Origin of the sequence: Micrococcus lylae (genome assembly GCF_900163825.1) — a bacterium.
GTDB classification, from domain to species: Bacteria; Actinomycetota; Actinomycetes; order Actinomycetales; family Micrococcaceae; genus Micrococcus; species Micrococcus lylae.
On record NZ_FUKP01000018.1, the window covers coordinates 1 to 55,900 of the forward strand.

Here is a 55,900-nt window from a genome sequence, read left to right on the forward strand (position 1 = left end):
TTCATGCGCTGGAACCCGCTGCGGCTGTTCCTCATGGCCGGCGGCGGCGTGGTCCTGGCTCATGCTCACTCCTGGGGTGCGTCGGGGCGTCCGGCCCCGGGGCTGCGGTCTGCGGGGGTCTGGTCTGCGGGGGTCGCCGCGTCGAGGCCGTGGTAGGCGGCGTAGGCGCGGCGGGCCTCCTCCTTGGCCCGGGCCGCCTCGGAACGGCGTCGCTCGAGCTCCTCGGCGCGCCAGGTCCGTTCCCACTCGGCGTCGAGCTCGGCCTCGCGCAGTTCGCGGGCGTGGTCGTCACGGACGAAGCGCCACCACAGGTACAGGGCGAAGCCGGCGAAGATGATCCACTCGACGGCGTAGAAGACGTTGAGCCACACGATGGTGGTCTCGTCCGGCTGCGGCGCGACCCACACCGGCTCCAGGCCGCCCTCGGCGGCGCCGACGCCCACGTCCGCGCCGGCGGCGTCCACGACCTCGAAGGCCGCGACGAACGCGGCGTAGGAGGGCACGTCCCAGAAGTTCGTCAGCTGGGCCGCCGAGAGGCTGTCCACGAGGATGCGGCCGCCGGTGTCCGGCCCGTCCTTCACCCGCGGCAGCGGCCCCTCGGGCGGCAGCAGGCGGCCGGTGACGGTCACCTCGCCCTCCGGGGCGGGGTCGGCCGCGGTGGGGTCCGCGGACCAGCCGCGCACGACCGGCATGACGATGCCCTCGGGGGCGCCCTCCGGCGCCTCGTCCGGGCGGAAGGCGGAGACCACCCAGTAGCCGTCCTCTCCCCGCAGGAGGCGGTTGTCCACCACGACGTCCGTGTCCGGCAGGAAGGTGCCGGAGAACTCGAGCACCTGGTCCGCCTGGGAGGCCAGCAGCGGCTCGGCGGGGCTGATGTGGCCCACGAGCGGGACCGCGTTCTCCGTCTGCTCGCGCGGCGGCGGCGCAGCGGTCTCGGCGCTCTCGAACTGCCACTTGGACAGGTAGACGAACACGCCGGACACCACGATCGTCAGCACGAGCATCAGCAGCCAGAACGGCTTCAGGGCGGTGCGCAGCACGCGGTTCAGCTCCGAAAGGGGGTCGGGGACGGTGGCGGGTGCCGGAGGGGCGGCTCCGGAGGCCCCTGCCGGGCAGGGGCCGGTGCGGGGCTCAGGCGCCGACGGCCGGGTTCACGATGACCTCGACCTTCTGGAAATCCTTGAGCTCGGTGTAGCCGGAGGTCGCCATGGCCGCCTTGAGGGCGCCCATGAGGTTCGTGGTGCCGTCGGTCTGGCGCCCCGGGCCCCAGAGCAGCTCCTCGAGCGGAGCCGCCTGGCCGACGCGGGTGCGGTGGCCGCGCGGAAGCACCGGGTGGGCTGCCTCGCCGCCCCAGTGCCATCCGCCGCCCGGGGCGTCCGTGGCGCGGGCCAGGGTGGCGCCGAGCATGACGGCGTCGGCGCCCATGGCGATCGCCTTGACGATGTCGCCGGAGGTGCCCAGACCGCCGTCGGCGATCACGTGTACGTAGCGGCCGCCGGACTCGTCCATGTAGTCGCGGCGGGCCTCGGCGATGTCCGAGACGGCGGTGGCCATCGGCACGCGGATGCCCAGTGCGCGGCGGGTCGTGGAGGACGCGCCGCCGCCGAAGCCGACGAGCACGCCGGCCGCGCCGGTGCGCATCAGGTGCAGCGCCGGTGTGTAGCCGGCCGCGCCGCCGACGATCACCGGGACGTCGAGCTCGTAGATGAACTTCTTCAGATCCAGCGGCTCCTTGGCGGTCGAGACGTGCTCGGCCGAGACGGTGGTGCCGCGAATGACGAACAGGTCGACGCCGGCCTCGACGACCGTGCGGTAGAACTCCTGCGTGCGCTGCGGGGTGAGCGAGCCGGCTACGACGACGCCGGACTCGCGGATCCGGTTCAGACGCTCGGTGATCAGCTCGGCACGGATCGGCGCGGAGTAGATCTCCTGGAGGCGGCGGGTGACCTCCGGGCTGCCCGGCTCGTCCGGCAGGGAGGCGATCTCCTCCAGCAGGGAGGTCGGGTCCTCGTGACGGGTCCACAGCCCCTCGAGGTTGAGGACGCCGAGGCCGCCGAGCCGGCCCAGGGCGATGGCCGTGTCCGGGGACATCACGGAGTCCATCGGGGCGCCGATCACCGGCATGTCGAACGTGAAGGCGTCGATCTGCCAGGACAGGTTCACGTCCTCGGGGTCACGCGTGCGACGCGCCGGGACCACCGACACGTCGTCCAGGGAGAAGGCCCGACGGCCACGCTTGCCACGTCCGATCTCGATCTCGTTGCTCACCCCTCCAGGGTAGTCGAGAGCCGCGCCGGTGCAGACATGCGACGAGGGGCGGGACCGGTGCGGTCCCACCCCTCGCGGCGGCGCTTTCGGCCGGTGCGGCCGGCCGGTGTCAGTGGCCTCGGTAGTTCGGCGCCTCGACGGTCATCATGATGTCGTGCGGGTGGGACTCCTTCAGCCCCGCGGCGGTGATGCGCACGAAGCGGCCCTGCTCCTTGAGCTGGGGCACGGTCTCCGAGCCGGTGTAGAACATGGTCTGGCGCAGGCCGCCCACCAGCTGGTGGACCACGGCGCCCACCGGGCCGCGGTAGGGAACCTGGCCCTCGATGCCCTCGGGGATCAGCTTGTCCTCGCTCGGCACGTCGGCCTGGAAGTAGCGGTCCTTGGAGAAGGAGCGCTGGCCGTTGCGGGTCTGCATGGCGCCCAGGGAGCCCATGCCGCGGTAGGCCTTGAACTGCTTGCCCTGGTAGAAGACCAGGTCGCCCGGGGACTCTGCGGTGCCGGCGAGCAGGGAGCCGAGCATCACGGAGTCGGCGCCGGCCACGAGGGCCTTGCCGATGTCCCCGGAGTGCTGCAGGCCGCCGTCGGCGATCAGCGGCACGCCGGCCGGGATCGCGGCCTTGGCGGCCTCGTAGATGGCGGTGATCTGCGGGACGCCGACGCCGGCGACCACGCGGGTGGTGCAGATGGAGCCCGGGCCCACGCCGACCTTCACGGCGTCCGCCCCGGCGTCCACGATGGCCTTGGCCCCGGCGTAGGTCGCGGCCTGGCCGCCGATGACGTCCACGTGCCGGGCGGACTTCTCCTTCTTCAGGCGGGCGATCATGTCCAGCACACCGTGGGTGTGGCCGTTCGCGGTGTCCACCACGAGCACGTCCACGCCCGCCTCGACGAGCGCCATGGCCCGCTCCCAGCCGTCGCCGAAGAAGCCGACGGCGCCGCCGACGCGCAAGCGGCCCTCCTCGTCCTTCGCGGCGTCCGGGTACTTCAATGCCTTGTCGAAGTCCTTGATGGTGATCAGGCCGGTGAGGCGGTCCTTGCGGTCCACCAGCGGCAGCTTCTCCACCCGGTTGTGCGAGAAGAGCTCGAGCACCTCCTCGCGGGAGATGCCCTCACGGGCCGTGACCAGCGGCATGCGGGTCATGGCGGTCTCGACCGTGCGGGTCTGCCACTCTTCCTGCGGGATGAAGCGGGTGTCCCGGTTGGTGATGATGCCCAGCAGGGTGCGGTCCTCGGCCACCACAGGCAGGCCGGAGACGCGGTACCGGGCGCACAGCTCGTCCAGCTCGGCGAGAGAGGCGTCCGGGCCGATGGTCACCGGGTCGGTGATCATGCCGGACTCGGAGCGCTTCACGCGGTCCACGTGGGAGGCCTGGTCCTCGATGGACAGGTTGCGGTGGATGATGCCCATGCCGCCCTGGCGGGCCATGGCGATGGCCAGCGGCGCCTCGGTCACGGTGTCCATCGCCGCAGAGATGATGGGGATGTTGAGGCTGATCCGCCGGGTCAGGCGCGTCGAGGTGTCGGCGTCGGCCGGGATGACGTCCGTGGCGTTCGGCAGCAGCAGGACGTCGTCGTAGGTGAGGCCGAAGAACCCGAACGGGTCGGCGGCGGTGGCGACGGGATCCGGCGACGGACCAGAGGACGTGACATTCACGGGCGCAGAACCTTTCGAGCGGGAGACGGCATCAGGCACCGGCGCGCAGCACCGGTGCCTGACAGTCTACGACCGCGCACACACGGGGCGGCCGTGGGGTGGGGAAGCTCACCTGCCGCCGTCGGCCCGCCCGACGGCCCGAGCACGTCGCCTGGTGTCCACGATCACGACTGTTGCCCTGGATGACCCCCCGGCCGCTCCCTGCCCCGCACCCGGCCTATCGTCGCCCGATGACTTCGCAGAACGCCTCCCCCACGCCCCCGCGCTCGGACGCCCCCGAGCAGGCGGCCGCGCGTGCCTCCGACCGCCCCCGACCCTCCGCGTGGTACACGCGCTTCGGCCCGCAGATCCTCATCGCCTTGGTGGTGGGCCTGGCCCTGGGCCTGCTCGCCCGCGCCACCGGCCACACCGAGGACACCCCCACGTGGCTGGGCGAGGGCCTGGCCACCCTGGGCTCGTCCTACATCTCCCTGCTGCGCGCCACCGTGGTGCCGCTCGTGTTCTTCGCGGTGGTCGCCTCGATCGCCAACCTGGCGCAGGTGACCAACGCCGCCCGCCTGGCGGCGAAGACCCTGCTCTGGTTCGCCCTGACCTCGCTGGTCTCCGTGCTGATCGGCGTCGCCGTCGGCGCCGTGGTGCAGCCGGGCGTCGGCACCGGACAGCAGGCCCCCACCGACTACACCGCCCGCGAGGTCGGCTGGCTCGACTTCCTCAAGGGCCTGATCCCGGCGAACTTCCTCGGCCTGGAGGCCTCCGCGTCCGTGGCCGAGTCCGGTGCCGTCTCCGTCTCGCCGAGCTTCAACGTGCTGCAGGTGCTGGTCGTCTCCATCGCCGTCGGCGTGGCCGCCCTCAAGGTCGGCGCGAAGGCCGAGCCGTTCCTGTCCTTCTCCCGCTCCGTGCTGGCCGTGATCCAGAAGGTCCTGTGGTGGATCATCCGCCTGGCCCCGCTGGGCACCGTGGGCCTGCTCGGCAACGCGGTGGCCTCCTACGGCTGGACCACCATGGGCACGCTGGTGAAGTTCGTGGTCGCGATCTACCTCGGCCTCGCCCTGGTGCTCTTCGTGCTCTACCCGGCCCTGGCGAAGCTGCACGGCCTCTCGGTGCGCCAGTACTTCTCCGGCGTGTGGCCCGCGGTGCAGCTCGGGTTCGTGTCCCGCTCCTCCATCGGCACCCTGCCGGTGACCCAGCGCGTGGCCGAGCGGAACTTCGGCGTCCCCACCGGCTACGCCTCCTTCGCCGTGCCGCTGGGCGCCACCACCAAGATGGACGGCTGCGCCTCGATCTACCCGGCGATCGCCGCCCTGTTCGTGGCGCAGTTCTTCGGCATCGACCTCTCGCTGGGCCAGTACGCGCTGATCGTCCTGGTCTCCGTCCTGGGCTCGGCCGCCACCGCGGGCACCACCGGCGCCACCGTGATGCTCACGCTGACCCTGTCCACCGCGGGGCTGCCGCTCGAGGGCATGGCCCTGCTGCTGGCCGTGGACCCGATCGTGGACATGGGCCGCACCGCCACCAACGTGGCCGGCCAGGCGCTCATCCCGGCACTCGTGGCCAAGCAGGAGCACATCCTCGACCTGGACCGCTACAACGCCGAGCGCGCGGACATCATGGAGGACGAGGAGGAGATCGTGGACGCCCGCCGCCACGATGACACTCGCTCCCCCGTCTCCGCTCGCTGAGGCACGGCGGCGGCGACGGCGCCCGCGCGCCGTCGCCGCCGCCTGCGCGGACCGGCCCCGGCACCGCCCTTCCGGCCCGCCCGTCAACCGAACCGTGTTCATAGCGAATTCATAGACCTTTTCGCTACGAGAGTGGGGTACATTGGGGCCGACGGCGTAAGCGTAAGATACATCCCTGATGGCCCGATCCGTCGGTTTCCCTGCTATTCCCGAAGGATTCCCATGACCGAGAACCTTTCCCGTCGTTCCGTCGCACAGGGCATCGCCTGGTCGGTGCCCGCCGTCGCGGTCGCCGCCGCGGCCCCCGCCATGGCCGCCTCCCCCACCTGCACGGCCGAGAGCAAGACGATCATCGATCAGGCCTTCGCGGACGCCACCGCCGCACTGACGTGCAACGGAGCTCCGCTCAAGCTCGAGATCAACTTCTACCAGCCGCTCAACGCTGGCGATGGCTTCGCCACCGATGCCTACGTCAACATCAAGAACCTCTCCCGGTGCACCTACACGTTCACCAAGACGAACCCCCTCAAGGTGGCCATCGACGTGGTCCGCGTGAACGAGCTCTCCGTGACCAACGTGCGTGACATCACCGGGGTCCGCACCTCCTGGGGTTCGCGCACCTGGTCTCAGACCGAACGCGGCTCCTCGCCCGTCCCCGTCGGTGGCCGAGACGCGAAGATCCAGTGGACTTTCTCGGGCAAGCTTCCGGGTGCCGGCCTGGGCGACAACGAGGCGGACATCGCGATCGGCTTCGGTGACGGCGCCACCGGTCGGGGCCGTATCCATGATGCGCTCCTGGTGACCCCGAGCACCGGCTCAGGTGCGCCCACGTTCGAGTCGCTCCTGGAAAAGGGCGTCTCGGCCGACTGCATCGACTACTACAACGAGAAGCTCAGCACGTGGACGAGCCCGGTCGTCTGGTCCTACACCGGCCCCAAGGGCTCCGGTCAGCTCGCCGCCGGTGCGACCCTCGACTCCCGGACGAGCGGAAACACCACTTCCGGAATCCAGTACGCCAACTCCACCAACGGCATCTGGTGATACGGCAAGCCTGAGCACCACGAAGGGTCCCAGCAAGGAATTGCTGGGACCCTTCGTCGTCTGCGTCTGTGGTCGAGCCGGCCGAGCCTCGCTCCAGGAGTAGCGGGGTATTGCGGGCCCGGCAGGATGGTCGCCCCCGCGCCATCGATACGGATGGCACGGGGGCGACGTCGCGAGCGGACGCGGCTGCTGCAGGCCGTGACGGGCGTCAGTGCTGGTGGTCGTCCTCGTCGTCCTCCGGCTTGTCCGCCACGAGGGTCTCGGTGGTGAGCACCAGGGCGGCGATGGAGGCGGCGTTGGCCAGGGCCGAACGGGTCACCTTCACCGGGTCGACCACGCCGTCGGCGATCAGGTCTCCGTACACGCCGGTCTTGGCGTTGAAGCCCTGGTTGGGCTCCATCTCCGCAACCTTGGAGACGACCACGTAGCCGTCCTCACCGGCGTTCTGGGCGATCCAGCGCAGCGGCTGCTTCAGGGCCTTGCGGACGATGTCCACACCCACGAGCGCGTCGTCGGTCAGCCCCTGGACGGCCTCGTCCTCGTCCAGGACGGCCAGGGCGTTGATGAGGGCGGTGCCGCCGCCGGCGACGATGCCCTCCTCCAGGGCCGCACGGGTGGAGGACACGGCGTCCTCGATGCGGTGCTTGCGCTCCTTGAGCTCCACCTCGGTGGCGGCGCCCACGCGGATCACGCCGACGCCGCCGGCGAGCTTGGCCAGGCGCTCCTGGAGCTTCTCCCTGTCCCAGTCAGAGTCGGTGGCGGCGGCCTCGGCCTTGATCTGGGCCACACGGGCCTCCACCTCGTCGGCGGCGCCGCCGCCGTCCACGATGGTGGTGGAGTCCTTGGTGACGGTGACGCGGCGGGCGGTGCCCAGCACGTCCAGGTCGGCCTGCTCCAGCTTCATGCCGAGGTCCGGGGAGACCACCTGGGCGCCGGTGAGGATCGCGATGTCCTGCATCATCGCCTTGCGGCGGTCGCCGAACCCCGGAGCCTTCACGGCCACCACGTTCAGGGTGCCGCGGATCTTGTTGACCACCAGGGTGGAGAGGGCCTCGCCCTCGACGTCCTCGGCGATCACGAACAGCGGCTTGTTGGACTGCAGGACCTTCTCCAGCAGGGGCAGCAGCTCCTGCACGTTGGAGATCTTGCCGGAGTTGATGAGCACGTAGGCGTCCTCGAGGACGGCCTCCTGGCGCTCGGCGTCGGTCACCATGTACGGGGACAGGAAGCCCTTGTCGAACTGCATGCCCTCGGTCACGTCCAGCTCGGTGGAGGTCGTGGAGGACTCCTCGATGGTGATGACGCCGTCGGTGCCGACGGTGTCGAAGGCGCGGGCCAGCAGCTCGCCGACCTCGTCGTTCTGGGCGGAGATGGCGGCCACGTGGGCCACCTCCTTGCCCTCGACCGGGCGGGCGTTCTCGAGCAGGCGGCGCTCGACGGCGGCCACGGCGGTCGCGATGCCCTTCTTGACCTCGTTCGGGGCGGCACCGGCGGCCACCTGGCGCATGCCCTCGTTCACGAGGGCCTGGGCCAGGACGGTGGCGGTGGTGGTGCCGTCGCCGGCGATGTCGTTGGTCTTGGTCGCGACCTCCTTGGCGAGCTGGGCGCCCATGTTCTCGTAGGGGTCGTCCAGCTCCACCTCACGGGCGATGGTCACGCCGTCGTTGGTGATGGTGGGCGCGCCCCATGCCTTGTCCAGGACGACGTTGCGGCCCTTGGGGCCGAGGGTGACCTTGACGGTGTCGGCGAGCTTGTCGATGCCGGCCTGGAGGGCGCGGCGTGCGTCGTCGTTGAAAGCCAGCTGCTTGGCCATGACGGACGCTCCTTTCATTCAGGGAGTCAGAGGGTGCGAAGACGCGAGGGGCCCGGGGCGCGCGCACCGGTGCGGTGCGCGCCGCTCGCCGGGCCCGTCGCGGCGGGTCACTTGGTGACGACAGCCAGCACGTCGCGGGCGGAGAGCACCAGGTACTCCTCGCCGTTCACCTTCACCTCGGTGCCGCCGTACTTGGAGTACAGGACGACGTCGCCCTCGGCGACGTCCACCGGCACGCGGTTGCCGTTCTCGGCGACGCGGCCCGGGCCGACGGCCACGACCTGGCCCTCCTGCGGCTTCTCCTTGGCGGTGTCCGGGATCACGAGGCCGGACGCGGTGGTCTGCTCGGCCTCGAGCGGGCGGACAACGATGCGGTCCTCGAGGGGCTTGATGGAGACAGACATGCTGCACACTCCTTCTTCTTCGACTCGTCACTGCCGAACCGTCGTCGCGGGTGCCGGATGGCAGAGGTGTTCTGGATTCTTGGCACCCGGAGGGCCCGAGTGCCAACACCCATGACTCTAGGAACCCGCCTGGCACTCGGTCAAGGCGAGTGCCAGCTGTCCGCTGAGGGCGCGCACGCGCGCCTGCCGGCGCCCCTCGCCGGGGCACGACGACGCCCCCTCGCCTCCGTCCGTCCCCGCACCGGGGCGAGGAGGACGGGACGGGGAGGGGGGCCGTCGTCGCCGACGCAGTGCTCAGTAGTAGACGGCGAGCGGGCCGGCCGGGCCGTCCACGACCTCGAAGGGGGTGTGGAAGATGCCCTGGAGCACGTCCGGGCGCATGATCTCGGCCGGGGTGCCGACCGTGGAGACCCGGCCGTCGTTCATGGCGACGATCTGGTCCGCATAGGCGGCGGCGAAGTTGATGTCGTGCATGACGATCACCACGGTGCGGCCGAGGACGTCCGCGGTGCGGCGCAGCTGCTTCATCATCTGTACCGAGTGCTGCATGTCCAGGTTGTTCAGCGGCTCGTCCAACAGCACGTAGTCCGTGTCCTGCGCCAACACCATGGCCACGTAGGCCCGCTGGCGCTGACCGCCGGAGAGCTGGTCCAGGTAGCGGTTCTCATACGCGGTGAGATTGAGGAAGTCGATGGCCTCGGAGATGTACTTCTCGTCCTCCACCGTGATGCGGCCCCTGGAGTACGGGTAGCGGCCGAAGCCCACCAGCTGGCGGACCGTGAGGCGGGTGATGAAGTGGTTCTCCTGACGCAGGATCGCCAGGGTCTTCGCCAGCTCCCGGGCCGAGGTGCCGGTGATGTCCCTGCCGTTCACCGTGATGGTGCCGGAGTCCACCTCCTGGAGGCGGCCCATCATGGTGAGCACGGTGGACTTGCCGGCGCCGTTGGGGCCGACCAGGGCGGTCACGCCGCCGGCGGGGATCTCGAAGGACACCGGGCCGATGGTCGTCTCGGCGCCGTAGGTCTTGGAGACGTTCTCGAGGGTGATCACAGGCGGCCCTTCCGCATGATGACGAACAGGAAGACGAGTCCGCCCACGAGCTCGATGATCACCGTCACCGCGCCCTGGGCGTAGAAGACGTGCCGCAGCACGAAGTAGGCGGTGGAGAGGATCGCATAGCCGATGAGGAACGCGACCGGCAGCACCAGCCGATGGTCGTAGGTGTCCGTGGCCGAGTAGGCCAGGGTGGCCACGAGGAACCCGAGGAAGGTCATCGGGCCGATCAGAGAGGTGGTCATGGACATGAGCACGGACACCAGGAAGAGCGAGACCATGACCTCCCGCTTGTGGTTCAGCCCCAGGTTGTTGGTCACGTCTGCACCGAGCGCCACCAGGTTCATGCGGCGGGCCCGCAGCCAGATCACCAGGCCGGTCACCGCGACGATCGGGATGACGTACTTCAGGTTGGCCGTGTCCGCGTTGCCGATGTTGCCGAACAGGCGGGCGGTAAGCAGGTCGAACTCGTTGGGGTCCATGATGCGCTGCATGAAGGAGGACAGCGAGCCGAGGCCGCCGCCGATCACGACGCCCACCAGCAGCATGATGTGGATCGATCCGAGCCGGCCGGAGAGCAGCCACGTGTAGAGCGCCGTGGCGAACAGGACCATGGCGCCGGCCTGGAGGAAGAACTGCGCTCCCCCGGCGAAGAGCGTCAGGCCCGCGGCGCCCAGGAAGAAGACGGTGGCGGTCTGGATGACCGTGTACAGGGCTTCGAAGCCCATGATCGAGGGCGTGATGATCCGGTTGCCCGTGGCGGTCTGGAAGGAGACCGTGGCGAAGGCCTGGCAGAACGCGACGACGGCGATCACCACCAGCGCGTCCATGCGCATGCCGACGATCAGCTCGAAGGCCCGGGTGCCCGGGGCGGCCTTGTTGTCCCAGAGCAGGATGCCGAGGGTGGAGCCGGCCGAGACCAGCACGAGCACCGCGACCAGCAGGATGTACCGGGTGCGGTGGCGGGAGTCGGTGAACGGCCCGGACTGGCGCGGCCTGTCCGCCGTGGAGGCGGGGGCCTGCGCGGAGTCCGGTCCGGCGCTGGAGGTCTTGAGCACGTCAGGCACCGCGGCGCCTCCTCACGAGCAGGAACACGAAAACGCCGGCGCCGACGATGCCCAGGATGACGGACACGGGCACCTCGAACGGGGCGATGACCACACGGGCGAGGATGTCGCAGACGCCCACGATCCACACGCCGACCATGCACACCCACGGCAGGTTCGACCGCAGGTCGTCGCCGCGGACCATGGACACCAGGTTCGGCACCACGAGCCCGAGGAACGGCAGGGACCCGATGACCACGGTGGTCACACCGGTCACCAGTGCCACCATGGTGACGCCGGTGAAGACCACCGCCGTGTAGTTGAGGCCGACGTTCGTGGCGATGTCCTTGCCGAGGCCCGCCACGGTGAAGCGGTCGGCGATCACGAACACGGCCACGAGGACCACGAGGGTGGCCCACATCGGCAGGTAGCGGCTGCCGACGACGGACGTGAAGGAGCCGTTGAACCACTGCCCCACCTGCTGGAGCATGTCCGTCTCCAGGGCCAGGAACGTGGAGGCCGCCCCCACGACGGCGCCGAGCATGATGCCCACGATCGGCACGATCAGCGAGGACTTCAGGGTCACCCGCCGCAGGAAGAGGAAGAACACGAGCGTGCCCACCAGCGCGAACACGATGGCCCCGACCATGCGGACCATCAGCGGGGCGCCCGGGAACAGGATCAGCGTGATCAGCAGGCCCAGGCCCGCCCACTCGGTGGTGCCCGTGGTGGTGGGCTCCACGAACCTGTTCTGCGTCATCAGCTGCATCACCAGGCCGGCCATCGCCATCGCGGATCCGGCGAGCACGAGGGAGACCGTGCGCGGGACGCGGGTGGTCTGGAACATCGCCCAGCCGCCCTCAGCGTTGACCACGTCGTAGACGCCCACGAAGAGGGACGTCACCACCACCGCCAGGGTGATCAGTCCACCGACCAGCAGGGGCCAGGTGCGCTGCCACCGGGTCTTGGGCCGCCGTACCGGCACCGGGGGGACCCAGCAGAAGCGGTCGTCACCGTCCGCGGCGCGGGCCATGGGGTCACGGCGAAGCGCCGGGTCCGCTGCCGGACCCGGCGCCTGCGTGCTCGTGTGAGCGGAGGTCATGCCTTGCTCTCGAACGCGTCTGCGATCTCGTTCATGAGGGTCGTGTAGTTCTGGATGTCCTCAGTGAGGTAGAAGTTGTTCGGCAGGTAGATGATCTGATCCTCCTTCACCGCCGTGACGTCCTTCAGGGCCGGGGACTGCTTGATGAGCTCCTCCGCGGTGGAGTAGTCCGCCTCCTTCGAGGCGCTCGTGGCCGCGTCGCGATCCATCACGATGATCCAGTCAGGGTTCGACTGCGCAATGGCCTCGACCGAGATGTCGTCGCCCATGTGGTTGGTCGAGCCATCCTGATCCAGGGACGGGGTCAGGCCGAGCATGTCGAACACCGGGCCGACCGCACGACCGGTGCTCGGGGCCGCGTAGGCGAGGTTGCCGCCGGAGGCGATCAGGCCCATGACGGTCTGGTCCTTGTCATAGGCGTCCTTGGCGCGCTCGATGGAGGCGTCGAAGTCCTCGATCAGCTTCTTCGCGTCGTCCTGGTGGCCGAAGACGTCGCCGAGCAGGGTGGTGTGCTGCTTCAGGGCCTCGTCCATCCGGAAGTCCTCGGCCTCGGTGTCGATGTTGGTGTCCACGACGGCGGCCTCCGGGGCCAGGCCCTTGATGTCCTCCTTCATGCCGGAGAACCGCTGACCGTTGATGATCAGGTCCGGCTCGGCGGTGACGAAGCCCTCCATGTCCGGCTCACGGTGGGAGCCGAGGTCGTAGACGTCATCGTCCTCCTCGTAGGAGACCCCCGTGCCGTTCATGAGCGCACGAGGCGCGGCGGAGAGCTCGACGCCCCAGTCGTCCAGGGTGCGGAAGGAGCGGTTGTCCGTGGCGATGACGCTCTCCGGGTCCTCGGGCAGCGTGATCTCATCGCCGGCCATGTCCGTGACGGTGGCGGCGGGGGTGCCCTGCTCTGCTTGCGAGGCGGAGGCGGAGGCGCCGCTGCTCGTGGAGGAGGTGTCCCCTCCTGCGCAGGCGGACAGCGCCAGGAGGGCGGCGGCGGAGAGGGCGAGGGCGCCGGTGGGGCGCTGGCGGAAGAAGGCCATGGAAGTGCTCCCTTTGCGTGACGGGCCGGATTCAAGGTCCGGCGGTCGGTGAGTGTGATGGCGAGGCCCTTAGGTCAGGCATGCCTTAGTCGCCCGATTAGCGTACATGACTGTTGCCTAATCACCCAACCACCCGGGGATAGCTCACACGCCGCGCACCTGACCTGGGCCTTCTCCGCCGGATGCGCATTCCGCGTGCGGCCTGCGGGTCAGAGCGGGGTCACCTCGAGAGCCACCTTGGTCTCTCCGACCCGGGCCAGCACAAGGGTTGCGTGGCGCCCCGCCGCGCTTCCCGACGACGGCCCCGTCGCCTTCCGGCCCTTCCTCGCCTTCTTCGCACCCCCGCCGCCGAGCAGCTCCGCGCGCAGCTGCTCCGGGGTGACGGAGACGCCGCGCTTCTTCACGTCCAGGCGCGTCACGCCGGTCTCACGCGCCCAACGCTTGAGGTGCCTGGTCTGCAGGGGGTGGACGGCCTCGATGCGGTAGCCGTCGGCGAGATCGGACTGCAGTGCGTCGTCGGCGACGAGGTACGCGAGGTGGGCGTCGAGCATCCGGGTGCGGTGGCCGCCGTCGTGCCAGCGGGCACCGAGGTCGGAGACGAGCCCGGCGCGGATGACCGCACCGTCCGGTTCGTAGAGGACGGCACCGGGCAGGGCAGCCAGCCCCGCCTCGCCGACCTCGTCGAGCTCCGGCGAGCCGTCCCGGTCCACGGCGCTGACGATCTCCGCCGAGGCGCCGGTACGCTCGCCGCGCGTGCGCAGCACCAGGGCGGCCCGGCGGACGCCGGGGCGCGCCAGGGAGCCGGTGTAGAGGCAGACCTCGGTGACCTCGCCGTCCGCGGAGACCCACTGCGCCTCCGCACCGGCGGGGACGGCTCCGTGCGGCAGGCCGGGGCCGAGCTTCACGGCCAGACGGTGACCGGCCTCCGCGAGCGCGAAGACGTCGGTCAGAGTCGGTGAGAACGCCTCCGGATCGAACACCCGGGCCGCGGATGCGGCGCCGGTGACCTGACGCCGGGCCGGGTCGAGCCAGAGGGCATCGACCTGCCCGGCATGGGCCGCCGCCCAGGCGATGCCGTCAGCGTGGAGGACCTCGGCGCGGGGACTGCCCGCAAGGTTCGCGGCGGCGGCCGCGGCCACCGTGGCGTCCCGCTCCACAGCGGTCACGCGCAGGCCTGCGCGGGCGAAGGCGAGGGCGTCCGCCCCGATGCCGCAGCCCAGGTCCGCCACATGCCGCACCCCTGCTGCGGCCAGGCGGGAGGCATGGTGCTCTGCCACCACCAGGCGTGTGGCCTGCTCGAGCCCGTCACGGGTGAGCAGCAGCTCCCAGGCCTGCGAGCCCAACTTGGCGGCGGCCTTCGCCCGCAGGGACAGCTGAGTGAGCACGGCGGCCACCGTCTCGGCGGAGTGGCCGGCCGCCCGCAGGCGGGAGGAGGTCGCCAGCGGGTCCGCGGCGTCCTCGGCCCGCAGCGAGTCCAGCAGCGCCCGCCCCTCCGGGTCGAGGACGGGGGCGAGCACCGTGGCGTCCGGGACCGAGTCCGCGGCGGCGGGACGGAAGGTCGACACGCACATGGACCCCACTCTACGGACCCGTTCGGCAAGGACCGACGGCGGGCCGAACCCGGCGCACCGACGCCCCGGACGCCGCCCGTGCGGCTGCCCAGCGTGCACCGGTCCCGCCGCCCCTTGGGTCACAGGGGATCCACGTCACAGGCGTCACCAGGGCGGCCGGGCCGACCGTAGGATGTCCGCATGACTCTGGACTTCGCACACTCCGACCAGTCCACCCTCGGCATCGAGTGGGAACTGGCCCTCGTGGACGCGGCCACCGGAGACCTGCGCGCCGAAGCGCCGCAGGTGATCGAGGCCATGGCCCGGGCCGCTGGCCTCGACGACGCGGAGGACAACCCGCATGTCACCGCCGAGCTGCTGGAGAACACGGTGGAGCTCGTGACCGGCGTACACCGCAGCGTGGACTCGGCCGTCACCGAGCTCGGCGCGATCGCCGGAGACGTGCTGTCCGCCGCCGAGCAGCGCGGCCTGCACCTGTACTGCCAGGGCTCCCACCCGTTCGCCGAGCCCTACATGCAGAAGGTGACGGACAAGGAGCGCTACGGCCGCATGGTCGAGCTCACCCAGTACTGGGGCCGGCAGATGCTGATCTTCGGCGTCCACGTGCATGTCGGCCTGGACGACGTGTCCAAAGCCATGCCCGTCGTCAACGGACTGGTGAACCGCTTCCCGCACTTCCTGGCCCTGTCCGCGTCCTCCCCCTTCTGGGCCGGCCTGGACACCGGCTACCAGTCCCAGCGCACGCTGGTGTTCCAGCAGCTGCCCACCGCGGGCCTGCCGTTCCAGTTCGAGGAGTACGACGAGTTCGTCGCGTGTGTGGAGGACATGGTCTCCTCCGGGATGATCGAGGATGCCACGGAGTGCCGCTGGGACGTCCGCGCGGTGCCGCGCCTGGGCACGGTGGAGATGCGGGTGTGCGACGGCATGGCGACGCTCGAGGAGATCGGTGCCGTCGCCGCCCTGACCCAGTGCCTGGTCCACGACCTCGCCGCCTCCCTGGAGCGGGGCGGCACCGTTCCGGTGCTCCCCCCGTGGTACTCGCAGGAGAACAAGTGGCGCGCCGCCCGGTACGGCATGGATGCGAAGGTCATCATCGCCCCGGACGGCACCAAGGCTCCGGTGGGCGAGCACCTGTCCGACGAGTTGGACCGCCTGGCCCCGGTGGCCCGTGAGCTCGGCTGCGAGGAGCAGCTGGCCCACGTGCACACGATGATGGCGGAGAACGCCGCACACCGGCAGCGCCGCATCGAGCAGGAGGCCTCCGCCGTCCCGCCGGCCGAGGGGCAGGACCAGGACGACCACGTCGCCCCGCTGCGCGCTGTGGTGCGCGACGCCGCGACCCGCACCCGCCGGTCCCTGCACGCCGCGCGGGGCCGGGCCGACTGAGTCTCAGACGCTGACGACCTGGACCGGAAGCCCCGGGTCGGCGCCGAGGTCGGCCGGGGACGGTGCCACGCCGTCCATGACGAGGCGCGCGCCGAGCGCCGCGACCATCGCGCCGTTGTCCGTGCAGAGGGTCACCGGCGGGACGGTCAGCTCGATGCCCGCGGAGCGGCAGCGGTCCGCCAGCAGCCCGCGCAGACGGGAGTTCGCGGCCACGCCGCCGCCGAGCAGCAGGTGCCGGATCCCGTGCTCGCGGCAGGCGCGCACGGCCTTCGCGGTGATCACGTCCGCCACGGCCTCCTGGAAGGAGGCGGCGATGTCCGCGGCGGGCACCTGCATGTCCCGGGCCTCGAACTGCTCCACTGCGCGGGAGACGGCGGTCTTCAGTCCGGAGAAGGACCAGTCGTGCCGGTGCTTCCCCGGCTCCTGTGCCGAGCCGACGAACTTGCCGGCGGTGAGTCCGCGCGGGAAGCGGAAGGACGTGGGGTCGCCCTCCTTCGCCATGCGGTCGATCACGGGGCCGCCGGGGTATCCGGCGCCGATGAGCCGGGCGACCTTGTCATAGGCCTCGCCGGCGGCGTCGTCGATGGTGGAGCCCAGCAGGGTAACGTCCGTGCTGAGGGAGTCCACCTTGAGGATCTCGGTGTGGCCGCCGGAGACCAGCAGTGCGCCGAGGTCGTCAGGCAGGGCATCGCCCCACGCCTCGGGTCGGACGCCGTCGATCAGGCCGACGCTCACGTGCGCCACGAGGTGGTTGATGCCGTAGAGCGGCTTGCCGGCGGCGGCCGCCAGGGCCTTGGCACCGGAGACGCCGACCATGAGGGCGCCGGCCAGGCCCGGCCCGGCGGTCACGGCGATCGCGTCCAGCTCGTCCAGGGTGACGTCGGCGGCCTCGAGCGCACGGCGGATGGTCGGGATGAGCGCCTGCAGGTGCGCACGGGCCGCGATCTCCGGGATGACGCCGCCGAAGCGGACGTGCTCCTCCACCGAGGAGGCGACCTCATGGGCCAGCAGCCGCGTGCCGCGCACGATGCCCACGCCGGTCTCGTCGCAGGAGGTCTCGATGCCGAGCACGAGCGGGGAGCAGGAGGTGGTGGGCATGGCTGTCATCCTACGTCCGTCCCCTCGCCCGTCCCCGGCGCGTCCTGCGGCGGTGCGGCGTCGACCGGTCGGTCCGCGGCCGTGAGCTCCCGGCGCATGATCAGCGCGTCCTCGCCGCCGGGGTAGTACCGGCGGCGGGTGTGGATGTGGGCGAACCCGTGCCGCTCGTAGAGGCGGCGGGCCGGCTCGTTGGAGGCGCGGACCTCGAGCATCAGGGCCTCTGCGCCGCGGTGGGCGGCTTCGGCGACCATCCAGGCCAGCTGCGCGGCACCCAGGCCGCGGCCCTGGGCCTCGGGGACGGTGCCGATGGTCTGCACGTCTGCCACGTCCCCGGCGACCATGATGCCGCCGTAGCCGACGATGTCCCCCGGGTGCTGCCCGGCCTCGGTGTCCGCGGTCTCGTCCCGGACGACGACGCGGTAGTCGCGGGTGGTCGGGCGCCCGGCGAGGTCCTCGGCGCCGTGCGGGCCGGACTGGGCGAGCTCGGCCTCGTAGAACTCCGGCGGCCACGCGTCCAGGGGGAAGAGGACCTGCTCGTGCTGCAGCACCTCGGGGACGTCCCAGACGGTCATCGGGCGGATCAGGAAGCCGGGGGGCAGAGCGGCGGCCGGCTGGCTCTGCCCCGTCATACGGTGGCCCGCTTGCGGGGGCCGGGGACCTTCGCATCCGACTCGCGCAGGTAGAGCGGGGTGAGCGGACGCAGGCCGCGGCCGCGGCGCAGGGCCAACGCGGCGACCTCGCCGACGGCGGCCGCCTCGGGGACGGCGTCCTCCCAGCCGGGGACGGCACGCACCTGGTCCGGGTAGAGGCCGGCCCCGGCGCCGTAGACGGGCAGGTCCGTGACCTCGGCGGCGCCGGTGACGAAGGGTCCGTGCAGGGTGGTGGCCTGGCCGCCGACCTGCACGTGGTGGGACCAGTAGACCTCGCGGCGGCGGGCGTCGATGGCCACCACGTACTCCTCCACTCCCACGGAGAAGGCGTGGACGGCCGCGCGGTGCGCCAGGGCGTCCAGGCTGCAGACGCCGTGGACGGGCACGTCCCAGCCGAAGCCGAGGGCCTCGGCCGTGGCCAGGCCGGCGCGCAGTCCGGTGAAGGGGCCGGGCCCCACCCCCACGGCGATGCCGTCCAGGTCCTTGCCGTCCACGCCGGCCTCGGCGAGGACCTGCTGCACGGCCGGCGTCAGGGCCTCGGCGTGGGAGGTGGTGTCCACCGCCGTCCAGCAGGCGCGGGTCTGACCGTCGGCCACGAGGGCGACCGAGGCGGCGGCGGAGGTGTCCAGGGCGAGCAGGGTGGGCATGCCGGCCAGTCTATGCCGGTCCCCTGCCGCCGGCTCCGCCGGCCAGGGCGGCGAGGTCTGCGCCGGCCCAGCGGGGGCCGTAGGCGCGGACCACCACGGTGCGCGTCTCGTCGTCCCCGTCGCCGTCCTCGTCCGAGAAGTCGGTGACGATGCCGCCGGAGGCGAGCGGGCCGTCGTCGTGGTCCTCCTCCAGGTCCGAGCCGGTGGCGCGGAGAAGGTGCAGGTCCAGCCAGGAGGCGTCCGGGTCCGCGGGGAACCCGGCGAGGGACTCGGCCAGGCCGCGGCCCCACTCGACCACGGTGACCGAGTGCGGCACGGATTCCTCCAGGTCCAGGTCCGTCAGCTCGGCGGCCGAGCGCAGGCGGTAGGCGTCCACGTGGACCAGGTCCGGCCCCCCGTGCTCGGCCGGGTGGATGCGGGAGAGCACAAAGGTGGGCGAGATGATCCCCTCGCGCACGCCGAGTCCGCGGCCCAGGCCCTGGGTGAACGTCGTCTTGCCGGCCCCGAGGTCGCCGGTGAGGACGAGGACGTCTCCGGCACGCAGCAGGCCGGCCAGCGCGGCCGCCACGTCCCGGGTGGCCTCCGCACCGGGCAGCGGCAGCTCCACAGTCTGCACGGGCTCCGGGGCACCGCGCAGCAGCGAGTCCACCTCGGCCGAGGGGTGCGCCGGTGCCGGGTGGGAGGCGGCGGTGGGCTTGTGCGGCTGCTCGGTCACGGGCGGCCCTCCGTGACGGCGGGCAGGTCGGCGGCGAGGGCCGGCGTGCCGTGGACGTGGATGCGCGTCAGGCGGGCGCCGAGGCGGGTGACGAGCTCGTAGTTGATGGAGCCGGCGGCCGCGGCCCAGGCGTCGGCGGGGATGCCGGAGGCAGGGCCGAACAGCTCGACCGGGGTCCCGACGCGTTCACCGGTCCGGGAGGCGTCCGCCGCGGGGCCGAGGTCCACGACCATCTGGTCCATGGCCACGCGGCCGACGACCTCGAGGCGCCGTCCGCCCACCTGCACGGGGGCGTGCGTCGCCACGCGGGGGACGCCGTCCGCGTAGCCCAGCGGGATCAGGCCGAGGCGGGTGGGACCGGCGGTGCGGTAGAGGTAGCCGTAGGAGACGCCCTGGTCCGCGGGGACCTCCTTGAGGTTGGCCAGGGACGTGCGCACGGACATGGCCGGACGCAGGCCGAGCTGCTCGGCCGAGGTGCCCTCGAACGGGGAGAGCCCGTAGATCCCGAGGCCGATGCGGACCATGTCCAGGTGGACGTCGTCTCGGGTCAGCGCCGCCGGGGTGTTCGCCAGATGCCGGACCACCGGTCGGTCCCCTCCGAGGCCGGCCGCCTGCAGCCGCTGGAACCCGGCGTGGAAGGCGGCCAGCTGGGCGTCGGTCTCGGCGGCCCGTGCGGGCTCGTCCGCCACGGCCAGGTGGGAGAACATGCCCTCCACGGCCAGCACGCCCTCGGCCTGCAGGGCGGCGGCCCGGTCCACGAGCTGCGGCCACTGCGCAGCGGTGGCGCCGTTGCGGCCCAGGCCGGTGTCCAGCTTCAGGTGCACGCGAGCGGTGCGGCCGACCGCGCGGGCGGCGTCTGCGACGGCCTCCAGGTCCCAGCCGGAGACGCCCAGGGTGACGTCCGCGGCCACGGCGGCGGCGAAGTCCGTGTGGACGGTGTGCAGCCAGGCGAGGATCTCGCCGTCCACCCCGGCGGCGCGCAGGGCCAGGGCCTCGGAGACGTGGGCGACGCCGAGCCGGTCCGCCCCGGCGGCGAGCGCGGCCCGGGCCACCGGGGTGGCTCCGTGTCCGTAGGCGTCGGCCTTCACCACGGCCGTGAGCAGGGCACGGGTGCCGTCCGGGCGGGTGAGGCGCTCGCGCAGGGTGCGCACGTTGTGGGCGATCGCGTCCAGGTCCACCACCGCGGCGCGCTCGGCGGGCGGCCCGGCGGGGCCCTCCGCTGTGGGCGCGGTGACGGCGCCGACGGGGTCGGCGGAGTCGGCGGCGGTGGGGTTCTCGCTCATGGAGGCCTTCCAGGTGGTCACGGGCGCAGCGCCGGCGGACGGCCGGGCCGCTGCGGGGCGGTGTCGCTGCGGGTCGATGTCGATTCAAACAGGCCGGCGGCGGGCGGCCCGGTGCGCCGCGCGGTGAGGGCCGGACGCCACATCCGGCCGAGGAGAGCGGCGACGGCCTCGTGCAGCTGGCTGGCGCGCACCAGGGTCTGCTGCTGCAGGCCGGCGGCGCCGGCGGCGTGCAGCCAGGCACCGGCGGCGGCGAGGGCGGCGGCCCGGTCCCCGTCCACCGGGGCGGTGTCCGGCCCCGAGGCGCCCTGGCGGCTCGGCCCGGACGATGCCTCGGCGGCCCGTTCCGCCCGTGCCACGGCCGCCGCCAGCACGGCGCCGAGGACGCCGGAGAGCACGTCCCCGCTGCCGGCGACGGCCAGCTCCGGCCCGCCCTCGCGCACGCACCACAGCGCACCGGACGGGGAGGCCACCAGCGTCTGCGGACCCTTGAGCAGGATCACCGCGCCGGTGGCCTCGGCGAAGTCCCGCAGGTCCTGCCCCGGACCCCGACGACGGCCGCTCGCCTCCGCCTCGCAGGTCGCCTCGGTCTGCCGGCCCAGCCGGCTGCCCAGACGCGCCCACTCCCCCGCGTGCGGAGTCAGGACGGCCTGCACGCCGGCCGCACGCAGACGGTGCAGGTCCTCGGCGGTGACGAGCTCGAGGGCGGAGGCGTCCAGGACCACGGCGCCCCCGCGGCGCTGCACGGCCGCATCGAGGACCGCGTCGAGGCGCGAACCGGCGGCGGCGTCCGTGTCCAGGCCGGGGCCGACGACCCAGGCATGGGTGCGCTCGGCGGCCGAGGGCTCAGTCCCGCCGACGGCCTCGGGCCAGACGGTGAGGCACGCGGCGCGGACGGCGTCCGGGGCGGCCAGGTGCACCATCCCGGCGCCGGCGGCCAGGGCGCCGCCGGCGCACAGCAGCGCGGCCCCCGGGTAGCGCGGTGAGCCCGCGGCCACGCAGGCCAGGCCACGGCGGTACTTGTGGGCGTCCGCCGCCGGGGCCGGCACCAGGGCGGCGGCCCGCGGGGCGTCCATGAGCTCCAGCCGTTCGCGGGGCTCGGTGGGCAGGTGCGGGCCGAGGCCGATGTCCACGACGTGCACGTCCCCGGAGGCGGCGGCACCGGGCCCGACGAGCAGGCCGTTCTTCAGGGCGCCGAAGGTGACGGTGGAGGAGGCGGCGAGGACCTCGCCGGCCACGTCGCCGGTGTCCGCGTCCACCCCCGTGGGCACGTCGCAGGCGACGACGGCGGCGCCGGCCGGGACGGCGCGGGCCGGAGACGGAAGGACGACCTCGCCGGTGGTGCCGGTGCCGAGGATGCCGTCGACCACCACGTCCGCGTCGGCGGGCAGGGCGTCGGCGAACCGGCCGCCTGCCGCGCGCAGGGCCGCCGCACCGGCCACGTGGAGCCTCGGGGTTCCGTGCTCGTCCCGGCTCGTGGGGACCGCCGTACAGGCCACCCCGCGGCGGCGCAGGAAGGCCAGGGCCCACAGGGCGTCGCCGCCGTTGTTGCCCGAGCCGACCAGGGCGGCGACCACCGTGCCGGCCACCCGCCCCGTACGCTCGCGGAGCACGTCGAGCACATGCCCGGCCAGCGCCCAGGCGGCGCGGCGCATCAGCTCGTCGCCGCGGCCGGCGTCCAGCAGCGGGCGCTCGGCCGCGCGCACGGCGGCGCCGGAGACGGCGAAGGAGTCGAGAGCACTCATGGGCGGGCCTCAGCGATGCAGTAGGCGACGGCCACCGGACCGTCGTGGCTGAGGGTCAGGTGCCAGTCGGTCACGCCGAGCCGGTCCGCGCACTCCTGCACGGTGCCGGACAGGCGCACCTCCGGGCGGCCGTCCCCATGTTTCGGGCGCGGGACCTCACAGTGCTGCCACTGCATCCCGGCGGGGGCGCCGAGGGCCTTGGCGATCGCCTCCTTGGCCGCGAAGCGCGCGGCGAGGGAGGCCGTCGAAAGGTCACGCTCGGCCGGGGTGAACAGGCGCTCGCGCAGGGCCGGAGTGCGCTCCAGCTGGCGCTCGAAGCGGGCCACGTCCACGACGTCCACGCCGATGCCCACGATCATCCGTCAGTCCTTCCGCGTCGCGACGCCCGGGACGGACGTCTGTGCCGCCCAGTCTGCCGGATCGACCGTCCTGGCCGCCGAAGACGACGCACCGACCTGCTTGAGCCGGTCCACCGACCACTGGAGCCAGTCCGAGTGCTGGTCGCAGCCCGGGGTGACCGCCACCTTCAGGAACGCGCCGGTCCCGTAGAGCGTCTGCTGCACCTGCGTGCCCAAGCCCTCCTGCCGGTGGTACTGGTACATGGCCACGGACTCGCCGGGACCGGACCAGCAGCGCTCGGCCAGGATGCGCGAGCGCTCCAGGTGCCGGCCATCGGTGAGCACGCCGAGGCTGTGCAGGCCCAGGGCCTCCATGCGCTCGGTGGCGAAGACGACCTCTCCCTGGGTGGTCACCGGGTCCGGGGAGAAGCACTCCACCGTCACGCCGTCCAGGCGGGGATCCGCCTCGGCGGGCGGGCCGCAGAGCCTCTCGAACCCGTCCGGGCGCAGGTGCCCGGAGACGAACAGGCGGTCCGTGACCCCCTTGCCCGCAAGCTCGAGGGCGGCGTCGTAGACGGCCGGGTCCGTGTAGAGCACCAGCACGGCGTCCACGTGCGCCGGCTCGTCCGGGGCCGGGTTCGTGGTCAGCCAGAACCCCCATCCGAGGACCGTCGCCACCGCCAGGGCGAGGAGCGCCGCCAGGGCGGCCACCGTCCGCCTCAGGATGCGGTGACGGCGGGTGCCGGCGGCGCGCGGCCGTCGTCGGGAGGGGCCGGCCGGGTGCGACCCGGCCCCCGAAGGCCGGGGCCCGGACCCGGGGGCGAGGGTGCCGGGGCGGCGCCGGGTCCGGCGCCCGGCGGCCGCGGCGTGCCGGCGCACCCCGTCCAGGTCCAGCGCGCCCACGAGTCAGACCTGGCGCAGGACCACGGTCGAGCGGGGCGGCAGGTCCAGGACCTGGCCTGCGGTCACCTGCGGGCCGTGCTCCGCGCCGCCGCGCAGGCCCTCCGGGTCGAAGGTGCCGGAGGTGTCTACCACGACTTCCCACCGCCCGGGGAAGAACGGTCCGGGCAGGGTGTACGGCACCGGCTCCCACCACGCGTTCATGAGGATGTAGAAGTCCTTCTCCGCCACGCTCGGCTCCTGGTCCGCCTCCGGCACGGCGTGGCCGTTGAGGTAGAACGCGATCGAGCGGGCGCCCTCCTCCCAGTCCTCCTCGGTCTTGGCGGCGGCATCCGGCTGCAGCCACACGATGTCCGGCAGCGGGGCGTGGACGTCGCGGGCGGCGGGACGGCCGTCGAAGTGGCGGTGGCGGCGGAACACCGTGTGGTCCTTGCGCAGGCGCACCACCGAGGCGGTGAAGTCCACCAGGTCCTCGTCCGCCTCGTCCCAGTGGATCCAGGACAGCTCCGAGTCCTGGCAGTAGACGTTGTTGTTGCCGTGCTGGGTGCGGCCGAGCTCGTCGCCGTGGGAGATCATCGGCACCCCCTGGGACACCATGAGCGTGGCCAGGAAGTTGCGCTGCTGGCGGGCACGCAGGGCGTTGACCTCCGCGTCGTCCGTCTCCCCCTCCACGCCGCAGTTCCAGGACCGGTTGTGGGAGTCGCCGTCGTTGTTGTCCTCACCGTTGGCGTGGTTGTGCTTCTCGTTGTAGGAGACCAGGTCCCGCAGCGTGAAGCCGTCGTGGGCGGTGACGAAGTTGACCGAGGCGCCCGGAGTGCGGCCGTCGCCCTCGTAGAGGTCCGCCGAGCCGGTCAGGCGGGTGGCGAACTCGGAGAGGGTGCCCGGCTCACCGCGCCAGAAGTCGCGCACGGTGTCCCGGTACATGCCGTTCCACTCGGACCAGATGCCCGGGAAGTTGCCGACCTGGTAACCGCCCCAGCCCACGTCCCACGGCTCGGCGATCAGCTTCACCGTGCGCAGCACCGGGTCCTGCCGGACCACGTCGAAGAAGCCGGAGAGCATGTCCGGCCCCTGTTCGCCCTCCACCCGGGTGAGCGTGGTGGCCAGGTCGAAGCGGAAGCCGTCCACGTGCATCTCGGTGACCCAGTGGCGCAGCGAGTCCATGACCAGCTGCAGGGCCTTCGGGGAGGACAGGTCCACCGAGTTCCCGGTGCCCGTGTAGTCCATGTAGTGGCGCTCGTCGCCCTCGACGAGGTGGTAGTAGCCCGGGTTGTCCACGCCGCGGAAGGACAGGGTCGGGCCCAGGTGGTTGCCCTCGGCGGTGTGGTTGTAGACCACGTCCAGGATGACCTCGAGGCCGGCGGCGTGCAGGTCCTTCACCATCTGCTTGAACTCACGGACCTGGCCGCCGAGCTCGTCGGTGGCGGCGTACGCGCGGTGCGGTGCGAAGTAGCCCAGCGTGTTGTAGCCCCAGTAGTTGGACAGGCCCTTGTCCTGGAGCGTGGAGTCGTTGACGAACTGGTGCACCGGCATCAGCTCGACGGCGGTCACGCCGAGGCGGTGGAAGTGCTCGATCACCCTCGGGTGCGCCATGCCGGCATAGGTGCCGCGCAGCTCCTCCGGCAGGTCCGGGTGCAGGGCGGTCATGCCCTTCACATGGGTCTCGTAGACGACCGTGTCCGACAGCTCGGTCTCCGGGCGCGCGTTGTCGCCCCAGTCGAAGTCGTCCTCCACCACCACGCCGAGCATGACGGCGCCCAGGCCGTCCGTGGTGTCCATGGTGTCCTCGTCCCCGAAGACGTAGGCGAACTGCTCCTGGCCCCAGCGGTGCTCGCCGTCCAGCGCCTGGGCATAGGGGTCCACGAGCAGCTTGTGCGGGTTGAACCAGTGGCCCTGCGCCGGCGCCCAGGGGCCGTGGACCCGGTAGCCGTACCGCTGGCCGTGGCCGACGCCGGGGACATAGGCATGCCAGGTCGTGTCGTGGCGGTGGGTGACCTCGAGGCGTTCCTCGGAGCCGTCGTCGTGGACGAGGCACAGCTCGACCCGCTCGGCCTCACGGCCGACGGCGAGCGCGAAGTTGGTGCCCTGCTCGTCCGGGGTGGCGCCGAGGGGGTAGGGGCGGCCGGGCTCGATGGTGCGCATGGGTCTCCGTGGGGACGGTGGGCTGGGGTCTCGCGGACGGTCCGAGATCTGTGACGGACACGACCGGGTCCGGGCGCCTTGGCGCTCGGACGGGACTCATCGTAGTGCCCGCTGCCCGAGGTTCCCTGGACGGCGGGCGGCTGAGTCGCCCGGCGGCGGGCGGCAGGACGGACACACAGAGTTCAGGCGGCGTTGCCCCCTGGTCCACCTCCCATCACCGTCCTCTCATCCGGTGTTCCTAGCGTGGATGCCGTCGCCGGAGATCCCGGCGAGAAGCAGATGGACAGGACACTGCCGCCAGCAGGCAGAGGAAGGCGGAGGCATCGTGCGCATCTCCGTGATCGGCACCGGCTACCTGGGCGCCACGCACGCCGCGTGCATGGCCGAGCTCGGCTTCGAGGTGATCGGCGTGGACATCGATCCTGCCAAGATCGAGCGCCTGGCCCGCGGTGAGCTCCCCTTCCACGAGCCCGGCCTGGCGGAGCTGATCGTCAAGCACGTGGAGTCCGGTCGGCTGCGCTTCACCACGGACTATGCGGAGGTCGGCGGCTGGGCGGACGTGCACTTCATCGGCGTCGGCACCCCGCAGCGCAGCGGCGAGCATGCCGCGGACATGCGCTACGTGGACGCGGCCCTGACCTCCCTGGCCGAGTCAATCTCGAAGGACGCCCTGATTGTGGGCAAGTCCACCGTGCCCGTAGGCACCGCGGACCGCCTCGCCGGGCTGCTGGCACAGCTGCGTGCGGCCAACGGCCTGCCCGGCACCGTGGAGCTGGCCTGGAATCCGGAGTTCCTGCGCGAGGGCTTCGCCGTGAAGGACACCCTGACCCCGGACCGGATCGTGGTGGGCGTGGCCTCCGAGCGCGCCGAGCAGGTGCTGCGCGAGGTCTACGCCGCTCCCCTGGCGGCCGACACCCCGTGGATCGCCACCGACTTCCCCACCGCCGAGCTGGTGAAGGTCGCCGCCAACGCGTTCCTGGCCACGAAGATCAGCTTCATCAACGCCTTCTCCGAGATCACCGAGGCGGTGGGCGGCGACATCCGCACCCTCGCCGACGCCATCGGCCATGACGCCCGCATCGGCCGCCGCTTCCTCAACGCCGGCGTGGGCTTCGGCGGCGGCTGCCTGCCGAAGGACATCCGCGCCCTGCAGGCGCGGGCGGCCGAGCTGGGTCTGACCTCGACCATGCGCTTTCTGTCCGAGATGGACGCCATCAACCTGCGCCGCCGTGAGCGCGTGGTGGACCTCGCCGTGGACGTGCTCGCCGCGGACGCCGGCCACCGCAGGGCCGCCCCGGTCCAGGCGCTGCAGGGTGCCCGCATCGCGATCCTCGGCGTCGCCTTCAAGCCGGACTCGGACGACGTGCGCGACTCCCCCGCCCTGGACGTCGCCAACCGCCTCTACACGCTCGGCGCGGACACCGCTGTCTACGACCCTGAGGCCAATGCCAACGCCGCCGCCCGCTTCCCGCGCCTGGACTACGTGGACTCGGTCGAGGAGGCCCTGCGGGACGCCGACCTGGCGATCCTGCTCACCGAGTGGCGCGAGTTCCGGGAGCTGGCCCCCGCCCGCGTGGCCGAGCTCATGGCCACCCCTCGCCTGATCGACGGCCGCAACGTCCTCGATCGGGACGCCTGGGCGGCAGCCGGCGTCCCGGTCGTGGGCATGGGGCAGAAGGTGGTGCACGGCTCCCCCGCCTGAGCCTGACCGAAGCCGACGGCGAGGGTCCTTCCCGACGACGGCCGCCCTCCGGCCGACCCGCCGGCCGCTGCCGCAGACAGCGCACAACGACGACGCCCCGCCCTGTCACCCGGATAGGGTGCCCTCGCACTGTGCCTGCGGTGCGTTCAGACGAGGCGGGCGCCGCGGGCACCGATCTCGGCCACGGCGCGGCGACCGGCCGCTGCGTTGCCGCGCACCAGGCGGTCGCGGGACGCCGGCGCCCCGGCGGCGTTGACGACGAACGCGGTGCGCATCAGGTCCAACTCCTTGGCGAACACCTGGTCCCAGCCGGCCTGCCAGTACGGGCGGCCGATGTAGGTGAACGCGAAGGCGCGCTCGCCGTCACGCGAACACAGTGCGAGGGAGACGGAGCCGAAGCCTGCGCCGTCGTGACCGACGAGGACCTCGTCGGCGTACTCCGGGGCTGGGTCCGGCACGAGGAACAGCCCGTAGCCGTAGCCGGCCTGGACGGCCGGGCCGACGGGGGTGACCATGAGGTCCACGGTCTGCTGCGAGACCAGCTCGCCCCGCATGAGGGCCTGATAGAAGCGGGTGACGTCCGCGGCGGTGGTGTTCACCGCGGCGGCGGAGGCGAAGATCGACTGATCGATGGTCTCGAGGGCCTTGGCCTCGTGCGGACGCACGGCGGCGTCCTGCATCTCGGCGCCGCGGACGAGGGTGCCGTGCTCGAGGCGGGTGCGGTGCATGCCGGCCGGGCGGAAGACGCGGTCCCGGATGAGCTCAGGCATCCGGCGGCCGGTGACGGCCTCGACCATCATTTCCACCACCACGTAGCCCGTGTTGGAGTAGCCGTAGTCGGCGCCGGGCTCGAACCACCAGTCGGCCTGCTTCGCCAACTCGACGAGCTCACGCTGGCCGTAGTGGCGGGAGACGACCTCAGCGAGCTCGTCGAGATCCAGGTCGAAGAGGGACTGGCCGCGCATGATCACCCAGATGGCGTCCGGCATGCCGGAGGTGTGGTTCAGGAGCATCGAGAGGGTGACCTCATCCTCGTGCTCCGGCCACAGGCCGGGCAGGACCTCGCCGAGCGTGGAGTCCAGGGACAGGGTGCCGCGCTCGACCTCCTGCATGGCGACGGTGGCGACCATCCCCTTGGTGACCGAGGCGATGCGTGCCACCGAGTTCGCCCGCGCCGGGGCGTTGGCGTGCAGGCCGCGGGTGCCGGAGGCGGTGTCGAAGCGGCCCGCCGGACCCACCACGGAGCAGACGGCGCCGACGGCAGGCCACTGCACCACCGCGTCGAGGGCGTCCTGGATCGCCCGTTCATCCAGGCCGCGTCCGGAGTTCGGGTTCGGGCCCTTCGGAACGGCGGAGGCAGAGGAGGAAACGGTGGCAGGCAGCACCAGTCCGGCGAGGCCGGCGGTCATCCCCTGGGCGAACTGACGGCGGGTGGGGCTCATAGATGCATCCTTTCACGACATGTGATTTCGATCACTCTGGCGGGTCCGGTCACACTCTACCCCTGCCCTCCCTTCAGCCCGGGGCTGCGCTGTGCGCGGCCCACGCCGAGGACACCATCTGAGCGAGCGAGTGGCGCATGGCCCAGCCCAGGTCGGCCGCGGCCGCCGAGCCGTCCGCCACGATGCGCGCGGGGTCGCCGGGACGCCGCGGATGGACCTCCGGGAGCACGTCCGCACCGGTCTGGGCCACGATCGCCTCGACGATCTGCCGCACGGAGGTGCCCGTGCCGGAGCCGAGGTTGTAGACGGGCCGCAGCCTTCGGCCCGCGGCCAGCCGACGTGCGGCCGTCACGTGGGCGGCGGCAAGGTCTGCCACGTGCACGTAGTCGCGCACGCACGTGCCGTCCTCGGTCGGGTAGTCGTCGCCGTTGATGCGCGGGACGCGACCCTCGGCGAGCGCGGTGAACACCAGCGGGAAGAGGTTGTGCGGGCTGGTGTCCGGCAGTTCGGGCGCACCGGAGCCCACGACGTTGAAGTAGCGCAGGGACGTGTGCCGGATGCCGCGGGCCCTGCCCTGGTCCGCGAGCAGCCACTCGCCGATGAGCTTGGACTCGCCGTAGGGCGACTCGGGTGCGGTGGGCGTGTCCTCGGTGACCGTGTCCACGTCCGGGGTGCCGTAGACCGCGGCCGAGGAGGAGAAGACGATCGCCTCCACCCCGGCGACCTCCATGGCCTGAAGCACCGCTGCGGTGCCCGCCACGTTGGTGCGGTAGGTCCGCAGCGGCTCGGAGACGGAGACCCCCGCATACTTGAATCCGGCCACATGGACCACGCCGGCCACGGACTGCTCGGCCATGAAGGCGGCGAGCGCCTCGACGTCGTTGACGTCGGCCTCCAGGAAGGGGACGCGCTCCGGGACGAACCTCCGGTGCCCGGTGGAGAGGTCGTCCACCACGGCGACGTCCATCCCCTCCGCCAGGAACGCGCGCACCACGTGCGCGCCGATGTAGCCGGCGCCTCCGGTGACGAGCCAGGTCATGGTTCCCTCCTCCCGTCCCGGCCTCGGTGCGGGAGCGGGCGCTCCCCGGCGGGACGACACCACCCTGCCTGCCGGGGATGAGGCCGCGGTGAGAGCGTCCGCGAGCTCGGCGCTCGGCGCGGCCGCGACGGCGGCGGGGAGCAGCCGACCCGGCGGTCACGAGCCCGTGGCACAGGCCCCGGAACGGCGACGGCGCCCGACCCCACGGAGGGGACGGACGCCGTCGTTCTCAGGCCGGGGGCGTCACTCGACGGTGACGGACTTGGCGAGATTGCGCGGCTGGTCCACGTCGTAGCCCTTGGCGGAGGAGAGCTCCAGCGCGAAGATCTGCAGCGGGACGGTGGTCAGCAGCGGCATGAGCATCGGCTGGGTCTCCGGGACCTCGAACACGTTCTCGGCGTAGGCCTCCACGGCGGTGTCGCCGCGCTCGGCCACCACGAAGGTGCGGGCGCCGCGGGCGCGGACCTCCTGGATGTTGGAGACGACCTTGGCGTGCAGCGAGTGGCGGTCCATCGGGGACGGCATCACCACGAAGACCGGCTGGCCCTCGTCGATCAGGGCGATCGGGCCGTGCTTCAGCTCGCCGGCCGCGAAGCCCTCGGCGTGGATGTAGGCGAGCTCCTTGAGCTTGAGCGCGCCCTCCATGGCCACCGGGTAGCCGACGTTGCGGCCGAGGAACAGCACCGAGGTGTCGTCCTTCATCGAGCGGGCCAGGTCCTTGATCTGCTGCTTGCGCTCGAGGATGTCCTCGATCTTCTTCGGGATCGCGGCCAGGTCCGCCAGGATGTCCTTGATCTGGCCGCTGAACAGCTTCTTGTTCAGCTGGGCCAGGTACAGGCCGAGCAGGTAGGCGGCGGTGATCTGCGCCAGGAACGCCTTGGTGGACGCCACGGCGATCTCCGGGCCGGCGTGCGTGTAGAGCACGGCGTCGGAGTCGCGCGGGATCGTGGAGCCGTTGGTGTTGCAGATGGCGACCGTGCGGGCGCCCTGCTCCTTGGCGTAGCGGACCGCCATGAGCGTGTCCATGGTCTCGCCGGACTGGGAGATGGAGACGACCAGGGTGGTGGGGTCGATGATCGGGTCGCGGTACCGGAACTCGTGGGAGAGCTCGACCTCGACCGGGATGCGGCACCAGTGCTCGATGGCGTACTTGGCGACCATGCCCGCGTAGGCGGAGGTGCCGCACGCCAGGACGATGATCTTGTTGACGGCCATGAGCTCCTCGGGCTCGATGCGCAGCTCGTCCAGGATGAGCTGGCCGGCGGCGTCGGTGCGGCCCAGCAGGGTGTCCGCGACAGCCTGGGGCTGGTCGTGGATCTCCTTCTCCATGAAGGTCTCGAAGCCGCCCTTCTCGGCCGCCGAGGCGTCCCAGTCGACGGTGAACTCCTTGCCCTGCGCCGGGTTGCCCTGGAAGTCGGTGATCTCGACGGCGTCCGCGGTGATGGTGACGACCTGGTCCTGGTCGAGCTCGATCGCCTGCTTGGTGAAGTCGATGAAGCCGGAGACGTCCGAGCCGAGGAAGTTCTCGCCCTCGCCCACACCCACCACGAGCGGGGAGTTGCGGCGGGAGGCGACCACCCGGTCCGGGGAATCCACGTGCACGGCCAGCAGGGTGAAGGCGCCCTCGAAGCGGCGGGAGGCCAGCTGCATGGACGCGGTGAGGTCCCCGGCGCCCTCGTTGCGGTAGATGTCCCCGAGCACGGCGGCGGCCACCTCGGTGTCGGTCTCGGAGAGGAACTCGACGCCCTTGGCGAGCATCTCCTCCTTGAGCTCCGCGTAGTTCTCGATGATCCCGTTGTGGATCAGGGCGAGGCGGCCCTCGTCCGCCAGGTGCGGGTGGGCGTTCTGGTCGCTCGGGCCGCCGTGGGTGGCCCAACGGGTGTGGCCGATGCCCAGGCGGCTGGCCGGCACCGGGTGCTCCTCCAGCTCCTCAGCGAGGTTGGCCAGCTTGCCGGCCTTCTTGCAGTGGTACAGCTCACCGTCGGCGACGAGGGCCACGCCGGCCGAGTCGTAGCCGCGGTATTCCAGGCGACGCAGGCCCTCCATCAGGACGTCGAGAGCCGAGTGCTCACGTTCCGTCGAGGCGCTGCCGATGTATCCGACGATTCCACACATGGTCGGAACTCTACCGTGACTGCACCGTCCGTCACCCCTCCGCCGGGCGCGTCTGCATGCCGGGTGCCCAGGGTCACATGCGGTGCCGCGCACCCCGTCGCGGACGACGGGCCGTGACCGCACCGGCTCCGTGGCAGGATGGACAGGTGGACACCGACAACACCGACGACCATCCGGCGCCGCGCTCGTCGCGCCCGCAGGAGCATCACAGCTCCCCGTTCGTGGAGTTGGAACGTCAGACCTGGGCCCGCCTGGCCTCCGAGATGGCGCAGCCGTTCGACCAGGACGACGTCGAGCGCCTGCGCGGCCTCGGCGACGCCCTCTCCCTGAAGGAGGTCGCAGAGGTCTACCTCCCGCTGTCCCGCCTGCTGAGCATCAAGGTGGAGGCCGCCGCCTCCCTGCGCCGCGCCACGGACGAGTTCCTCGGCGAACACACCCGCCGCACCCCTTTCGTGATCGGTGTGGCCGGCTCGGTGGCCGTCGGCAAGTCCACCACAGCCCGCGTGCTGAAGGAGATGCTGCGCCGGTGGCCGAACACCCCGCGGGTGCAGCTGATCACCACGGACGGCTTCCTCTACCCCAACGCGGTGCTCCAGGAGCGGGGCCTCATGACGCGGAAGGGCTTTCCCGAGTCCTACGACCGCCGGGCACTGCTGCGCTTCGTGTCCGAGGTGAAGTCCGGCACCGAAGAGGTCACCGCGCCGGTGTACTCCCACTTCTCCTATGACATCGTCCCCGATCGCGTGGAGGTCGTCCGTCGGCCGGACGTGCTGATCGTGGAGGGGCTGAACGTGCTGGCGCCGCCGCGGGTGCGCGCCGACGGCACGACCGGCCTGTCCGTGTCCGACTTCTTCGACTTCTCCGTGTACGTGGACGCCCGCTCGGACTGGATCCGTGGCTGGTACCTCTCCCGGTTCCGGGACCTGCGCAAGGGCGCCTTCACGGACCCGCGCAGCTACTTCCACCGCTACGCGCAGATCCCGGAGGAGGAGGCGATGGGCATCGCGGAGAACCTCTGGGACACCATCAACGGCCCGAATCTGCAGCAGAACGTGTTGCCCACGCGCGGCCGCGCCGGGCTGGTGCTGACCAAGAACCGGGACCACCAGGTCTCCCGAGTGCTCCTGAGGAAGGTCTGAGCATGCCGCGGATGAGGACCACGACGGCGGCGCTCGTGCTGGCCGTGCTGCTCGCCGGGTGCTCCGGCCCGGAGGGCGCCCCGGCGCCCTCGTCGCCGCCCTCGTCCCGCCCGGCCTCCCCCAGCGCTGCCGGCGACTCCTCGCCGGCCCCGTCCCCCGAGTCGTCCTCGCCCGCGACGACGGCCCCCTCCGCTGCCGCATCGTCGCGCTCCTCCGGGTCGCCGACGCCTGCCCCGTCCTCGTCTGCAGCGCAGCGGTCGGAGCCCTCGGGGCCCTCGGAGCCGAGCCCCGCGGCACGGGACGTGGACAGCGCGGACTCGCCGACCGTCGTCGTGAACAAGGCCCGACCGCTCGATCCCGTGGACTACGCGCCGGGCTCCCTGGAATCCGTGGACGGGGTGCCGCTGCGCCCCGAGGCCGCAGCGGCGCTCGAGGACCTGCGGGCCGAGGCCGCAGCGGCCGGCCATCACCTCACCGTCCTCAGCGGCTACCGCTCCTACGGCAGGCAGCAGCAGGTCTACGCCGGCTGGGTCAGCCACCACGGCAGCGCCGAGGCCGCGGACCGGATCTCCGCGCGCCCGGGTCACTCCGAGCACCAGACCGGCCTCGCCGTGGACCTCGGCGACGCCGCCACACCCGACTGCGATCTCGACGCCTGCTTCGGCACGACGCCCGCAGGCCGCTGGGTCGCCGTCCACGCCCACGAACACGGCTTCGTCGTCCGCTATCCGGAGGGCGCGGAGCAGGTCACCGGCTTCTCCGCCGAACCCTGGCACCTGCGCTGGCTCGGGGCGGACGCCGCCGCGCAGGTGCACGCCGGCGGCGGCGTCGTGGAGACCGTCTTCGGCCTGCCGGACGCCCCCGGCTACCGCGGCTGACGGCCACGGCCACCGTCCTGATTCATCCCGGCCGGACCCGGGGAGATGCCGAACCCCGAGGCCGGTGTGACGACCGTCAACACCCCCTGGGGCCGACTGTGTCCAGAACCACCTGTTTCCGCCTCCCTGCGAGGTCTGGTGGCGGCCTATGATTCTTCTCATGCTTCAGGGTTTCAAGGACTTCATCATGAAGGGCAACGTCATCGACCTTGCCGTGGCCGTCGTCATGGGCGGTGCCTTCGGCGCCGTCGTGAACGCTCTCGTCGAGGCGGTCCTCATGCCGCTCATCGCCGCGCTCGTCGGCTCCCCGAACTTCGACGACTTCGCCGTTCTCGACATCAACGGCGTGGCCGTCAAGTTCGGTGTGCTGCTCACCGCGATCGTCAACTTCCTGCTCATCGCCGCCGCCATCTACTTCGTCGTCGTCATGCCGATGAACAAGATGATCGAGCGCCGCAACCGCAGGCTGGGCATCGACCCGGAGGTCGAGGAGCTGACCCCGGACCAGGCTCTGCTGACCGAGATCCGCGACCTGCTGTCCACCCAGCGCGGCGGATCCATCAACGGCGAGCCGCGTCCCTGACTCATCCCCTTCCCCCCAGACCGCGGGGCCCGCTCGATCTGCACGGATCGGCCGGGCCCCTTTCTTCTCCGCTGTGACAGTGCGGAGCCTCCGACGCGCCGACGGCCGGTCATCTCCACACGGGAGGTGACCGGCCGTCGTCGGGGTCGTCCGCCCCTCAGGGACCGTCAGGGCGCCGAGTCCGGGTCCTTGCCGCGCGGCTGGTCGCCCCGGTCCAGGCAGGGCGCCCAGGAGATCCGCGGCGTCTCCCCGCACTGGGGCAGCTTCGTCACGGCGAAGGCCGCGACGAGCAGGGCGGCCACCAGCAGGGTGAGGCTGACCAGCAGAGCCCAGCGGTGCGGCGGCCCGTCCGGGACCACCGGCACCTGATCGTCGCGGAGCTGCTCCGAAGCCACGTCAGTGGTGCAGGGCGAGCTCGCGCTTGACGACCTCGGCCAGCTCCTCCGCCTCGCGGCGCGCGACGTCTTCGTCCGGGGCCTCCACCATCACGCGGACGACCGGCTCGGTGCCGGAGGGACGGAGCAGGACGCGGCCCTCGGAGCCGAGGCGCGCCATGGCGGTGGAGACGGCCGCCTGAACCTCCGGGTCCTCGGCCGTGCGGGACTTGTCCACGCCGGAGACGTTGATGAGCACCTGCGGCAGGTGCTCCATGACCGTGGCGAGCTCGGACAGACGCTTGCCGGTGCCCGCCACTCGGGCCGCGATCTGCAGACCGGTCAGGACGCCGTCGCCGGTCGTGGCGTAGTCGGAGAAGATCACGTGGCCGGACTGCTCGCCGCCCAGGGAGTACGCGCCGTGCTTCATGCCCGCCAGCACGTAGCGGTCTCCCACGCGGGTCTCCACGACGCGCACGCCGGCCTCACGCATGGCCAGCTTCAGGCCGAGGTTGGACATGACGGTGACCACCAGGGTGTCGTCCTTGAGCGCACCGCGGTCCTTGAGCGCGAGCGCCATCATGCCCATGATCTGGTCGCCGTCGACGACCTCGCCGTTCTCGTCCACGGCCAGGCAGCGGTCTGCGTCGCCGTCGTGGGCGATGCCGAGGTCCGCGCCGTGCTCCCTCACGGCGGCCTGCAGGGATTCCAGGTGGGTGGAGCCGCAGCCGTCGTTGATGTTCACACCGTCCGGGTCTGCGCCGATCACGATCACCTCCGCACCGGCGCCCTTGAAGGCCTCCGGCGAACAGCCCGAGGCGGCACCGTGGGCGCAGTCGAGGACGACCTTCAGGCCCTCGAGGCGGTTCGGCAGCGACGTGAGCAGGTGGAGGACGTAGCGGTCCTCCGCGTCGGAGAAGCGGCGCACACGGCCGACCTCGGCGCCGGTGGGACGGAGGGGCTCCTCCTGCTCCAGCCGCTGCTGGATGGCGTCCTCCTCCTCGTCCGAGAGCTTCTCGCCGCCACGGGCCAGGAACTTGATGCCGTTGTCCGGGGCGGGGTTGTGGGAGGCGGAGATCATCACGCCGAAGTCCGCGTCCAGGTCCGCCACGAGGAAGGCCGCGGCCGGGGTCGGCAGCACGCCGGCGTCCCAGACGTCCACGCCCGAGGAGGCCAGGCCGGCGACGACGGCGGCGTTGATGAACTCACCGCTGATGCGGGGGTCGCGGGCCACGACGGCGGTGGGGCGCCGCCCGCCCTCGAAGGCGTCGCCGCCGAGCACGGGGGCTGCGGCCTGGGCCAGGCGCATGGACAGTTCCACAGTGAGGGTCTCGTTGGCCAGGCCACGGACGCCGTCGGTTCCGAACAATCTAGTCATGATGCACGTCAGTCTACGTCCCCCGTGCCCGCGCGGAAGGCCTGCGCGGCGCATCAGAACCTCCCGCCGCCCGCCTCCGGACCCGGCACCAGGACGTCGCACACCTCACGGTCCGGGTCCGCCTGGAACCACGGCGCCGCCGGAGCGAACGCGGTACCATGGGCGGTTGAACCATGCCGTCGGCGGCGGTGGGCTTGACCTTCCGTCCGCTTGCGGCCCGTCCCGATCCCCTTTCGGAAGGCACCGACACATGGCGGAGGACCGCGAGAGCACCACCGAGCGCCCCTGGCGACGGAGGACGGTGCTCGGCACCACCGGACTCGCCCTGGCCGGCACACTCGCCGCGTGCACCGACGGCGACACCGGCAGTGAGACCGGTGGCGAGGCACGGCCTGCCGGCGAGTCCGTCATGACGGACCCCACCGAGGAGCGTCGGAAGCTGCCGCAGCCGACCATCATCTCGACGGCGGAGTGGGGCGCCACCCAGCCGCGCTCCCACCTTCAGACCATCAACGAGCACCCCTCGTACCTGGTCATCCACCACACGACCACCCCGAACGTCACCGACGGCTCCCGCGAGGCCGCGATCGACCTCGCCCGCCGCGTGCAGAACGGCCACGTGGGCCAGGGGTGGGGCGACTCCGGCCAGCACTTCACGATGTCCCGCGGCGGCCATATCCTCGAGGCCCGCCACGGCTCGAAGAACGCCCTCGAGACCGGCGAGACCTTCATGCTCGGCATCCACGCCCTGGGCTTCAATGCCTATGCGCTCGGCATCGAGTGCGAGGGCATCTACATGGTGAACCCGCCGCCGCAGAGCCTGTACGAGGGCCTCGTCCACCTGTGCGCGTTCATCTGCCAGCAGTACGACCTGCCCCCGAAGCGCATCATCGGTCACCGCGACCTGGTGAAGACCAGCTGCTGCGGCGATGCCTTCTACGCGAAGCTGCCGATCCTGCGCGATGACGTCCGCCGGTCTCTCGAGGCCGGCGAGTACCACGTGTCCGAGGGCTTCGGCGCGGACAATCTCCTGGACGACACCCACGTCGACCAGGACTACCTCGACAGCCTCTGAGCCTGCCCCGGCAGGACGCACGACGACGCCCCTCCCCCGCCGCCGCGGAAGGAGGGGCGCCGTCGTTGCTGCGCAACGCCTCAGGGACGTTCCGCCGGCGTTCAGCTCAGCGCACGCGCGGGAACGCGCCGTGACCGGTGTCCTCGTTCACCTCGGACAGCTCGGTGGCCGAGGCGCAGATCAGCGGATCCGGAGTCCGCACGATCGACTCGTCCTTGTTCGGGTACGGGAGGGTGTTGAGCACGTGGCGGATGGCCTCGAGGCGGGCCCGCTTCTTGTCGTTCGACTTCACGACCGTCCACGGCGCGTCGGCCGTGTGGGTGTAGAAGAACATGGCCTCCTTCGCCATGGTGTAGTCGTCCCACTTGTCCAGGGAGGCCAGGTCGGTCGGGGACAGCTTCCAGCGGCGGACCGGGTCGGTCTCACGGGTGGCGAAGCGGTTCAACTGCTCGTTGCGGGACACGGAGAACCAGAACTTGATGATGTGGATGCCGGAGTTCACCAGCATCCGCTCCAGCTCCGGGGTCTCCCGCATGAACTCCAGGTACTGCTGAGCGGTGCAGTAGCCCATCACCCGCTCCACTCCGGCGCGGTTGTACCAGGAGCGGTCCATCATGACGATCTCGCCGCCTGAGGGCAGGTGCTGGATGTAGCGCTGGAAGTACCACTGCGAGGCCTCCTCCTCCGTGGGCTTCTCCAGCGCCACCGTGCGCGCACCGCGCGGGTTGAGGTGCTCGTTGAAGCGCTTGATGGCACCGCCCTTGCCGGCGGCGTCGCGGCCCTCGAAGATGATCAGGACCTTCTGGCCGGTCTCCTTGACCCACAGCTGCATCTTCAGCAGCTCGATCTGGAGCTGACGCTTGCGCCTCTCATAGGTCTTGCGGTCGAGCTTCTTGTCATAGGGGTAGCCCTCGCGCCACGCGTTCTTGTCCAGCTGCGGCAGGGCGGCGCTCGGGTCGAGCTTGCGCCCGAGCTCGGCGAGCTCGTCGAGCTCGGCGGCGTAGTCCTCGGTGACGGCGAAGGCCTTCCGGTCCTGCCCGGACTCCATCTGGTGGCCGCCGGCGACGACGTCCTTGTTCTCGGCATCGCCCTTCTCGGACGACTTCGGGGTGGGCGTGCTGTTCTCGGCCACGGGCGGCTCCTCGGTGCTCCGGTCGGCAGGGCTCGCGTCGACTCCACGCACTGGCCTGTGCGGACGGTCCGGACGCGCTCATCCCGTCACGGCGCCTCTGCCGCGACGGCCGTCATTTTACTCTTCCTCGCCTGGACATGTGGGGTTTCTGTGTCCTCCACCACCAACCGGCTAGCATGGCACGACCGTCCTCCCCCGTGCCCACGCGGAGGTCGACGGCCATCGCACCCGACATGAGGAGACCCATGGTCACGCACCGTCAACGTCCATCCCCCCGGCGGCGTCCTGCCGCGCCCCTCGTCCTGCTCGGCGTCCTCCTCGCCCTGTTCCTCTCGGCCTGCACCGCCGGCGGGGACACCGACTCCGGCGGAGCCGCGGACGGCCCCACCTACACGATCGGCACCGACTCCACCTTCGCACCCTTCGAGTTCCGAGGGCCGGACGGCGAGCTGACCGGCATCGACGTCGACCTCATGGAGGCGATCGCCGAGAAGCAGGGCTTCCAGGTCGAATGGGAGTCCATCGGGTTCAACGCCGCGCTGCAGGCCCTGTCCTCCGACCAGGTCGACGGCGTGATTGCCGGCATGGGCATCACCGATGAGCGTGCACAGGTCTACGACTTCTCCGACCCCTACTTCACGTCCGAGCTGCAGCTCGCCGTGCCGGAGGGCAACGACGAGATCACGTCGTGGGAGGACCTCGAGGGCAAGACCGTTGCGGTGAAGACCGGATCCCTCTCCGAGGACGAGGCCAAGAAGAAGCAGGAGGAGATCGACTTCGAGCTCACCTCCCTGGACCAGAGCACCACGATGGTGCAGACCGTGAAGACCGGAAACGCGGACGCCCTCATGGACGACCGTCCCGTGCTGGCGTACGGGGTCACCCAGGGCTCCGGCCTGAAGCTGGTCGCCGAGCCCATCAATACGGGCAACTACGGATTCGCCGTCAACAAGGGGATGAACGAGCAGCTCCTCGCCGACTTCAACGCCGGTCTGGCCGAGCTGAAGGAGTCCGGCGAGTACGACGAGATCGTCGCCGAGTACCTCGGCGACGCGGCCGGCGACGGCACCCCTGAGCCGCCGTCGTTCTTCGAGATGCTCACGCAGATCATGCCTGCCCTGCTCAAGGGCCTCCAAAACACCCTGCTGGTCACGGGCATCGCCTTCCTCTCCGCCATGGCCCTCGGCCTGCTCTTCGGCTTCATGAAGGTCTCCGGCAACGTCCTGCTGCGCGGCATCGCCAACATCTTCATCAACGTCTTCCGAGGCACGCCGCTGCTGGTGTGGGCCTTCTTCTTCTACTTCGGGCTCCCCGGCATCATCGGCGTCCCCGTGAACATCTGGGTCGCCGGCGTGCTGACACTCGCACTCAACGGAGCCGCCTACATCGCCGAGATCGTCCGCGGAGGAATCCAGTCCGTGGACGCGGGCCAGGCCGAGGCGGCACGCTCCCTCGGCCTGGGATACGGCAAGACCATGCGCCGCGTGGTCCTCCCCCAGGCGTTCACCATCATGACGCCGTCCCTGATCAACCAGCTGATCATCATGCTGAAGGACTCCTCGCTGCTGCTGGCCATCGGCTTCGCCGAGCTGCTGTACCAGGCCCAGCAGGTGTACGCGTCCAACTTCCGTGTGACCGAGGTGCTGTTCATCGTGGCCGCGATCTACTTCGTGGCCATCTGGCTCCTCACACAGCTGGCGAACTTCGTGGAGAGGAAGATCAACAAGTGAAGGCTCCCGTGAACGACACCCGACCCCGCCCGGAGGCAGAGTCCGCCGCCCCCAAGATCGTGGTGGAGGACCTGCACAAGCATTTCGGCGACAACGAGGTCCTCAAGGGCATCGACGCGACCGTGGCGGAGGGAGAGGTCGTCTGTGTGATCGGCCCCTCGGGCTCCGGCAAGTCGACGTTCTTGCGCTGCCTGAACCGGCTAGAGGACCTCACCTCCGGGCGCGTGCTGATCGGGGACGACGACCTCTCGGACGCCTCCGTGGACATCGACGAGGTCCGTCGACGCATCGGCATGGTGTTCCAGCACTTCAACCTCTTCCCCCACCTCAGCGTCGAGGAGAACATCACGCTGGCCCCCGTCGAGCTCGGGCTGGCGACGAAGGGGGAGGCTCGCGCCACCGCTCAGCGGCTCCTGGAGCGCGTCGGGCTCGGGGACAAGGCCCAGGCACGCCCCCGATCACTCTCGGGCGGGCAGAAGCAGCGCGTCGCGATCGCCCGCGCACTGGCCATGAGCCCGGAGGTCATGCTCTTCGACGAGGCGACCTCCGCCCTCGACCCGGAGATGGTGGGCGAAGTGCTGCAGGTCATCCGTGACCTGGCCGACGAGGGCATGACGATGGTGCTGGTGACGCACGAGATGGGCTTCGCCCGCGAGGTCGCCGATCGCGTCATGTTCATGGCGGACGGACGGATCATGGAGCAGGACGTGCCCGAGCGCATCTTCGATGCGCCGCAGACCCCACGGCTCCAGGAGTTCCTCTCCAAGGTGCTCTGAAGGCACCCTGCGGCGGACGGCGGCGACCCCCATCGGGGGTCGCCGCCGCAGGCCCCGGACACGGCCGTGGCCGGCCACCCCAGACGGGGTGACCGGCCACGGTCTGCTGTGCCGGCGAAGCGGCCGGTCCGTCGCGGAGAGCCGGACCTGCCCCTCGCGGCGGCGAGGATCAGCGCTTCGAGTACTGCGGGGCCTTGCGGGCCTTCTTCAGGCCGGCCTTCTTGCGCTCGATGATGCGGGCGTCGCGGGTCAGGAAGCCGGCCTTCTTCAGGGCCGGGCGGTTGTGCTCGCGATCGATCTCGTTCAGCGCGCGGGAGATGCCCAGGCGCAGCGCACCGGCCTGGCCGGAGGGGCCGCCGCCGTGGATGCGGGCGATGACGTCGTAGGCGCCCTCGAGCTCCAGCAGGGTGAAGGGGTCGTTGACCTCCTGCTGGTGCAGCTTGTTCGGGAAGTAGCTGTCCAGGGTGCGGCCGTTGATGGTCCACTGGCCGGAGCCCGGGACGACGCGGACGCGGGCCACGGCCTCCTTGCGGCGGCCCACGGCGGAGCCGGCGACGGTGAGGGCCGGGCGCTCGGTGGCGGCCGGGGCGTCGGAGGTCTGAGCGGACTCGGAGGTGTAGCTGGTCAGCTCCGCGCCCTCGTTCTCATTGATGGTCATGGGGTCTCCTTGAAGAGGTCTCGAAGGGCGGGCGCCGATTACTGGGCGACCTGGCCGATCTCGAAGGTCTTGGGCTGCTGGGCGGCGTGCGGATGCTCGGCACCGCGGTACACCTTCAGCTTGGACAGCTGCTGGGCGGCCAGGGAGTTCTTGGGGAGCATGCCCTTGACGGCCTTCTCCACGGCGCGCACCGGGTTCTTCTCCAGGAGCTCCTCGTAGGAGACGGACTTGAGGCCGCCCGGGTAGCCGGAGTGGCGGTAGGCGCGCTTCTTCTCGAGCTTGGCGCCGGTCAGGGCCACCTTCTCGGCGTTGATGATGATGACGTGATCGCCCATGTCCATGTGGGGGGCGAACGTCGGCTTGTGCTTGCCGCGCAGCAGGATCGCGGTCTGGGAGGCCAGGCGGCCGAGCACCACATCGGTGGCGTCGATGACGTGCCACTGACGGTCGGCGTCACCGGGCTTGGGAGTGTACGTACGCACGTTGTCTGCCTTCATGGTCGGTAGTTCGGTCACAGCCGTGCCGGGCCGGGCGTGAGTCAGGCCTGACGCGGCTGTCAGTTCTCCGCGCGCGCCGGGCGCCAGGTGAGGACTGGCGGGCATCCGGGCCCTGAACATCCGATGGGCGCCGGCGAGAACACGGCCATGCAACTGAGCCTCTCGCGGCGCGCCTGAATCCGGATGCGGACATGCGCAACGACATCACATCATATCGGTTCGTCACCCCGATTGCCACCGGGGACGCTGTCGCCCTCCGCACGCGCCCTCAGGCGTCCCTGTCGATCTGCGCGGCGTCACGCCGGGCCCGGGTGCCCTCCGCCCGGGAGGCGAGGGAGCCGTCGTCGGGGTATTCGACGTGGTCCAGGACCAGGGCATGCGGCGGGGCGAGACGGGACAGGGAGTCGCGGACCTGCGCCTGAAGACGCTCGGCCATCCACCCCGGCTCCTGACGCCCCTCCCCCACGGCCACGGCCGCGGCGACGAGGGCGCGCACCATGTGGTGACAGAAGGCGTCCGCGCGCAGGCGGCACTCGAGCACCCCGTCCGAGCCGCGCTCCACGGTGAAGGCCTGCAGCTCGCGGATGGTGGTCCCCTCCGGCCTCGGCCTGCAGTAGCTCAGGAAGTCGTGGAGCCCGACGACGGAACGCGCCTCCGCCTGCATCCTCGCCTCGTCCAGGGGCTCGCGATGCCAGTAGGTGTCCCTGCGGCGGAGGGGGTCACGGGTGTCCGGCCGGTCGCTGATGCGATAGCGATAGGAGCGCCACAGGGCCGAGAAGCGGGCGTCGAAGCCCTCGGGGGCGCGGACGGCCGAGCGGATGACGAGCGCGTCCGATGCTCGGCGGAGCACGCCGTGCAGACGCCGGACGAGGGTCTCCCCCGGCTCCAGGCCTGCGCGGCCGCGGACCAGGCCCTCCCACTCGGTCTCGCTGAGGTCGAGGTGGACGACCTGGTGGGCCGCGTGGACGCCCGCGTCCGTGCGACCGGCCACGACGGTGCGCACCGGTCGGCGCAGGATGGTCTCCAACGCATCCTCGAGGGTGCCCTGCACGGTGCTCAGGCCAGGCTGGGCGGCCCAGCCGCGGAAGTCGGTGCCGTCGTAGGCGAGGTCCAGGCGCACACGGACCAGACGCGGCTCCTCGCCGGTGGCCGACGTTGCGGCGGTGACGGCGGTCATCACACCAGCCCCGAGGTCAGGAGGAAAAGCGCGCCTGCGTGGGCGATGGTCGAGCCGAGCACGCCGTGGCGGATCGCGATCGCAGCGCAGACGAGCCCCTCGACGAGGGTGAAGGCCAAGATCGGCCAGCCGACCTCGGTCACGGTGGAGGCCAGGAAGACGTGGCCGGCGGCGAAGAACGCCGCCGAGGCCAGGGCCGCGCGCGCCACGGTGGTGTGGTGCTCCAGCTCGGACTGCAGCAGACCGCGGAACAGGACCTCCACGAGCAGGCCGGCGCAGAAGACGAACACCAGCAGCGGGACGAGGATGCCGGCCGCCACGGCACCGCCACGGACGTCGAGCGGGACGTCGCCGAGCCCGAGCGCCGCCGAGAGGGCGGGCACCGAGCCGTAGAGGACCGCGAAGGGAAGGACGATCACAGCGGCACCGAGGAGTCCGACCGGGCCGGAGAGCCAGGCGCGGTCCGCCGTCCACCGCATCCCACGGGAGCGCTGCCGGAAGGCCGCCACCAGGCCGGCGACCGCCGCCAGAGCGAGCACGGACAGGCTGATCAGCTGGATCGGGTCCGAAGTGAAGCGCAGCCACAGGACGGGCCGCTCCCCCGCCGTGCCGAACGTGAACAGACCGTGCCCCACCATGGCGTCCCGCAGCAGCACGACGCCGAGGATCGCCACGAGGACACGGGCGGCGACCATGCGCCCGGGCACGAGCGCCAGGGCTGCGACCACCAGCAGCAGGCCCGGGGCCACGTCGATCAGGTAGGCCGCCAGGCTGTCGAGAGAGGGGTCGCCGAACACCCTGGCAGTGTACCGAGCAGAGACGGCGGGACCGGCGACGCACCGAGCGGAGACGGCGGGCACGGCGAAGGGGCCGCCCCCTCCACAGCGGAGGGAACGACCCCTGGCACGGTGCCGGCGTCAGCGCACCGGCGCGAAGATCACTCGGAGACCTTCTGGGCGGCCTCGCCGCCGGCCGGGGCATAGCCCGCGGCCTTGGCGTCCTCGACGGAGGCGAACCAGACCTCGGCGGTGGTCTGGTCGTACCAGCGAGAGCCGGGCACGTGGTACTTCATGGAGCCCGCATTGCCCTTGATGTCGGCACCCTCCGGCGCCGAGCCGTCCTCGTTGGCCGGGATCGGGCCGTTGCCGGTTGCGGCGGCCTCCTCGGCCGGGGCGGTCTCCTCGGCCGGGGCCTCGGCGGCGGCCTGGGCCTCGTCCACCTGCGGCTCCGCCGGGGCGGCATCCGCCGGGGCGGCGGCGGTGGCCTGCTCGGCCTCCTTCACGACGGCCTGCTTGGCGGACACCGGGTCCATGACCAGCTCGATGACGGCCATCGGGGCGTTGTCGCCGTTGCGGTTGCCGATCTTGGTGATGCGGGTGTAGCCGCCGTCGCGCTCGGCCATGACCGGGGCGATCACGGTGAACAGCTCGTGCACCACGGTCTTGTTCGTACGGTTCTTCGCGGCGATGATGCCCTGGACCTTGCGACGGGCCGGCAGGTCACCCTTCTTGGCGAAGGTGATGAGGCGCTCGGCGAACGGGCGCAGACGCTTGGCGCGGGTGAGCGTCGTGGTGATCGACTTGTGCTCGAACAGCTGGGCAGACATGTTGGCCAGCATGATGCGCTCGTGGGCCGGGCTGCCGCCCAGGCGCGGACCCTTGGTGGGGGTAGGCATGGTGTTTCTCCTCAGGTGATCCCCGACCCCTCACGGGATCGGCGGACAGGTTTGGTGGTGCGTCGAGCTCAGTACTCGGAGAACGGATCGTCGTCCATCTGCTCGGCGTGGGCCTGCGGGTCGTAGCCGGCGGGCGAGTCCTTGAGGGACAGGCCGAGCTCGTAGAGCTTCTCCTTGACCTCGTCGATGGACTTCGCGCCGAAGTTCCGGATGTCCATCAGGTCGGCCTCGGAGCGGGCCACGAGCTCACCCACGGAGTGGATGCCCTCGCGCTTGAGGCAGTTGTAGGAGCGCACGGTGAGCTCCAGCTCCTCGATCGGCTGTGCCAGGTCCGCGGAGACGGCGGCGTCGGCCGGGGCCTCGCCCAGGTCGATGCCCTCGGCCTCGACGTTGAGCTCGTGGGCCAGGCCGAACAGCTCGACCAGCGTGGAGCCTGCGGAGGCCACGGCGTCACGCGGAAGCATGGACTCCTTGGTCTCCACGTCCAGGATCAGACGGTCGAAGTCCGTGCGCTGCTCCACACGGGTGGCCTCCACCTTGAAGGTGACCTTCAGCACCGGCGAGTAGATCGAGTCGATCGGCATGCGACCGATCTCGGAGTCGGCCAGCTTGTTCTGGGCCGCGGTCACGTAGCCGCGGCCGCGCTCGATGGTCAGCTCCATCTCGAACTTGCCCTTCGCGTTCAGGGTCGCGATGTGCAGGTCCGGGTTGTGGATCTCCACGCCGGCCGGCGCGGTGATGTCAGCGGCGGTGACGACGCCCGCACCCTGCTTGCGCAGGTAGGCGACGACCGGCTCGTCGTTCTCCGAGGAGACCGAGAGCTTCTTGATGTTGAGGATGACCTCGGTGACATCCTCCTTGGCACCGCTGATGGTGCTGAACTCGTGCAGCACACCGTCCACGCGGATGCTGGTCACGGCAGCACCGGGGATGGAGGACAGCAGAGTGCGGCGCAGGGAGTTGCCGAGGGTGTAGCCGAAGCCGGGCTCCAGCGGCTCGATGACGAACCGGGAACGACGATCGGAGACAACCTCTTCGGTCAGCGTGGGGCGCTGTGCAATGAGCACGGACATTTCCTTTCGGCGGGCGTCCGCCATATGACGCACGCAGGGGGTGGAAACGAGTTCTATGGGTGGGCAGGTCCGAGGACCTGTCCCCGCGCCCCTCAAGCGAGGGCCGCGGGGACTCGACAGGTGTCAGACGCGACGGCGCTTGGCCGGGCGGGCGCCGTTGTGCGCCATCGGGGTGACGTCCTGGATGGAGCCCACCTCGAGGCCTGCGGCCTGCAGGGAGCGGATCGCGGTCTCGCGACCGGAACCCGGTCCCTTCACGAACACATCGACCTTGCGCATGCCGTGCTCCTGCGCACGCTTGGCGGCCTGCTCGGCGGCCATCTGCGCGGCGTAGGGGGTGGACTTGCGGGAGCCCTTGAAGCCGACCTCGCCGGAGGAGGCCCAGGCGATCACGGCGCCGGTGGTGTCGGTGATGGACACGATGGTGTTGTTGAACGTGCTCTTGATGTGGGCCTGGCCCACGGTGATGTTCTTGTTTGCCTTGCGACGCGGCTTGCGAACCGCTGCGCGAGTCTTCGGGGGCATGGATATCTCCTACGGGAAAGCTGGGGTGGATCTACCTGCAGCGCCTCGGCCCGTCCTGTGCGGCGGGGACCGTGGCGCCGGGGATCACTTCTTCTTGCCGGCGACCGTCTTCTTCGGACCCTTGCGGGTACGGGCGTTGGTCTTGGTGCGCTGGCCGCGCACGGGCAGGCCGCGACGGTGACGCAGGCCCTCGTAGGAGCCGATCTCGACCTTGCGGCGGATGTCGGCGGCGACCTCGCGGCGGAGGTCGCCCTCGACCTTGTAGGTGCCCTCGATGTGATCGCGCAGCTTCACCAGCTGCTCGTCCGAGAGGTCCTTCACGCGGATGTTCGGGTCGACGCCCGTTGCCGCCAGGGTCTCCTCGGCGCGGGTCCTGCCCACACCGTAGATGTACGTGAGTGCGATGATCACGCGCTTCTCGCGCGGGATGTCAACGCCTGCAAGACGAGCCATATGGCCGCCCTCCTGTTCCTTCTGCAGCAGGGGTCTGCACCAGTGACGTCCCGCCCACGTGGCCTGGCGGCCTGCGCGGCCCGGTGCACGGCACCGGGGAAGTGTTCCGGTGTGGATCCGTGCCGGCGGCCCCGCCGCGAGCGGTCTCCGGCCCCTGCGACCGGAGGTTGCGTCCGTGCCCCGCCCGCAGGCGGTGGACGCTGTCCTGATGTCTCGGCCCTGATGGCCGATGTGAATATGGGTGATGTGCACTCAGGCGGCGCCGCCCCGGACCGGGGCGGACGCTCAGCCCTGGCGCTGCTTGTGGCGCGGGTTCGAGCAGATCACCAGCACGCGGCCCTTACGGCGCACGACCTGGCAGTTGTCGCAAATCCGCTTCACGCTCGGCTGAACCTTCACGGTTCCTCCTCTTGCGCTCGCTTGTCGGACGGTTTACTTGTAGCGGTACACGATGCGACCCCGGTTGAGGTCGTACGGGCTAAGCTCGACCACGACCCGGTCCTCGGGGAGGATGCGGATGTAGTGCTGACGCATCTTGCCGGAGATCGTCGCGAGCACGATGTGCTCGTTCTGCAGGCGGACCCGGAACATTGCATTCGGCAATGCCTCGGTCACCGTGCCCTCGACCTCGATGACACCTTCCTTCTTAGCCATGTCCTCCACAATCGTTGGGCCCCGCCTCGCCAGGGCACAGGCCCTCGCGCGATGGGACAGGAATGGGTTCGACCCACCTCCACCTGGACAGGCAGAGGCACAGTCAGCGCCCCAGCTTACCCCATCTCCGGATTGATTCCAACCGCCGACGGCGTCGCGGAGCACTGCGCAGGTCGCCTCGTGCGCTCCCCGGTGAACCGGTGACGACGGTCGCTCGCCGGCCGAAGGCGCGGGGCCGTCGTCGGGGCCTGGATCAGGACCTCCCCGCAGGCCGAGCGCCGGCCGCGGGCGCCGGGATCACTCCCCCGGCGGCACCGGGGTGACGCCGAAGCGCGCGAGCTCGGAGGCACCACCGTCCGGCGCGGTGAGCACCCACACTCCTCCGCGATGCCGGCAGACGCTGTGCTCCCACTGGCTGGCCCGCCCGCCGTCCGTGGTGACGACCGTCCAGTCGTCCTCCAGAGTGACGGTCTCGATGCCGCCGCGCACGAGCATCGGCTCGATCGCCAAGGCCATGCCCGCCTGCACCTTGGGGCCGCGGTGCCCGGTGCGGTAGTTGAAGACGTCCGGCGGCATGTGCATCTTCGAGCCGATGCCGTGGCCGACGTAGTCCTCGAGGATGCCCAACGGGGGTCCCGACTGCCGGGTGACGAAGTCGTCGATCGCGTCGCCGACCTCGCCCACGTTGCTCGCCGTCGCCAGGGCGGCGATGCCCACCCACAGGGCCTCACGGGTGATCTCGGACAGCCGCTCGTCCTCCGGATCCGCCGTGCCGGCCTCCGAGGAGCCGAGGATCACCGTGCGCGCGGAGTCGGCGTGCCAGCCGTCCACGATCGCGCCGCCGTCGATCTTCACCACGTCGCCGGACTGCAGCACGCGCTCGCCCGGGATCCCGTGGACGACCTCCTCGTTCACCGACGTGCAGATCGTCGCCGGGAACCCGTGGTAGCCGAGGAAGTTGGACGTGGCGCCGTGCTCGTCCAGCACGGCACGGAACACCTGGTCCAGCTCTGCGGTGGTCACCCCGGGGGCCGCCGCGCCGACGGCGGCGTCGAGGGCGCGCGAGAGGACCACCCCCGCGCGCTGCATGGTCTGCAGCTCGGAGGTGGTCTTCAGCTCGAGGGAACGACGGGCGAACACCCGATCAGGCCTCCTCGGAGCCCTGGTCCACCACCGGCAGGGTGCCGGTGGCCGCACGCACGGAGTAGACGGCCTGCAGCAGGCGCTCGGTGACGTCGTCCACCTGGCCGGTGCCGTCCACGCGGGTGACGATGCCGCGGTCCTGGTAGCTCTCGATGACCGCCGCGGTCTCCTGGTGGTACAGGTCGAGACGGTGGGTGATGACGTCCTCGGTGTCGTCGGCGCGGCCCTCGATCTCAGCGCGCTTGAGCAGGCGAGCGACGAGCTCCTCGTCCGGGACGGTCAGCTCGACCACGACGGAGAGGGCGTGGCCCGAGTCCTTGAGCATGGAGTCCAGCGCCTCCACCTGCCCGGCGGTGCGCGGGTAGCCGTCCAGCAGGAAGCCGGAGGACGCGTCCGGCTGCGCGATGCGGTCGGCGACCATGCGGTTGGTCACCTCGTCCGGGACGAAGTCGCCGTTGTCGATGTACCGCTTGGCCTCCACGCCGAGCGGGGTCATCTCCTTCACGTTGTGGCGGAAGATGTCACCCGTGGAGATCGCCACGATCCCCAGCTTGTCGGCAATCCGGGCGGCCTGGGTGCCCTTGCCGGAGCCGGGAGGGCCCATGATCAGCATGCGAGTCATTTCTTGTTCCTCACTGTCGGGATCGGTGGAGGGGGTCGTGGGTCCGGTTCAGCGCAGCAGGCCCTCGTAGTGACGCTGCTCCATCTGGGCGTTGATCTGCTTCACGGTCTGCAGGCCGACGCCCACCATGATCAGGATCGAGGTGCCGCCGAACGGGAAGTTCTGGTTGGCGTTGATCAGCACGAAGGCGATCAGCGGGATCATCGCGACCACGCCCAGGTACAGGGCGCCCGGGAAAGTGATGCGGCTGATCACGTACTCAAGGTACCGCTCCGTGGGGCGGCCCGCACGGACGCCCGGGATGAAGCCGCCATAGCGCTTCATGTTGTCCGAGATCTCCTTCGGGTTGAAGGTGATGGACACGTAGAAGTACGTGAAGCCCACGATCATCAGCAGGTACAGGGCCATGTAGACCGGGTGGTCGCCACCGGTGAAGTACTCGGCCAGGAACGTGACCCAGGCCGGCGGGTTCGAGCCGTCCTGCGGGGTGTTGAACTGGACCAGGATGCCTGGGAGCGTCAGCACGGAGGACGCGAAGATCACGGGGATCACTCCGGCCATGTTCACCTTGATCGGGATGAACGTCGAGTGGCCGGAGAGGGTGCGGGAGCCGATCTGCCGCTTGGCGTACTGGACCGGGACGCGACGCTGGGACTCCTCCACGAAGACGACCGCGAGCATGGTCAGCAGACCGATGACCATGACGATCAGGAACGTGCGGACGCCCTGGGTCTGCCACACCTGGCCGATGCCGGACGGGAAGCCGGCGGCGATGGAGGCGAAGATCAGCAGGGACATGCCGTTGCCGACGCCGCGCTCCGTGATCTGCTCGCCCATCCACATCACGAGGACAGTGCCCGTGGTGAGGACCAGCACGACCATGAGGACCGTGACGATGGAGTCGTCCACGAGCAGCGGCAGCTGGCAGCTCAGCAGCGCGCCGGTGCGGGCCAGCGACGCCATGGTGGTCGACTGCAACAGGGCCAGCGCCAGGGTCAGGTAACGCGTGTACTGGGTCAGCTTCGCCTGGCCCTGGGGGCCTTCCTGGTGGAGCTGCTCGAAGCGCGGGATCACCACGCGCAGCAGCTGCACGATGATCGACGCGGTGATGTAGGGCATGACGCCCAGCGCGAAGATGGAGACCTGCAGCAGCGCGCCGCCGGAGAACATGTTCACGAACGAGTACAGGCCACCGGAGGCGTTGCCCGCAGCCAGACACATCTGCACGTTCCCGTAGTCCACACCCGGCGACGGGATGAAGGCACCCAGCCGGTAGATGGCGATGATGCCGAGCGTGAACCAGATCTTGCGCTGCAGGTCTGGCGTCCGGAAGATCCGGCCGATGGCCTTGAACACGCGTCCTCCTGTGTGCGGTCGGTGAGGTGGTCCCCGCCTCTCGACGCGACGGGCTGTGGCACCGCCCACGCGGACCACCAGGGCAGTCTACACGGCGATGCAAGAGGCCCCCGGCCCCCAGGCGGACCTGGGGATCGGGGGCCTCTGTGCGACCGCGGGGGTCAGAGGGTCTCGGTGGACCCGCCCGCGGCAGCGATCTTCTCCACGGCCGAGGCGGAGAAGGCGTGGGCCTTCACCTGCACGGCGACGGAGATCTCACCGGAGCCGAGCACCTTGACGGGCTGGTTCTTGCGGACCAGACCCTTCTCGACGAGGGCCTCGACCGAGACCTCGCCGCCCTCCGGGAAGGCGGTGTTCAGCTTGTCCAGGTTCACGACCTGGTACTCGGTGCGGAACGGGTTCTTGAAGCCGCGCAGCTTCGGCAGACGCATCTGCAGCGGAAGCTGGCCGCCCTCGAAGCCCGGACGCACCTGGTAACGGGCCTTGGTGCCCTTGGTGCCACGGCCGGCGGTCTTGCCCTTGGAGGCCTCGCCGCGGCCCACGCGGGTCTTCGCGGTCTTGGCGCCCGGGGCCGGACGCAGGTCGTGGATCCGGATGGCGTCGTTCTCAGCCATTGCTGACCTCCTCCACGGACACCAGGTGCGGCACGGTGTTCACCATGCCGACGGTCGCCGCGTCGGCCTTGCGGGTGACCTGGTGGCCGATCCGCTTCAGGCCCAGCGAGCGCAGGGTGTCGCGCTGGTTCTGCTTCACGCCCGAGACGCCGCGGGTCTGGGTGATGACCAGGGTGGCGTCCGAGGGCTGGATGTTCTTACGAGTGGGCTCAAACATGGCTCAGGCACCTGCCTTCTCGGTGCTCTTCTGGGCGCGGTCGGCCTCCATGGTGCGCAGCATGGCGTGGGGGGCGATCTCGTCCAGGGCCTTGCCGCGGCGGGCGGCCACGGCCTGGGGCTCCTCGAGCTTCTTGAGGGCGTCCACGGTGCCGCGAACGATGTTGATGACGTTCACGGAGCCCATGGACTTGGACAGCACGTCATGGATGCCGGCGCACTCCAGCACGGCGCGCACCGGGCCGCCGGCGATCACGCCGGTACCCGGGGAGGCCGGACGGAGCAGCACGACGCCGGCGGCGTCCTCACCCTGCACGAGGTGCGGGATGGTGGAGCCGACGCGCGGGACACGGAAGAACGACTTCTTGGCCTCCTCCACGCCCTTCTGGATCGCGGCGGGGACCTCCTTCGCCTTGCCGTAGCCCACACCGACCATGCCGTTGCCGTCGCCGACGACGACCAGGGCGGTGAAGCTGAAGCGACGGCCGCCCTTGACGACCTTCGCCACGCGGTTGATGGCGACGACGCGCTCGAGGAACGCGTCCTTGTCCTCGTCCTGGGCGCCACGACGGTTGCGGTCGTCGCGACGGCCGCCGCGGCGATCGTCACGGCCGCCGCGGCCGTTGTCACGACCACCACGACCGCCGGAACGCTCGGTGGACTGGCTGGCCGAGCCGGCAGCGGTCTCGGCGACAGCGGTCTCGGTGTTCTCGGTCACCTGGGTGTCCTTCTGGTTGTTGGTCTCGGTCACAGCTGCAGCCCACCCTCTCGGGCACCGTCGGCGACGGCGGCCACACGGCCGTGGTACTTGTTGCCACCGCGGTCGAACACGACGGTCTCGATCCCCGCAGCCTTCGCACGCTCGGCGACGAGCTCGCCCACGCGCTTGGCCTTGGCGGTCTTGTCGCCCTCGAATGCACGCAGGTCCGCCTCCATGGTGGAGGCCGAGGCCAGAGTGCGGCTCTGGGTGTCGTCGACGACCTGCACGAACATGTGGCGTGCAGAGCGGTTCACGACCAGGCGCGGACGGGCGGTGGTGCCGGAGATCCGCTTGCGGACACGGAGGTGGCGGCGGGTACGGGCGTTGAACTTGCCCTTGCCCTTCACCTTCAGAGTAGACATCACTTACCTGCCTTTCCGGCCTTGCGGCGGATCTGCTCGCCCGCGTAGCGGACGCCCTTGCCCTTGTACGGGTCCGGGCGGCGCAGCTTGCGGATGTTGGCGGCGGTCTCGCCGACCTTCTGCTTGTCGATACCGGAGACGGTGACCTTGTTGCCCTCGACGGCGAAGGAGATGCCCTCCGGGCACTTCACCGGAACCGGGTGGGAGTAGCCCAGGGCGAACTCCAGGTCCTGGCCCTTGGCCAGCACGCGGTAGCCGGTGCCGATGACCTCGAGCTGCTTGGAGAAGCCCTCCGTCACGCCCAGGATCATGTTGTTGATCAGGGTGCGGGACAGGCCGTGCAGGGAACGGGACTCACGCTCGTCGTCCGGACGGGCCACGGTGACCTGTCCGTCCTCGAGGGTGGCCGTGATCGGGGAGGGCAGGGTGTGCTCCAGCTGGCCCTTCGGGCCCTTCACGGTGACGCGGGCGCCGTCGATGGTCACATCGACGCCGCTGGGAACGGTGATCGGCAGACGTCCGATTCGCGACATGTCAATACAGCCTTTCTTCGGTCTCGTCCGTCACCAGACGTAGGCGACGACTTCGCCGCCGACGCCCTTCTTGGCGGCCTGCCGGTCGGTCAGCAGACCGGAGGAGGTGGACAGGATGGCGATGCCCAGACCACCCAGCACGTGCGGGAGGTTGGTGGACTTCGCGTACACGCGCAGACCCGGCTTGGAGATGCGGCGCAGGCCGGCGATGGCACGCTCGCGCTGCGGTCCGAACTTCAGGTCGATGATCAGCTTCTTGCCGACCTCGGCCTCCTCCTCGCGCCAGTCGGCGATGTAGCCCTCGGCCTTGAGGATGTCGGCCACGCGGGTCTTCAGCTTGGACGACGGCATGGACACGGTGTCGTGGTAGGCCGAGTTCGCATTGCGCAGACGCGTCAGCATGTCTGCGACGGGATCGGTCATGGTCATGTGGGCTTCACGCCCTTTCTCGCCGCGGTTTCCCGCTCCGGTTCACCGGCACGGGACCTGTGGCGTAGAGGTCTTACTTTTCGGTCTTGAACGGGAAGCCCAGCGCCTTCAGCAGCGCGCGGCCCTCGTCGTCGTTCTTGGCAGAGGTCACCACGGTGATGTCCATGCCGCGCACGCGGTCGATCTTGTCCTGATCGATCTCGTGGAACACGGTCTGCTCGGACAGGCCGAAGGTGTAGTTGCCGTTGCCGTCGAACTGGCGGTCGGACAGGCCCCGGAAGTCACGGATGCGCGGGAGCGCGAAGGTGACGAGGCGGTCCAGGAACTCCCACATGCGGTCGCCACGGAGGGTGGCGTGCGTGCCGATCGGCATGCCCTCACGCAGCTTGAACTGCGCGATGGACTTGCGGGCCTTGGTGATCATCGGCTTCTGACCGGTGATCAGGGTCAGGTCGGCCACGGCGCCGTCGATGATCTTCGAGTCCTTGGCGGCCTCGCCGACACCCATGTTGACGACGACCTTGACGACGCCCGGCACCTGCATGACGTTGCCGTAGGAGAACTCCTCCTGCAGGGCGGCGCGGATCTGATCGCGGTACTTGGTCTTCAGACGCGGGGTGACCTTGGTGGTCTGCTGAACCTCGGTCATCACAGCTCCTTCCCCGAGGCCTTGGCGAAGCGGACCTTCACGGTCGTGCTCACGCCGTCCTTCTCGACGGTCTCGAAGCGGTAGCCCACGCGGGTCGGCTTCTTGGTCTCCGGGTCCACCACGGCCACGTTCGAGATGTGGATCGGGGCCTCGACGACCTGCAGGCCGCCCTCGGTGGAGCCGTTGTTGTTCTGGCCGGCACGCAGGTGCTTGGTCACGCGGTTGACGCCCTCGACCAGCACGCGGTCGGTGGACGGGAACACGCGCAGGACCTTGCCCTGCATGCCCTTGTCCTTGCCGGCGATGACCTGGACCAGGTCATCCTTCTTGATCTTCGCCATGGGTCAGATCACCTCCGGAGCGAGCGACACGATCTTCATGAAGCGCTTGTCGCGCAGCTCACGGCCCACGGGGCCGAAGATACGAGTGCCGCGCGGCTCGTTCTCGTTCTTGAGGATGACGGCCGCGTTCTCGTCGAAGCGGATGTACGAGCCGTCCGGACGGCGAGACTGCTTGCGAGCCCGCACGACCACAGCCTTGACGACATCGCCCTTCTTGACGTTGCCGCCGGGGATGGCGTCCTTCACGGTGGCGACGATGGTGTCGCCGATGCCTGCGTAGCGGCGTCCCGAGCCACCGAGAACACGGATGGTCAGGATCTCCTTCGCACCGGTGTTGTCGGCGACCTTCAGCCGCGACTCCTGCTGAATCACTTATCTCTCCTAGCGTCGCGCCGGTTCTCACCCCCGGTGGGTGAGCCTTGCGGAACGGTCAAGCGGTGATCCCGGCGTGCTTACCCCTGCCCCTCTCGCGTTCGGGCCCACACCTCTCCCCCACCGCATCTTCAGACAGCGGCGCGGTTCGGGGCAGGCTGCGGAACGCAGGGCAAGGCCGAGGCGGTTCCGGGATCGGCGTGCGACTCCCTCGGCACGCAGGATGGATGGTCCTGCCAACAAAGGGCGCACGAACATAGAAGTCTACAGCAAAGGCCCGCCCCTGCCAACGGCAGCGGACGGGCCTTCGCCTGTCATTCGGCTCACGCCGAACGCGTCACTTGGCGCGCTCGACGATCTCCGCGAGACGGAAATGCTTCGACGCCGACAGCGGTCGGGTCTCGGCGAGGCGAACGCGGTCGCCGACACCGGCGGCGTTCTCCTCATCGTGCGCCTTCACACGCTTGGTGGTGCGCATGACCTTGCCGTACAGCGCGTGCTTCTTGCGGTCCTCGACCTCGACCACGATGGTCTTGTCCATCTTGTCCGAGACGACGATGCCGCGGACGGACTTGCGGTAGCCGCGCTCCTCGGAGGCGGCGGCGGTCTGCTCGCTCACTTGGCAGCCTCCTCGTTCTTCTCGTCAGCCTTGCCCGGCGCGACGACGTCCTCGCGGATGCCGAGCTCGCGCTCACGCAGGATGGTGTAGATGCGGGCGATGTCACGCTTGACGGCCTTCAGTCGGCTGGAGTTGTCCAGCTGACCGGTGGCGGCCTGGAAGCGCAGGTTGAACAGCTCCTCCTTGGAGGACTTCAGGGCCTCCTGGAGACGGCCGTTGTCCATGCCGTCCAGGGACTCGACGTTC

Annotated in this window: 59 protein-coding genes (1 of these 59 cut by a window edge); 10 read left to right on the top strand and 49 right to left on the bottom strand. The window is 70.8% G+C overall.

Annotated features, from left to right (window positions below):
* Positions 1-65 precede the first annotated feature (65 nt).
* The 3 genes from FM125_RS02820 to guaB form a co-directional block, all read right to left on the bottom strand.
* A complete protein-coding gene (locus FM125_RS02820) occupies positions 66-1,040 on the bottom strand; it encodes an SURF1 family protein (protein ID WP_102212855.1) in 975 nt (324 codons plus the stop codon).
* A gap of 91 nt (positions 1,041-1,131) precedes the next feature.
* Positions 1,132-2,268 carry a GuaB3 family IMP dehydrogenase-related protein gene (locus FM125_RS02825; protein ID WP_067191937.1) on the bottom strand — a complete coding sequence of 379 codons (1,137 nt, stop codon included), beginning with the start codon at positions 2,266-2,268 and terminating at the stop codon, positions 1,132-1,134.
* 109 nt (positions 2,269-2,377) lie between these two features.
* Positions 2,378-3,922, bottom strand: a complete 1,545-nt coding sequence (gene guaB / locus FM125_RS02830) for an IMP dehydrogenase (protein ID WP_067191936.1) — start codon at positions 3,920-3,922, stop codon at positions 2,378-2,380.
* Between the two features lie 230 nt (positions 3,923-4,152).
* Here guaB and FM125_RS02835 point away from each other — a divergent pair, with 230 nt between their 5' ends.
* Together FM125_RS02835 and FM125_RS02840 are read left to right on the top strand one after the other, a co-directional pair.
* A complete protein-coding gene (locus FM125_RS02835) occupies positions 4,153-5,601 on the top strand; it encodes a dicarboxylate/amino acid:cation symporter (RefSeq protein ID WP_087133588.1) in 1,449 nt (482 codons plus the stop codon).
* Positions 5,602-5,823: 222 nt separating this feature from the next.
* Positions 5,824-6,642 (top strand): hypothetical protein, encoded by an 819-nt coding sequence (locus FM125_RS02840; protein ID WP_067191686.1) that lies wholly within the window; start codon positions 5,824-5,826, stop codon positions 6,640-6,642.
* A 208-nt stretch (positions 6,643-6,850) separates the two neighbouring features.
* On the opposite strand, the gene groL is transcribed toward FM125_RS02840, so the two are convergent.
* The 7 genes from groL to FM125_RS02875 all read right to left on the bottom strand — a co-directional run bounded on the left by groL (position 6,851) and on the right by FM125_RS02875 (position 14,662).
* Positions 6,851-8,455 (bottom strand): chaperonin GroEL, encoded by a 1,605-nt coding sequence (gene groL, locus FM125_RS02845; protein WP_067191684.1) that lies wholly within the window; start codon positions 8,453-8,455, stop codon positions 6,851-6,853.
* Between the two features lie 107 nt (positions 8,456-8,562).
* On the bottom strand, positions 8,563-8,859 hold the full coding sequence (gene groES, locus FM125_RS02850; protein ID WP_067191682.1) for a co-chaperone GroES: 297 nt from the start codon (positions 8,857-8,859) through the stop codon (positions 8,563-8,565).
* 294 nt (positions 8,860-9,153) lie between these two features.
* A complete protein-coding gene (locus FM125_RS02855) occupies positions 9,154-9,909 on the bottom strand; it encodes an iron ABC transporter ATP-binding protein (RefSeq protein WP_087133589.1) in 756 nt (251 codons plus the stop codon).
* The gene (locus tag FM125_RS02860) at positions 9,906-10,979 is read right to left on the bottom strand and encodes an iron chelate uptake ABC transporter family permease subunit (protein ID WP_067191678.1); all 1,074 of its coding nucleotides are present in this window, start codon (positions 10,977-10,979) and stop codon (positions 9,906-9,908) included. The genes FM125_RS02855 and FM125_RS02860 overlap by 4 nt, the downstream gene beginning before the upstream one ends.
* Positions 10,972-12,060, bottom strand: a complete 1,089-nt coding sequence (locus tag FM125_RS02865) for an ABC transporter permease (protein ID WP_082740103.1) — start codon at positions 12,058-12,060, stop codon at positions 10,972-10,974. Before FM125_RS02865 ends, FM125_RS02860 begins: the two co-directional genes overlap by 8 nt.
* Positions 12,057-13,091, bottom strand: a complete 1,035-nt coding sequence (locus FM125_RS02870) for a siderophore ABC transporter substrate-binding protein (protein ID WP_087133590.1) — start codon at positions 13,089-13,091, stop codon at positions 12,057-12,059. Before FM125_RS02870 ends, FM125_RS02865 begins: the two co-directional genes overlap by 4 nt.
* A 209-nt stretch (positions 13,092-13,300) precedes the next feature.
* Complete coding sequence (locus tag FM125_RS02875) at positions 13,301-14,662, bottom strand: class I SAM-dependent methyltransferase (protein ID WP_087133591.1); 1,362 nt, start codon at positions 14,660-14,662, stop codon at positions 13,301-13,303.
* A gap of 180 nt (positions 14,663-14,842) precedes the next feature.
* Here FM125_RS02875 and FM125_RS02880 point away from each other — a divergent pair, with 180 nt between their 5' ends.
* The gene (locus tag FM125_RS02880; protein ID WP_087133592.1) at positions 14,843-16,048 is read left to right on the top strand and encodes a glutamate--cysteine ligase; all 1,206 of its coding nucleotides are present in this window, start codon (positions 14,843-14,845) and stop codon (positions 16,046-16,048) included.
* A gap of 3 nt (positions 16,049-16,051) precedes the next feature.
* On the opposite strand, the gene tsaD is transcribed toward FM125_RS02880, so the two are convergent.
* The 9 genes from tsaD to glgX all read right to left on the bottom strand — a co-directional run bounded on the left by tsaD (position 16,052) and on the right by glgX (position 25,563).
* Positions 16,052-17,146 (bottom strand): tRNA (adenosine(37)-N6)-threonylcarbamoyltransferase complex transferase subunit TsaD, encoded by a 1,095-nt coding sequence (gene tsaD / locus FM125_RS02885; RefSeq protein ID WP_087133593.1) that lies wholly within the window; start codon positions 17,144-17,146, stop codon positions 16,052-16,054.
* Between the two features lie 5 nt (positions 17,147-17,151).
* On the bottom strand, positions 17,152-17,718 hold the full coding sequence (locus FM125_RS02890) for a GNAT family N-acetyltransferase (RefSeq protein WP_245829751.1): 567 nt from the start codon (positions 17,716-17,718) through the stop codon (positions 17,152-17,154).
* Positions 17,719-17,771: 53 nt separating this feature from the next.
* Positions 17,772-18,443 carry a tRNA (adenosine(37)-N6)-threonylcarbamoyltransferase complex dimerization subunit type 1 TsaB gene (gene tsaB / locus FM125_RS02895; protein ID WP_087133595.1) on the bottom strand — a complete coding sequence of 224 codons (672 nt, stop codon included), beginning with the start codon at positions 18,441-18,443 and terminating at the stop codon, positions 17,772-17,774.
* Positions 18,444-18,453: 10 nt separating this feature from the next.
* Positions 18,454-19,044 (bottom strand): tRNA (adenosine(37)-N6)-threonylcarbamoyltransferase complex ATPase subunit type 1 TsaE, encoded by a 591-nt coding sequence (gene tsaE / locus FM125_RS02900; protein ID WP_087133614.1) that lies wholly within the window; start codon positions 19,042-19,044, stop codon positions 18,454-18,456.
* Between the two features lie 110 nt (positions 19,045-19,154).
* Entirely contained in the window at positions 19,155-20,441 is a 1,287-nt protein-coding gene (gene alr / locus FM125_RS02905) for an alanine racemase (protein WP_087133596.1), read from the bottom strand.
* Positions 20,442-20,458: 17 nt separating this feature from the next.
* The gene (locus FM125_RS02910; protein WP_087133597.1) at positions 20,459-22,183 is read right to left on the bottom strand and encodes an NAD(P)H-hydrate dehydratase; all 1,725 of its coding nucleotides are present in this window, start codon (positions 22,181-22,183) and stop codon (positions 20,459-20,461) included.
* Positions 22,180-22,542, bottom strand: a complete 363-nt coding sequence (locus FM125_RS02915; protein WP_087133598.1) for a holo-ACP synthase — start codon at positions 22,540-22,542, stop codon at positions 22,180-22,182. Before FM125_RS02915 ends, FM125_RS02910 begins: the two co-directional genes overlap by 4 nt.
* Before the next feature lie 3 nt (positions 22,543-22,545).
* Positions 22,546-23,424, bottom strand: a complete 879-nt coding sequence (locus FM125_RS02920) for a hypothetical protein (protein ID WP_143745203.1) — start codon at positions 23,422-23,424, stop codon at positions 22,546-22,548.
* Between the two features lie 3 nt (positions 23,425-23,427).
* On the bottom strand, positions 23,428-25,563 hold the full coding sequence (gene glgX, locus FM125_RS02925) for a glycogen debranching protein GlgX (protein WP_087133600.1): 2,136 nt from the start codon (positions 25,561-25,563) through the stop codon (positions 23,428-23,430).
* A 325-nt stretch (positions 25,564-25,888) separates the two neighbouring features.
* Between glgX and FM125_RS02930 the strand changes: the two genes are divergently transcribed.
* On the top strand, positions 25,889-27,265 hold the full coding sequence (locus tag FM125_RS02930) for a UDP-glucose dehydrogenase family protein (protein WP_245829753.1): 1,377 nt from the start codon (positions 25,889-25,891) through the stop codon (positions 27,263-27,265).
* A 146-nt stretch (positions 27,266-27,411) separates the two neighbouring features.
* Here the strand turns inward: FM125_RS02930 and FM125_RS02935 are convergent, their stop codons facing one another.
* The 3 genes from FM125_RS02935 to glmS form a co-directional block, all read right to left on the bottom strand.
* The gene (locus FM125_RS02935) at positions 27,412-28,707 is read right to left on the bottom strand and encodes a serine hydrolase domain-containing protein (protein WP_070637581.1); all 1,296 of its coding nucleotides are present in this window, start codon (positions 28,705-28,707) and stop codon (positions 27,412-27,414) included.
* Between the two features lie 73 nt (positions 28,708-28,780).
* Positions 28,781-29,746, bottom strand: a complete 966-nt coding sequence (galE, locus tag FM125_RS02940) for a UDP-glucose 4-epimerase GalE (RefSeq protein WP_087133602.1) — start codon at positions 29,744-29,746, stop codon at positions 28,781-28,783.
* Between the two features lie 243 nt (positions 29,747-29,989).
* On the bottom strand, positions 29,990-31,861 hold the full coding sequence (gene glmS, locus FM125_RS02945; protein ID WP_087133603.1) for a glutamine--fructose-6-phosphate transaminase (isomerizing): 1,872 nt from the start codon (positions 31,859-31,861) through the stop codon (positions 29,990-29,992).
* Positions 31,862-32,007: 146 nt separating this feature from the next.
* On the opposite strand from glmS, the gene coaA reads away from it, so the two are divergent.
* From coaA to mscL, 3 genes are all read left to right on the top strand, one after another.
* A complete protein-coding gene (coaA, locus tag FM125_RS02950) occupies positions 32,008-33,000 on the top strand; it encodes a type I pantothenate kinase (RefSeq protein WP_070637575.1) in 993 nt (330 codons plus the stop codon).
* 11 nt (positions 33,001-33,011) lie between these two features.
* Positions 33,012-33,878, top strand: coding sequence for a M15 family metallopeptidase (locus FM125_RS02955; RefSeq protein WP_087133615.1), 867 nt, complete (start codon positions 33,012-33,014; stop codon positions 33,876-33,878).
* A gap of 160 nt (positions 33,879-34,038) precedes the next feature.
* A complete protein-coding gene (mscL, locus tag FM125_RS02960; RefSeq protein ID WP_070637571.1) occupies positions 34,039-34,461 on the top strand; it encodes a large conductance mechanosensitive channel protein MscL in 423 nt (140 codons plus the stop codon).
* 167 nt (positions 34,462-34,628) lie between these two features.
* On the opposite strand, the gene FM125_RS02965 is transcribed toward mscL, so the two are convergent.
* Both FM125_RS02965 and glmM read right to left on the bottom strand, forming a co-directional pair.
* Positions 34,629-34,856 carry a hypothetical protein gene (locus tag FM125_RS02965; protein ID WP_067188367.1) on the bottom strand — a complete coding sequence of 76 codons (228 nt, stop codon included), beginning with the start codon at positions 34,854-34,856 and terminating at the stop codon, positions 34,629-34,631.
* A 1-nt stretch (position 34,857) separates the two neighbouring features.
* A complete protein-coding gene (gene glmM, locus FM125_RS02970) occupies positions 34,858-36,213 on the bottom strand; it encodes a phosphoglucosamine mutase (RefSeq protein ID WP_087133604.1) in 1,356 nt (451 codons plus the stop codon).
* Positions 36,214-36,463: 250 nt separating this feature from the next.
* Between glmM and FM125_RS02975 the strand changes: the two genes are divergently transcribed.
* Positions 36,464-37,288: a peptidoglycan recognition protein family protein gene (locus FM125_RS02975; RefSeq protein WP_070637567.1), complete on the top strand. Its 825-nt coding sequence runs from the start codon at positions 36,464-36,466 to the stop codon at positions 37,286-37,288.
* A 106-nt stretch (positions 37,289-37,394) separates the two neighbouring features.
* Here FM125_RS02975 and ppk2 read toward each other — a convergent pair whose 3' ends face one another.
* Complete coding sequence (gene ppk2, locus FM125_RS02980; RefSeq protein ID WP_087133616.1) at positions 37,395-38,336, bottom strand: polyphosphate kinase 2; 942 nt, start codon at positions 38,334-38,336, stop codon at positions 37,395-37,397.
* Between the two features lie 329 nt (positions 38,337-38,665).
* Here ppk2 and FM125_RS02985 point away from each other — a divergent pair, with 329 nt between their 5' ends.
* Both FM125_RS02985 and FM125_RS02990 read left to right on the top strand, forming a co-directional pair.
* Positions 38,666-40,150: an amino acid ABC transporter substrate-binding protein/permease gene (locus FM125_RS02985; protein ID WP_087133605.1), complete on the top strand. Its 1,485-nt coding sequence runs from the start codon at positions 38,666-38,668 to the stop codon at positions 40,148-40,150.
* Positions 40,147-40,926, top strand: a complete 780-nt coding sequence (locus FM125_RS02990; protein ID WP_281251963.1) for an amino acid ABC transporter ATP-binding protein — start codon at positions 40,147-40,149, stop codon at positions 40,924-40,926. The genes FM125_RS02985 and FM125_RS02990 overlap by 4 nt, the downstream gene beginning before the upstream one ends.
* A gap of 169 nt (positions 40,927-41,095) precedes the next feature.
* On the opposite strand, the gene rpsI is transcribed toward FM125_RS02990, so the two are convergent.
* The 24 genes from rpsI to rpmC form a co-directional block, all read right to left on the bottom strand.
* A complete protein-coding gene (rpsI, locus tag FM125_RS02995; RefSeq protein WP_067188383.1) occupies positions 41,096-41,584 on the bottom strand; it encodes a 30S ribosomal protein S9 in 489 nt (162 codons plus the stop codon).
* Between the two features lie 38 nt (positions 41,585-41,622).
* Positions 41,623-42,066: a 50S ribosomal protein L13 gene (rplM, locus tag FM125_RS03000; protein ID WP_067188578.1), complete on the bottom strand. Its 444-nt coding sequence runs from the start codon at positions 42,064-42,066 to the stop codon at positions 41,623-41,625.
* A gap of 283 nt (positions 42,067-42,349) precedes the next feature.
* Positions 42,350-43,258 carry a tRNA pseudouridine(38-40) synthase TruA gene (gene truA, locus FM125_RS03005; protein ID WP_087133606.1) on the bottom strand — a complete coding sequence of 303 codons (909 nt, stop codon included), beginning with the start codon at positions 43,256-43,258 and terminating at the stop codon, positions 42,350-42,352.
* Positions 43,258-44,055: a CPBP family glutamic-type intramembrane protease gene (locus FM125_RS03010; RefSeq protein ID WP_219337015.1), complete on the bottom strand. Its 798-nt coding sequence runs from the start codon at positions 44,053-44,055 to the stop codon at positions 43,258-43,260. The genes truA and FM125_RS03010 overlap by 1 nt, the downstream gene beginning before the upstream one ends.
* A 140-nt stretch (positions 44,056-44,195) precedes the next feature.
* Positions 44,196-44,933 (bottom strand): 50S ribosomal protein L17, sunset domain variant, encoded by a 738-nt coding sequence (gene rplQ / locus FM125_RS03015; RefSeq protein WP_087133607.1) that lies wholly within the window; start codon positions 44,931-44,933, stop codon positions 44,196-44,198.
* Positions 44,934-45,001: 68 nt separating this feature from the next.
* Positions 45,002-46,000, bottom strand: coding sequence for a DNA-directed RNA polymerase subunit alpha (locus tag FM125_RS03020; RefSeq protein ID WP_067188580.1), 999 nt, complete (start codon positions 45,998-46,000; stop codon positions 45,002-45,004).
* A 129-nt stretch (positions 46,001-46,129) separates the two neighbouring features.
* Positions 46,130-46,531, bottom strand: a complete 402-nt coding sequence (gene rpsK / locus FM125_RS03025; RefSeq protein ID WP_067188395.1) for a 30S ribosomal protein S11 — start codon at positions 46,529-46,531, stop codon at positions 46,130-46,132.
* A gap of 84 nt (positions 46,532-46,615) precedes the next feature.
* Positions 46,616-46,984 (bottom strand): 30S ribosomal protein S13, encoded by a 369-nt coding sequence (gene rpsM / locus FM125_RS03030; RefSeq protein ID WP_067188400.1) that lies wholly within the window; start codon positions 46,982-46,984, stop codon positions 46,616-46,618.
* 285 nt (positions 46,985-47,269) lie between these two features.
* Entirely contained in the window at positions 47,270-47,383 is a 114-nt protein-coding gene (gene rpmJ / locus FM125_RS03035) for a 50S ribosomal protein L36 (RefSeq protein WP_082739490.1), read from the bottom strand.
* Between the two features lie 33 nt (positions 47,384-47,416).
* Positions 47,417-47,638 (bottom strand): translation initiation factor IF-1, encoded by a 222-nt coding sequence (infA, locus tag FM125_RS03040; RefSeq protein WP_067188402.1) that lies wholly within the window; start codon positions 47,636-47,638, stop codon positions 47,417-47,419.
* Positions 47,639-47,935: 297 nt separating this feature from the next.
* A complete protein-coding gene (gene map, locus FM125_RS03045; RefSeq protein ID WP_087133608.1) occupies positions 47,936-48,778 on the bottom strand; it encodes a type I methionyl aminopeptidase in 843 nt (280 codons plus the stop codon).
* A gap of 4 nt (positions 48,779-48,782) precedes the next feature.
* Entirely contained in the window at positions 48,783-49,403 is a 621-nt protein-coding gene (locus FM125_RS03050) for an adenylate kinase (protein WP_067188405.1), read from the bottom strand.
* A 48-nt stretch (positions 49,404-49,451) separates the two neighbouring features.
* Entirely contained in the window at positions 49,452-50,759 is a 1,308-nt protein-coding gene (gene secY / locus FM125_RS03055) for a preprotein translocase subunit SecY (protein ID WP_087133609.1), read from the bottom strand.
* Positions 50,760-50,920: 161 nt separating this feature from the next.
* Entirely contained in the window at positions 50,921-51,373 is a 453-nt protein-coding gene (rplO, locus tag FM125_RS03060; RefSeq protein ID WP_067188409.1) for a 50S ribosomal protein L15, read from the bottom strand.
* Entirely contained in the window at positions 51,366-51,590 is a 225-nt protein-coding gene (gene rpmD / locus FM125_RS03065; RefSeq protein ID WP_067188411.1) for a 50S ribosomal protein L30, read from the bottom strand. The genes rplO and rpmD overlap by 8 nt, the downstream gene beginning before the upstream one ends.
* Positions 51,591-51,593: 3 nt before the next feature.
* Entirely contained in the window at positions 51,594-52,340 is a 747-nt protein-coding gene (gene rpsE / locus FM125_RS03070) for a 30S ribosomal protein S5 (RefSeq protein WP_082739492.1), read from the bottom strand.
* On the bottom strand, positions 52,337-52,711 hold the full coding sequence (rplR, locus tag FM125_RS03075; RefSeq protein ID WP_067188413.1) for a 50S ribosomal protein L18: 375 nt from the start codon (positions 52,709-52,711) through the stop codon (positions 52,337-52,339). The genes rpsE and rplR overlap by 4 nt, the downstream gene beginning before the upstream one ends.
* Positions 52,711-53,244, bottom strand: a complete 534-nt coding sequence (rplF, locus tag FM125_RS03080; RefSeq protein ID WP_067188415.1) for a 50S ribosomal protein L6 — start codon at positions 53,242-53,244, stop codon at positions 52,711-52,713. The genes rplR and rplF overlap by 1 nt, the downstream gene beginning before the upstream one ends.
* A gap of 30 nt (positions 53,245-53,274) precedes the next feature.
* Entirely contained in the window at positions 53,275-53,673 is a 399-nt protein-coding gene (gene rpsH, locus FM125_RS03085; protein WP_067188419.1) for a 30S ribosomal protein S8, read from the bottom strand.
* A 73-nt stretch (positions 53,674-53,746) separates the two neighbouring features.
* Entirely contained in the window at positions 53,747-54,322 is a 576-nt protein-coding gene (rplE, locus tag FM125_RS03090; RefSeq protein ID WP_067188425.1) for a 50S ribosomal protein L5, read from the bottom strand.
* Complete coding sequence (rplX, locus tag FM125_RS03095; protein ID WP_067188427.1) at positions 54,322-54,663, bottom strand: 50S ribosomal protein L24; 342 nt, start codon at positions 54,661-54,663, stop codon at positions 54,322-54,324. The genes rplE and rplX overlap by 1 nt, the downstream gene beginning before the upstream one ends.
* 3 nt (positions 54,664-54,666) lie before the next feature.
* Positions 54,667-55,035 carry a 50S ribosomal protein L14 gene (gene rplN, locus FM125_RS03100; RefSeq protein ID WP_067188429.1) on the bottom strand — a complete coding sequence of 123 codons (369 nt, stop codon included), beginning with the start codon at positions 55,033-55,035 and terminating at the stop codon, positions 54,667-54,669.
* Between the two features lie 337 nt (positions 55,036-55,372).
* Positions 55,373-55,654 (bottom strand): 30S ribosomal protein S17, encoded by a 282-nt coding sequence (rpsQ, locus tag FM125_RS03105; protein ID WP_067188431.1) that lies wholly within the window; start codon positions 55,652-55,654, stop codon positions 55,373-55,375.
* Positions 55,651-55,900 carry the 3' portion of a 50S ribosomal protein L29 gene (gene rpmC / locus FM125_RS03110; protein WP_067188433.1) on the bottom strand. The gene runs 23 nt beyond the window's last position, so 250 of the gene's 273 nt are visible here — the last part of the coding sequence; its start codon lies off the right edge, out of view; the stop codon is at positions 55,651-55,653. The genes rpsQ and rpmC overlap by 4 nt, the downstream gene beginning before the upstream one ends.

Bases quoted from the DNA above. Each gene is read 5' to 3' on its own strand.
- FM125_RS02835 (WP_087133588.1), top strand. From the start codon at position 4,153: ATGACTTCGCAGAACGCCTCCCCCACGCCCCCGCGCTCGGACGCCCCC.
- FM125_RS02840 (WP_067191686.1), top strand. From the start codon at position 5,824: ATGACCGAGAACCTTTCCCGTCGTTCCGTCGCACAGGGCATCGCCTGG.
- groL (WP_067191684.1), bottom strand. From the start codon at position 8,455: ATGGCCAAGCAGCTGGCTTTCAACGACGACGCACGCCGCGCCCTCCAG.
- groES (WP_067191682.1), bottom strand. From the start codon at position 8,859: ATGTCTGTCTCCATCAAGCCCCTCGAGGACCGCATCGTTGTCCGCCCG.
- FM125_RS02865 (WP_082740103.1), bottom strand. From the start codon at position 12,060: ATGACCTCCGCTCACACGAGCACGCAGGCGCCGGGTCCGGCAGCGGAC.
- FM125_RS02870 (WP_087133590.1), bottom strand. From the start codon at position 13,091: ATGGCCTTCTTCCGCCAGCGCCCCACCGGCGCCCTCGCCCTCTCCGCC.
- FM125_RS02875 (WP_087133591.1), bottom strand. From the start codon at position 14,662: ATGTGCGTGTCGACCTTCCGTCCCGCCGCCGCGGACTCGGTCCCGGAC.
- FM125_RS02880 (WP_087133592.1), top strand. From the start codon at position 14,843: ATGACTCTGGACTTCGCACACTCCGACCAGTCCACCCTCGGCATCGAG.
- tsaD (WP_087133593.1), bottom strand. From the start codon at position 17,146: ATGCCCACCACCTCCTGCTCCCCGCTCGTGCTCGGCATCGAGACCTCC.
- FM125_RS02890 (WP_245829751.1), bottom strand. From the start codon at position 17,718: ATGACCGTCTGGGACGTCCCCGAGGTGCTGCAGCACGAGCAGGTCCTC.
- tsaB (WP_087133595.1), bottom strand. From the start codon at position 18,443: ATGCCCACCCTGCTCGCCCTGGACACCTCCGCCGCCGCCTCGGTCGCC.
- alr (WP_087133596.1), bottom strand. From the start codon at position 20,441: ATGAGCGAGAACCCCACCGCCGCCGACTCCGCCGACCCCGTCGGCGCC.
- FM125_RS02910 (WP_087133597.1), bottom strand. From the start codon at position 22,183: ATGAGTGCTCTCGACTCCTTCGCCGTCTCCGGCGCCGCCGTGCGCGCG.
- FM125_RS02915 (WP_087133598.1), bottom strand. From the start codon at position 22,542: ATGATCGTGGGCATCGGCGTGGACGTCGTGGACGTGGCCCGCTTCGAG.
- glgX (WP_087133600.1), bottom strand. From the start codon at position 25,563: ATGCGCACCATCGAGCCCGGCCGCCCCTACCCCCTCGGCGCCACCCCG.
- FM125_RS02935 (WP_070637581.1), bottom strand. From the start codon at position 28,707: ATGAGCCCCACCCGCCGTCAGTTCGCCCAGGGGATGACCGCCGGCCTC.
- galE (WP_087133602.1), bottom strand. From the start codon at position 29,746: ATGACCTGGCTCGTCACCGGAGGCGCCGGCTACATCGGCGCGCACGTG.
- glmS (WP_087133603.1), bottom strand. From the start codon at position 31,861: ATGTGTGGAATCGTCGGATACATCGGCAGCGCCTCGACGGAACGTGAG.
- FM125_RS02955 (WP_087133615.1), top strand. From the start codon at position 33,012: ATGAGGACCACGACGGCGGCGCTCGTGCTGGCCGTGCTGCTCGCCGGG.
- mscL (WP_070637571.1), top strand. From the start codon at position 34,039: ATGCTTCAGGGTTTCAAGGACTTCATCATGAAGGGCAACGTCATCGAC.
- glmM (WP_087133604.1), bottom strand. From the start codon at position 36,213: ATGACTAGATTGTTCGGAACCGACGGCGTCCGTGGCCTGGCCAACGAG.
- FM125_RS02975 (WP_070637567.1), top strand. From the start codon at position 36,464: ATGGCGGAGGACCGCGAGAGCACCACCGAGCGCCCCTGGCGACGGAGG.
- ppk2 (WP_087133616.1), bottom strand. From the start codon at position 38,336: ATGGAGTCCGGGCAGGACCGGAAGGCCTTCGCCGTCACCGAGGACTAC.
- FM125_RS02985 (WP_087133605.1), top strand. From the start codon at position 38,666: ATGGTCACGCACCGTCAACGTCCATCCCCCCGGCGGCGTCCTGCCGCG.
- rpsI (WP_067188383.1), bottom strand. From the start codon at position 41,584: ATGACCATCAATGAGAACGAGGGCGCGGAGCTGACCAGCTACACCTCC.
- truA (WP_087133606.1), bottom strand. From the start codon at position 43,258: ATGACCGCCGTCACCGCCGCAACGTCGGCCACCGGCGAGGAGCCGCGT.
- rplQ (WP_087133607.1), bottom strand. From the start codon at position 44,933: ATGCCTACCCCCACCAAGGGTCCGCGCCTGGGCGGCAGCCCGGCCCAC.
- rpsK (WP_067188395.1), bottom strand. From the start codon at position 46,531: ATGCCCCCGAAGACTCGCGCAGCGGTTCGCAAGCCGCGTCGCAAGGCA.
- rpsM (WP_067188400.1), bottom strand. From the start codon at position 46,984: ATGGCTCGTCTTGCAGGCGTTGACATCCCGCGCGAGAAGCGCGTGATC.
- infA (WP_067188402.1), bottom strand. From the start codon at position 47,638: ATGGCTAAGAAGGAAGGTGTCATCGAGGTCGAGGGCACGGTGACCGAG.
- FM125_RS03050 (WP_067188405.1), bottom strand. From the start codon at position 49,403: ATGACTCGCATGCTGATCATGGGCCCTCCCGGCTCCGGCAAGGGCACC.
- rplO (WP_067188409.1), bottom strand. From the start codon at position 51,373: ATGGCTGAGAACGACGCCATCCGGATCCACGACCTGCGTCCGGCCCCG.
- rpmD (WP_067188411.1), bottom strand. From the start codon at position 51,590: ATGTTTGAGCCCACTCGTAAGAACATCCAGCCCTCGGACGCCACCCTG.
- rplR (WP_067188413.1), bottom strand. From the start codon at position 52,711: ATGTCTACTCTGAAGGTGAAGGGCAAGGGCAAGTTCAACGCCCGTACC.
- rplF (WP_067188415.1), bottom strand. From the start codon at position 53,244: ATGTCGCGAATCGGACGTCTGCCGATCACCGTTCCCAGCGGCGTCGAT.
- rpsH (WP_067188419.1), bottom strand. From the start codon at position 53,673: ATGACCATGACCGATCCCGTCGCAGACATGCTGACGCGTCTGCGCAAT.
- rplE (WP_067188425.1), bottom strand. From the start codon at position 54,322: ATGACCGAGGTTCAGCAGACCACCAAGGTCACCCCGCGTCTGAAGACC.
- rplX (WP_067188427.1), bottom strand. From the start codon at position 54,663: ATGGCGAAGATCAAGAAGGATGACCTGGTCCAGGTCATCGCCGGCAAG.